Annotated in this window: 43 protein-coding genes and 2 pseudogenes; 24 read left to right on the top strand and 21 right to left on the bottom strand. The window is 63.5% G+C overall.

Annotated elements, in window-relative coordinates; all coding sequences use genetic code 11:
• Positions 1-89 precede the first annotated feature (89 nt).
• Both GM910_RS21390 and GM910_RS21385 read left to right on the top strand, forming a co-directional pair.
• The gene (locus tag GM910_RS21390; protein ID WP_159591108.1) at positions 90-1,010 is read left to right on the top strand and encodes an isopenicillin N synthase family dioxygenase; all 921 of its coding nucleotides are present in this window, start codon (positions 90-92) and stop codon (positions 1,008-1,010) included.
• Positions 997-1,770 carry an alpha/beta fold hydrolase gene (locus tag GM910_RS21385; RefSeq protein ID WP_159591105.1) on the top strand — a complete coding sequence of 258 codons (774 nt, stop codon included), beginning with the start codon at positions 997-999 and terminating at the stop codon, positions 1,768-1,770. Before GM910_RS21390 ends, GM910_RS21385 begins: the two co-directional genes overlap by 14 nt.
• A gap of 23 nt (positions 1,771-1,793) precedes the next feature.
• On the opposite strand, the gene GM910_RS21380 is transcribed toward GM910_RS21385, so the two are convergent.
• The 5 genes from GM910_RS21380 to GM910_RS21360 form a co-directional block, all read right to left on the bottom strand.
• The gene (locus GM910_RS21380) at positions 1,794-2,795 is read right to left on the bottom strand and encodes an isopenicillin N synthase family dioxygenase (RefSeq protein WP_159591102.1); all 1,002 of its coding nucleotides are present in this window, start codon (positions 2,793-2,795) and stop codon (positions 1,794-1,796) included.
• A gap of 113 nt (positions 2,796-2,908) precedes the next feature.
• The gene (locus tag GM910_RS21375; RefSeq protein ID WP_159591099.1) at positions 2,909-4,309 is read right to left on the bottom strand and encodes an amidohydrolase family protein; all 1,401 of its coding nucleotides are present in this window, start codon (positions 4,307-4,309) and stop codon (positions 2,909-2,911) included.
• Positions 4,306-5,151, bottom strand: a complete 846-nt coding sequence (locus GM910_RS21370) for an ABC transporter permease (protein ID WP_159591096.1) — start codon at positions 5,149-5,151, stop codon at positions 4,306-4,308. Before GM910_RS21370 ends, GM910_RS21375 begins: the two co-directional genes overlap by 4 nt.
• On the bottom strand, positions 5,102-5,878 hold the full coding sequence (locus tag GM910_RS21365; RefSeq protein ID WP_159591093.1) for an ABC transporter ATP-binding protein: 777 nt from the start codon (positions 5,876-5,878) through the stop codon (positions 5,102-5,104). The genes GM910_RS21370 and GM910_RS21365 overlap by 50 nt, the downstream gene beginning before the upstream one ends.
• Positions 5,879-5,883: 5 nt before the next feature.
• Entirely contained in the window at positions 5,884-6,873 is a 990-nt protein-coding gene (locus GM910_RS21360) for an ABC transporter substrate-binding protein (protein WP_201285571.1), read from the bottom strand.
• A 408-nt stretch (positions 6,874-7,281) separates the two neighbouring features.
• Between GM910_RS21360 and GM910_RS21355 the strand changes: the two genes are divergently transcribed.
• Positions 7,282-7,800 (top strand): nucleoside deaminase, encoded by a 519-nt coding sequence (locus GM910_RS21355; protein ID WP_159591087.1) that lies wholly within the window; start codon positions 7,282-7,284, stop codon positions 7,798-7,800.
• A 261-nt stretch (positions 7,801-8,061) separates the two neighbouring features.
• On the opposite strand, the gene GM910_RS21350 is transcribed toward GM910_RS21355, so the two are convergent.
• A complete protein-coding gene (locus tag GM910_RS21350; RefSeq protein ID WP_201285569.1) occupies positions 8,062-8,811 on the bottom strand; it encodes a DUF899 domain-containing protein in 750 nt (249 codons plus the stop codon).
• Between the two features lie 147 nt (positions 8,812-8,958).
• Here GM910_RS21350 and GM910_RS27425 point away from each other — a divergent pair.
• The 7 genes and pseudogenes from GM910_RS27425 to GM910_RS21320 all read left to right on the top strand — a co-directional run.
• Positions 8,959-9,111: pseudogene (locus GM910_RS27425) on the top strand (helix-turn-helix domain-containing protein); the annotation flags it as partial.
• Positions 9,112-9,350: 239 nt separating this feature from the next.
• On the top strand, positions 9,351-11,747 hold the full coding sequence (locus tag GM910_RS21345; RefSeq protein ID WP_159591084.1) for a transketolase: 2,397 nt from the start codon (positions 9,351-9,353) through the stop codon (positions 11,745-11,747).
• A 126-nt stretch (positions 11,748-11,873) separates the two neighbouring features.
• Positions 11,874-12,665, top strand: a complete 792-nt coding sequence (locus GM910_RS21340; protein WP_159591081.1) for an IclR family transcriptional regulator — start codon at positions 11,874-11,876, stop codon at positions 12,663-12,665.
• Positions 12,662-13,939 carry a threonine synthase gene (locus tag GM910_RS21335; protein WP_159591078.1) on the top strand — a complete coding sequence of 426 codons (1,278 nt, stop codon included), beginning with the start codon at positions 12,662-12,664 and terminating at the stop codon, positions 13,937-13,939. Before GM910_RS21340 ends, GM910_RS21335 begins: the two co-directional genes overlap by 4 nt.
• Positions 13,940-13,968: 29 nt before the next feature.
• A complete protein-coding gene (locus tag GM910_RS21330; RefSeq protein WP_159591075.1) occupies positions 13,969-14,913 on the top strand; it encodes a TAXI family TRAP transporter solute-binding subunit in 945 nt (314 codons plus the stop codon).
• Positions 14,914-14,971: 58 nt separating this feature from the next.
• Positions 14,972-16,891 carry a TRAP transporter permease gene (locus GM910_RS21325; protein WP_201285568.1) on the top strand — a complete coding sequence of 640 codons (1,920 nt, stop codon included), beginning with the start codon at positions 14,972-14,974 and terminating at the stop codon, positions 16,889-16,891.
• A 13-nt stretch (positions 16,892-16,904) separates the two neighbouring features.
• Positions 16,905-18,098 (top strand): M24 family metallopeptidase, encoded by a 1,194-nt coding sequence (locus GM910_RS21320; protein WP_281354917.1) that lies wholly within the window; start codon positions 16,905-16,907, stop codon positions 18,096-18,098.
• A gap of 6 nt (positions 18,099-18,104) precedes the next feature.
• On the opposite strand, the gene GM910_RS21315 is transcribed toward GM910_RS21320, so the two are convergent.
• The 7 genes and pseudogenes from GM910_RS21315 to GM910_RS21290 form a co-directional block, all read right to left on the bottom strand.
• A complete protein-coding gene (locus tag GM910_RS21315; protein WP_159591072.1) occupies positions 18,105-18,569 on the bottom strand; it encodes an Lrp/AsnC family transcriptional regulator in 465 nt (154 codons plus the stop codon).
• Positions 18,566-19,285 carry an MmgE/PrpD family protein gene (locus tag GM910_RS21310; protein ID WP_159591069.1) on the bottom strand — a complete coding sequence of 240 codons (720 nt, stop codon included), beginning with the start codon at positions 19,283-19,285 and terminating at the stop codon, positions 18,566-18,568. Before GM910_RS21310 ends, GM910_RS21315 begins: the two co-directional genes overlap by 4 nt.
• A gap of 291 nt (positions 19,286-19,576) precedes the next feature.
• Positions 19,577-19,738, bottom strand: a complete 162-nt coding sequence (locus GM910_RS27750; protein WP_343033001.1) for a VOC family protein — start codon at positions 19,736-19,738, stop codon at positions 19,577-19,579.
• 20 nt (positions 19,739-19,758) lie between these two features.
• Entirely contained in the window at positions 19,759-20,016 is a 258-nt protein-coding gene (locus GM910_RS27420; protein ID WP_246226253.1) for a saccharopine dehydrogenase family protein, read from the bottom strand.
• Positions 20,017-20,435: 419 nt separating this feature from the next.
• Positions 20,436-20,696 (bottom strand): annotated as a pseudogene (locus tag GM910_RS27415) (saccharopine dehydrogenase NADP-binding domain-containing protein); the annotation flags it as partial.
• Between the two features lie 47 nt (positions 20,697-20,743).
• Positions 20,744-21,139 (bottom strand): VOC family protein, encoded by a 396-nt coding sequence (locus tag GM910_RS21295; RefSeq protein ID WP_159591066.1) that lies wholly within the window; start codon positions 21,137-21,139, stop codon positions 20,744-20,746.
• Between the two features lie 16 nt (positions 21,140-21,155).
• A complete protein-coding gene (locus GM910_RS21290) occupies positions 21,156-21,899 on the bottom strand; it encodes an SDR family NAD(P)-dependent oxidoreductase (RefSeq protein ID WP_159591063.1) in 744 nt (247 codons plus the stop codon).
• A 147-nt stretch (positions 21,900-22,046) separates the two neighbouring features.
• Between GM910_RS21290 and GM910_RS21285 the strand changes: the two genes are divergently transcribed.
• A complete protein-coding gene (locus tag GM910_RS21285; protein WP_159591060.1) occupies positions 22,047-22,928 on the top strand; it encodes an AraC family transcriptional regulator in 882 nt (293 codons plus the stop codon).
• Positions 22,929-23,160: 232 nt separating this feature from the next.
• Here the strand turns inward: GM910_RS21285 and GM910_RS21280 are convergent, their stop codons facing one another.
• A complete protein-coding gene (locus GM910_RS21280; RefSeq protein ID WP_159591057.1) occupies positions 23,161-24,054 on the bottom strand; it encodes a LysR family transcriptional regulator in 894 nt (297 codons plus the stop codon).
• Positions 24,055-24,176: 122 nt separating this feature from the next.
• On the opposite strand from GM910_RS21280, the gene GM910_RS21275 reads away from it, so the two are divergent.
• The 10 genes from GM910_RS21275 to GM910_RS21230 all read left to right on the top strand — a co-directional run bounded on the left by GM910_RS21275 (position 24,177) and on the right by GM910_RS21230 (position 33,186).
• A complete protein-coding gene (locus GM910_RS21275) occupies positions 24,177-25,109 on the top strand; it encodes a VOC family protein (protein ID WP_159591054.1) in 933 nt (310 codons plus the stop codon).
• Positions 25,110-25,170: 61 nt separating this feature from the next.
• Positions 25,171-25,800, top strand: a complete 630-nt coding sequence (locus GM910_RS21270; RefSeq protein WP_159591051.1) for an alpha/beta hydrolase — start codon at positions 25,171-25,173, stop codon at positions 25,798-25,800.
• Positions 25,797-26,048 (top strand): DUF1427 family protein, encoded by a 252-nt coding sequence (locus GM910_RS21265; RefSeq protein WP_159591048.1) that lies wholly within the window; start codon positions 25,797-25,799, stop codon positions 26,046-26,048. The genes GM910_RS21270 and GM910_RS21265 overlap by 4 nt, the downstream gene beginning before the upstream one ends.
• A gap of 43 nt (positions 26,049-26,091) precedes the next feature.
• Positions 26,092-26,781, top strand: coding sequence for a hydrolase (locus tag GM910_RS21260; protein ID WP_159591045.1), 690 nt, complete (start codon positions 26,092-26,094; stop codon positions 26,779-26,781).
• Between the two features lie 66 nt (positions 26,782-26,847).
• Positions 26,848-27,150, top strand: a complete 303-nt coding sequence (locus GM910_RS21255) for a GNAT family N-acetyltransferase (protein ID WP_159591043.1) — start codon at positions 26,848-26,850, stop codon at positions 27,148-27,150.
• Positions 27,134-27,577 (top strand): DoxX family protein, encoded by a 444-nt coding sequence (locus GM910_RS21250; RefSeq protein ID WP_159591041.1) that lies wholly within the window; start codon positions 27,134-27,136, stop codon positions 27,575-27,577. Before GM910_RS21255 ends, GM910_RS21250 begins: the two co-directional genes overlap by 17 nt.
• A gap of 117 nt (positions 27,578-27,694) precedes the next feature.
• The gene (locus tag GM910_RS21245) at positions 27,695-29,545 is read left to right on the top strand and encodes an amidohydrolase (RefSeq protein ID WP_159591039.1); all 1,851 of its coding nucleotides are present in this window, start codon (positions 27,695-27,697) and stop codon (positions 29,543-29,545) included.
• A gap of 95 nt (positions 29,546-29,640) precedes the next feature.
• Positions 29,641-31,227: an MFS transporter gene (locus GM910_RS21240; RefSeq protein ID WP_159591037.1), complete on the top strand. Its 1,587-nt coding sequence runs from the start codon at positions 29,641-29,643 to the stop codon at positions 31,225-31,227.
• 45 nt (positions 31,228-31,272) lie between these two features.
• Complete coding sequence (locus GM910_RS21235) at positions 31,273-32,217, top strand: pirin family protein (RefSeq protein ID WP_159591035.1); 945 nt, start codon at positions 31,273-31,275, stop codon at positions 32,215-32,217.
• Between the two features lie 129 nt (positions 32,218-32,346).
• Entirely contained in the window at positions 32,347-33,186 is an 840-nt protein-coding gene (locus tag GM910_RS21230) for an alpha/beta fold hydrolase (protein WP_425482714.1), read from the top strand.
• Between the two features lie 368 nt (positions 33,187-33,554).
• On the opposite strand, the gene GM910_RS21220 is transcribed toward GM910_RS21230, so the two are convergent.
• The 6 genes from GM910_RS21220 to GM910_RS21195 form a co-directional block, all read right to left on the bottom strand.
• Positions 33,555-34,232, bottom strand: a complete 678-nt coding sequence (locus GM910_RS21220; protein ID WP_159591033.1) for a helix-turn-helix domain-containing protein — start codon at positions 34,230-34,232, stop codon at positions 33,555-33,557.
• 80 nt (positions 34,233-34,312) lie between these two features.
• The gene (locus tag GM910_RS21215; protein WP_159591031.1) at positions 34,313-34,675 is read right to left on the bottom strand and encodes a DNA-binding response regulator; all 363 of its coding nucleotides are present in this window, start codon (positions 34,673-34,675) and stop codon (positions 34,313-34,315) included.
• A gap of 110 nt (positions 34,676-34,785) precedes the next feature.
• Complete coding sequence (gene fixJ, locus GM910_RS21210; RefSeq protein WP_159591029.1) at positions 34,786-35,397, bottom strand: response regulator FixJ; 612 nt, start codon at positions 35,395-35,397, stop codon at positions 34,786-34,788.
• Positions 35,387-36,760, bottom strand: coding sequence for a PAS domain-containing sensor histidine kinase (locus GM910_RS21205; RefSeq protein WP_159591111.1), 1,374 nt, complete (start codon positions 36,758-36,760; stop codon positions 35,387-35,389). Before GM910_RS21205 ends, fixJ begins: the two co-directional genes overlap by 11 nt.
• Before the next feature lie 135 nt (positions 36,761-36,895).
• A complete protein-coding gene (locus tag GM910_RS21200; protein WP_159591027.1) occupies positions 36,896-37,480 on the bottom strand; it encodes an NAD(P)H-dependent oxidoreductase in 585 nt (194 codons plus the stop codon).
• Positions 37,477-37,866 carry a hypothetical protein gene (locus GM910_RS21195; protein ID WP_159591023.1) on the bottom strand — a complete coding sequence of 130 codons (390 nt, stop codon included), beginning with the start codon at positions 37,864-37,866 and terminating at the stop codon, positions 37,477-37,479. Before GM910_RS21195 ends, GM910_RS21200 begins: the two co-directional genes overlap by 4 nt.
• A 209-nt stretch (positions 37,867-38,075) precedes the next feature.
• Between GM910_RS21195 and GM910_RS21190 the strand changes: the two genes are divergently transcribed.
• The 3 genes from GM910_RS21190 to GM910_RS21180 all read left to right on the top strand — a co-directional run bounded on the left by GM910_RS21190 (position 38,076) and on the right by GM910_RS21180 (position 40,621).
• The gene (locus GM910_RS21190; protein WP_159591020.1) at positions 38,076-38,918 is read left to right on the top strand and encodes a universal stress protein; all 843 of its coding nucleotides are present in this window, start codon (positions 38,076-38,078) and stop codon (positions 38,916-38,918) included.
• Positions 38,919-39,166: 248 nt separating this feature from the next.
• Positions 39,167-40,270, top strand: a complete 1,104-nt coding sequence (gene nirK, locus GM910_RS21185; RefSeq protein ID WP_159591018.1) for a copper-containing nitrite reductase — start codon at positions 39,167-39,169, stop codon at positions 40,268-40,270.
• Between the two features lie 87 nt (positions 40,271-40,357).
• Complete coding sequence (locus tag GM910_RS21180) at positions 40,358-40,621, top strand: DUF6455 family protein (protein WP_159591016.1); 264 nt, start codon at positions 40,358-40,360, stop codon at positions 40,619-40,621.
• Here the strand turns inward: GM910_RS21180 and GM910_RS21175 are convergent.
• Positions 40,618-40,851, bottom strand: a complete 234-nt coding sequence (locus GM910_RS21175; protein ID WP_246226252.1) for an NnrS family protein — start codon at positions 40,849-40,851, stop codon at positions 40,618-40,620. The genes GM910_RS21180 and GM910_RS21175 overlap by 4 nt on opposite strands.
• Between the last annotated feature and the right edge of the window lie 108 nt (positions 40,852-40,959).

Raw genomic sequence — 40,959 nt, 5'->3', positions numbered from 1 at the left:
TGGGTTCTCATCGCCAGCATCCGCATGCTCACGCGGCGGCTCGCAAGACCATGAAATCCAACCGATCTTTATGATTCAGGCACTCAGGCTTGTCCGCTTCAGATCCCGCCGCCCGCAAGGCGGTCGGCCAGGCCTTGCGCGAAGCGTGCCTTGACAAGGGGTTCTTCTATTGCGCCGGGCACGGCATCCCGCAGGGCCTGATCGATGCCGCCTTCGAGGAAACCCGCGCCTTCTTCAGCCAGCGGGCGGAGGTCAAGGAGCGGGTGTCGAAGTCCCTTTCCTTCTGTAATCGTGGCTACGAGCCGCTCGGCGGCCAGACGCTGCAGGCCGGCGCCAAGCCGGACATGAAGGAAGGCTACTATATTGGATTGGAGTTGCCCGAAGACGATCCCCGCGTGCAGGCACGGAAGTTCAATCACGGACCGAACCAGTGGCCGCAAGACCTTCCCGGCTTCCGGCCTGTCATGCGCGCCTATCATGCCGCCATGCTCGATCTCGCCGAGCGGCTGATGCGCGGACTGGCACTATCGCTCGATCTCAAGGAGGACCATTTCGCCGGCTTCTCGCGCGATCCGCTGGCGATCCTGCGGCTGCTGCACTATCCGCCTCAGCCGGCCCAATCGGCGCTCGACGAACTCGGCGCCGGCGCGCACACGGATTTCGGCGGACTGACCCTTCTTCTCCAGGATGAAGTGGGCGGCCTGCAGGTTTTCGACAACGCGACGCAAAGCTGGATCGAGGCCACACCCATACCGGGGACTTTCGTCGTCAGCCTGGGCGATATGATCGCCCGGTGGACGAATGACCGCTATCGCTCCACGCTGCACCGCGTGATCAACAGGTCCGGAAGGGAGCGTTATTCGATCCCGTTCTTCTTTACCGGCAATCCCGATCATAAAGTCTCCTGCATCCCCACCTGCTTGTCGCCCGGAGAAACGCCCCGCTATCCGCCGATTACGGTGGAGGAGCATTTGCAGGCCATGTACCGCAAGACCTATGCGGCCGCCTGACAAAGCCGGCGCCAGCACCGTCATCCTGATCCACGGCGCATGGCAGGGCAGCTGGGTCTGGACAAGGCTGATGCCGCTGCTCGAAGATGCAGGGCTTGCGGCAATTGCTGTAGACCTGCCGGGAAACGGCCACGACGACACGTCTCCGGAGGCCGTTTCTCTCGACCTTTATGTACAGCACATCGAAAAGATCGTCGCGGCAACAAAAGGCTGCGTGAGCCTTGTCGGCCATTCTGGAGGAGGCGTGGTGGCCACCGCTGCCGCAGAAGCGCTCGCCGGGAAGGTCGACCGCGTCGCCTATATCGCCGGCATGATGCTGCCGTCCGGCATGCGCTTCGCGGAATTTCTGGCCGATGAGCGCGCGGCCGACCGGGGGCTCGCCGGCATCGGCCCGCATCTCGTGTGGTCGCCTGATCGCCAGTCCACTGCCGTTCCGACGGAAGCCGCAGCGGAGATCTTCCTGAGCGATATGGCGCACGATGCGGCGCTTGCAGCCCTTGCCCGGCTGACGCCGCAACCCCAGGGTGGGCGCGACGTCGCGGTGCGCTGGACGGACTCCCGCTTCAACAGGCTCCCGCGGCTTTACATCGAATGCCTGCGCGACCGCTCCGTGGCGCACGAACTGCAAAGACGCATGCAAGAACTCGTGCCGGGCGCCGAGCGGGTAATGCTCGATGCAGGCCACGTACCTCACATCAGCGCCCCCGCGCAACTCGCGGGGGCGCTGATCCCGTTTCTCACGCGCCAGAAGCGGGCCTGAGGGCCGCCTCCCCGAGTGCAAGACTAGAGGCTGTTCGCTACGATGCGTTGCTGAAGATAATCGTGCGCGGTGATCGGGTCATATTTCTTCCCCGGTCCCTGGATCACGGCATCCTTATTGGCCTGGCAGAAGAAGGGCAGCGAATAGCGCGGGCCGAGATATTCGTCCTCCCGCGGCATGCGCACCCGGTGCAGCGTCGATTGCAGCTGATCGTCGCTCCAGCGCATGAGCATGTCGCCGATATTGCAGGTGACGACGCCCGGCAGTGGCGGGACGTCGGTCCACTCCAATTCACCCGACCCCGCTTCCTTACCTGGGCATAGCTGCAGTCCGCCCTGGCCGACGCGCTGGTGCAGGAGGGTCAAGCAATCGAAGTCGGTATGGGCGCCGGCTCGCCAACCCGTAAAGTCTTCCGGCTTCGCGTTCTGCATCGGCAAATAGTGGATCAGCCGCTGCGTGCTCTGGTATTCCGGCGACATCGGATCATGCGCGTCGGTGAAGAAATCGGGCGCAAAGCCAAGCTTGAGCGCAAAGCAGGACAGCACCTTCATGCCGAGCGCCCAGTTGGCGCGCTCGAAAGCCAGCATGACGGCCTTGAAGCCAGGGAGTTCCTCGCCCGTCGGCCAGAGATCGGCCATGCGCGGCAGGGTGATCTGATAGCTTTCCTTGTTGTCGGCTGTCCCGGTGGAAGGTCGAACTTGCGCCTTGTACTCCCATCCCGCATTCGTGCCTTTGCGCAGCGGATATTTCGCTTTTACCTCGGCTGCGAGATCGAAGAAGCGGGCCGTGAACTCGAAGGCCTCGTCGATCTGTGCTTGGGGAATGCCGTGATTGACGAGCTGGAAAAAGCCGATCTGCGTCGATGCTTCCCAGAGCTGGTCGGCGATCTCCGCCTTGCGCCGCTCGAAATCACTGAGGTCGACTTGCGGAACGGCCCGTTCTTTGACCCGGCCCATGCCGCCGAAAGTCGCTTCCTTGTTGAGTTCCGCGAGCGCGTAGTCCTTCTTTGCTGCTGTGGTTTCCATTGTTCACTCCGTTTGAAAATTGCAGCGATTGCCGCGTGACAAAGAGGAGCAATGACCGGCGCCGATGGCGTTGACTGCTTCTACTCCGATGTATGGCTGGGACGGCCACTCCCTCAGCCGATGGCCCGGGTTTTCTCCTCCGTTTCCGACGTCTTCTTTGCAATCTTGCCGACGACTCGGGCGGCATCGGCATCGAGCTGAGCGAGGTCGAGCCAGGGTATCCTGTAGTTTTCCACCAGCGCGCGTCCGCCCACGAAGCTGTGACGCACCCGCGCCTCGCCGCCAGAGACGATCGGGCCGACAACGCGGTCGTGCTGACCGAAATAGCGTGGCGCGCCCAAGTCGAAGATGGCGATGTCGGCGTGCTTGCCGACCTCGATCGTCCCGATGGCGTCGAAGCCCAGTGCCTTCGCCCCTTCGGCACTCGCCCAGCGCAATACCGATTCAGCCGTCGTCGCGCCCACCCCGTTTGCGGCGCGCTGGATCGCGAAGGCGGCATAGAGTGCGGAAGCCATATCGGCTGCCTCGTTCGCAGCCGCTCCATCGACGGCCAGCGACACCGTTCCGCCGAGCGCATCGAGCGTGGCCGCTGGCGCGATGCCTGAGCCGAGCCTGGCATTCGCCTGCGGGCAATGTGCCATGGCCGTTCCCGTTTCCGCCAGAAGGCGCACCTCATCCGGCGCGCACTCGACCAGATGGGCGAACCAGACATCAGGCCCCAGCCAATCGTGCTCGGCAAGCCAATGCACCGGGCGCTTGCCGTAATTGGCGAGCGTGTAGGCCACATAGTCCATGTTCTCGGAAAGATGGCTGTGCAGGCGAAGCCCCATCGCGCGCGCGGCGGAAGCGACCTCCTTCAATTCCGGCTCGCCGAGCGAGAAGGTCGGCGTCGTCGGGGCGAAGGCGACACGGCGCATGGCATCGGGAGAAGGGTCGTGCCAGCGCCGAGCAGTTGCGGCCACGGCGTCGATCATCTTGGTGAGCGACTCGACGGGAACAGGCGCGATATCGTCGCCGTCGAACTTGCGGCCCTTCGTGGCGCCGCCACGCGCCAGAACGAAGCGGACACCGAAACGCGCCGTGGTCTCGAAGAGGACGTCGCCGGGATCATACTCATAGCGGTCGGAGTAGAAATAATGGTGGTCGGCTACGGTCGTAGCGCCGGACAGTACCAGTTCCGCAAGGCCGATCATGGCCGAGACGCGCAGCGCTTCCTCGTCGATCCTGTCCCAATAGGAATAGGGGACGAGGCGCAGCCAGGCGGCGAGCGCCTCGTTCATGCCTTCAGGCACGGCCTTGAGCACGCTCTGGAAAAGGTGGTGGTGGGTGTTGACGAGGCCGGGTGTGACAACCGCGTTGGAGGCGTCGATTATGCGCTCACCCGGCAGCGGCCTGAGTTCGCCGATGGCCGCGATCTTCCCGTCGCGGACGCGGATGTCACCGGCAGCGCGCGCTGCCGTGTCGTTGAGCCCGGTAAGAATGCCCACTGCGTTCCTGATGAGAAAGCTCGTCATGTGCGGTCACCCGGCAGACTCCAGGGAAACCAGAACCGCTGGATGGCGGTGACGATCTGGAACAGGATCAGGGAAAGCAGCACCAGCACGATGAGGCCCGCCCAGGCCTGTTGGACCTGAAACATCGAAGTCGAGAACTGGATGTAGTAGCCGAGGCCCTTTTCCGCCGCGACGAACTCGGCCACCACAGCGCCGATGATCGCCAGCGTGATCGAGATCTTGAGTGCGGAGAAGAGATAGGGAACGGCATAGGGAAGCCTGATCTGGGTGATTTCTCTGAAGACGGGGGCGCGCAGGCTGCGCGATAATTCTATCAGTTCGGGCGGCGTCGCCATCAGGCCCGTGGTGGTGGAGACGACGAGCGGGAAAAAAGTGATGAGGCACGTGATGACCACCCTCGGCAGGTCGCCCGAGCCGAGCGCGACGATGATGACGGGTGCGATGGCGACAACGGGCGTCGCCTGGATCACCACCAGAATGGGGTAGATCGCGCGCGACAGGATTTCCGAGCGCGACAGCATGATCGAAAGCGGCAGCGAGATCGCGATCGAGAGGAAATATCCGGTCATGGCCACGCGCAGTGTCGCCCACACATGTTCGAGCCAGCGCGCGGTGTCGACGGCGCCAAACCCGCCCAGGACGCGCGTCGGCGCCGGCAGAATGAAGGAAGGAATGGCAAAGACGCGGCAGGAAGCTTCCCAGACCAGCAGAATGAGCACGAAGGTCGCGGCGGGCAACACGCCCGGCGCTCGGATCGCGCGGGCCATCACCTGGCGCCGGGTCTCGCTCCGCTCAGGCCGCACGCTTAAGGAGGAGGCCTCTGAGGTATCCGACATAGTCATGCATGGCCTTGTTGTTGCTGGTGTCGATGCCGCGCGGACGCGGCAGCTCGATACGGAGGTTTTCCACGATGTGGCCGGGGCGCTCGCTCATCACCAGAACGCGATCGGCGAGCAGCACCGCCTCGCCGATCGAGTGGGTGATGAACATCACCGTCTTTGGCTGGGCTTCCCAGATGCGCAGAAGCTCGAACCCCATCTCTTCACGCGTGAGCGCATCGAGAGCGGAAAAGGGCTCATCCATGAGCAGTATGTCGGGGTTCATGAACAGCGCGCGGGCAATGCCTACGCGCTGCTGCATGCCGCCCGACAGTTCGGCGGGCAGTTGCTTCCCGAAACCCTGCAGTCCGACCCTTGCTATGAGAACGCGGCCCTTCTCGCGGTCATCGCCTCCGACGCGTCCGGTCTTATGACGCGCGGGGAAGACGATATTGTCCTCCACCGTCGCCCAAGGCAGCAGGGTCGGCTTCTGGAAGACGATGCCGATATCGTCACGCGGTTCGCTGACCGGGTGGCCGAAGACCTCAACCGTCCCGCTCGTCGGCCGGATCAGGCCGGAGGTCAAACGCAGCAACGTGGACTTGCCGCAGCCCGATGGCCCGAGGACCGCCACGAACTCGTGGCGGCCGACTGTCATGTCGATGCCGCGCAATGCCTCAAGCGTGCCGGACCCCGTGCGGAACACCTGTCCTATGCTGGAAAAGCGGATGGCTGGCACCGCGGTGCTCATCGCCGTCAGCTCCCCGCTGCAAAGCTGCGGTCGACGATCGATTCGGGATCGAGCGCTGTGGGATCCAGGCCCTGCGCCTTGGAGACACGCTCCCATGTGGCTTTCAGCCGCTCCGGCTCGAACGCGCCGAGACCGTCTTTCTCGGTGACCTCGTTGAAGACGAGCACCATGGCGTCCTTCAGCGAGCCCTCGACATTTTCGACCGAAAGCTCGGGCACCGCGGCGGCGACGGCCTCGGCAGCCTCCTTTGGGTTCTCATACGCAAACGCGATCGACTTCTTGTAAGCCTCGATGAAGCGCCGCGCGACGTCCGGGCGCTCCTTGAGGAACTTGTCCGAGGCGACGAGCGAGGCCGAATAAAGCTCCAGGCCGGCCGCGGACCACGGGAAAATGACGAGTTCCTTGCCTGCTTCCTTCGCCTGGCCGGTGTAGCGGCTGACATCGGTCAGCCAGGCGATGATCACGTCCGTTGCCCCAGTCATCAGCATGGGGCCGAGCGCGCCGGGATCGGCCTTGGTGAGTGTTATGTCGGTTTCCGCCATGCTCATGTCCTGAAGCACAAGCGGCAGATAAATATTGGACTCGGTGAAGGGCGATGTCGCCACGCTCCTGCCCTTCACATCCTCGATTTTTTCGACGCCGCTTCCGACGAGGGCGTAAAAGGCATGTGGGCCCTTGTTGAATAGCGACATGACCGCGGTGACCGGCACCCCCTCACCTGCCTTGGCCGACATCAGCGCACCGATGCCTGCCGAGCCGATATCGGAGACGCCGGTGGCGAGCTTGGTGATCGCCTCCGAAGAGCCGCGGCCGCCCTCGATCGTTACCTCAAGCCCCTCTTCGGCGCAGAAGCCCGTCTGGATACAGACATAGATAGGGGCCTTATCGCCGCCCGGCAGCCAATCGAGCTGGTAGACTACCTTGTCGGCGGCCAGCGCGGCCGAGATGGCAGCAGTCGCGGCGAACGCTCCGCCAAGCAAAGTCTTCACGATCATTCTCTTCATCTTCGGATGATCCTCTCAGGCAGGTTGCGATGGCCGGCGCACCCCGCCCAAGGACTTGGGCGCCGGCGATGAACGGTTTGCAGGGAATTCACACAGAGCAGAAAGAAAGCCGGCATGTACGCCCCTCATCTCAGGATCGCTTTTGTGCCGAGCAATGTCCCGGGCCTTTCGCCCTGACCGCTTCTACTCACGAACAGCCATGCAGGAAGCGTGCCAAACGGAAATATGCCTGTTTTCCCGGCCTTTGCCGGGACCGGGGGTTCTGGAATGCCATCGCCATGAGCAAGCGGGCTTTGTCGTGATTAAATAATGAGCATTGATTCAAAATGCCTACGCTGCAAGCAAATCTCTTGCTGCAGGTTGGCTGGAACATTAGGAATTCGGCGAAAGGAGCCGCCAATGACGATCGAAAGCACGCGCGAACTTGAACTTCTCCGCCGCACGATGGAGCTTGCCGAACAATCGAGAGCCCGCGGCGATCATCCCTTTGGCGCGCTCCTGGCAGATCCCGACGGCAACATCCTCTTGGAGGCGATGAACACCTGTGGCACGAGGGGCGACCGCACCGGACATGCGGAACGCAACTTGATGACCGAAGCTTCGTTGAAATACGACGCGGATTTCCTCGCCGGCTGCACCATGTACACCAGCGCCGAGCCCTGCGCGATGTGCGCTGGCGCGGTCTATTGGGCGGGGGTGGGACGGGTCGTGCACGGGATGAGCGAGAAAGCGCTCAAGGAGTTGATCGGCCCCGATCCCGAGAACCTGACGATGGACCTGCCCTGTCGCGATGTCTTCGCCGCCGGGCAGCGGCAAGTCGAGGTTATCGGCCCCCTTCTCGCCGAAGAATCCGCGAAGGTGCACAAAGGCTTCTGGACCCCATCGCCGCGGAATACTTCTGCAAAGCCCGTCCTTTAATCGCAGCATTCAGCCGCCGCCAAGCCCGCGTGCCGGACCACTCGTCACTGCCCGGGCGGCCAGCGCCATTGAGCGAAAGCGTGCTCGTCGCCCTGTGTGGATCGAGCTTATCGATGTCGTCGTAGCGCCCACACGATATCGCGCGCCTCCGCCGCCGCAGTGCAAAGGGTGAGCGCTGCGGCAAGGACCAGCCCGTCACCGGGTCCGCCTTTCCAATCGTTCAACTCAGTGTCGCCCGTTCAATGTCCCTCTGGTTCGCGATCAGGCAATGTTCCCCGAAGCCGCTTTGTCGGGCGCTGCGTCCGGTACGTAGCTGTCATGCCAGTTCCACCACTTGTAGGTCGGGGTCTGAGGATAGCCCTCGGGCGAGTCCTCCCAGACCTCCTGCCGGCCCAGCGGCGTGATGTCGAGGTAGTTCCAGGTGCTCCCCATCTGCTCGTCGCCGCGGTTGTTGATAAAATAGGTGCGAAACACGCGGTCGCTGTCACGGTAGAACACGTTCGTGCCGTGCCATTCGTCCACGCCGAAGTCGGCGTCGAAGTTGTCCGTGATGGTGAACCACGGCATCTCCCAGCCCATCCGCGCCTTCAGCCGTGCGATGTCCGCCTGAGGCGCACGCGAGACGAAGACGAGGGTGGTGTCACGGGCGTTCAGGTGGGCGACGTGGGCGACCTGGTCGGCCACCACGGAGCAGCCCCGGCAGGCGTGGTCGGGCCAGCCGAACACTCCCGGCTCGAAGAAGGCGCGGTAGACGATCAGCTGGCGCCGACCGTCGAACAGGTCGAGCAGGCTGGCCTTGCCCGCAGGCCCCTCGAACGCATACGCCTTCTCCACCGCCATCCACGGCATTCGCCGGCGCTCGGCGGCAAGCGCATCACGGGCGCGGGTCTGGGCCTTCTCCTTCACGAGCAACTGCTGGCGGGCCGCCTCCCATTCCTGCAGCGACACGACCGGTGGTGTGTGCATGGCAGGCTGTCCACCTTTCCGTCCGTTCTCGGTTGATGTGGTCATGGCTTTTGAAACCTCCTGATTTGGGCGAACTCCCGCGCCCCGTGGCTGAAGCGCGGTTCCATTTTCCGCTCACCGCTCGTTGTTGGTCGTGAGACAATTTGGCACCGGAAATCGAATGATGGGAGTAACAAACGTGGCGGTATTTCGGTGGCATGGCTGATGACAGCCGCGGCGTGTGCGCTCGAAGCGGGTGATCCCCTCGGCGCCTTGAACCGTGTGGCGTTGCGCAACGATACTCCTGTGCTCGCGCTTCGAGGTATCGCGATGGTCCAGCACGGCCGCCTTCCAGAACCCCGATCCGATGAGCGCGAGGTCTGGATTGGGTCATGACTTCCGGTTCCAGCCGGCATCCCCTCACACCTATGGATCGCGCGGTATGCATGCTCCGGACCCGTAGCTGTTGATTTTTTTGGCGAAAACTCTCCAGAAATGAGCTTTCTTTAAGCGATTCAGCCAAAAGCCACTGAAACAACCGTGGAAATTGGCTCCTTCAGCCTGCCGCTCTCTCCTAAGGTCGGGTCGCAACGGAGGGAATTTCCATGTCCGACACTCGCCTGCCCCCCCTCTCCGCGCTGGAGCGGAAGGTCCTGTGGCTCTCCGCGTGGATGATCCACTATGCCAACCATATCCGTCCGAACGAGGACGGGCTGAAGGTGGGCGGGCATCTGGCCTCCTCGGCCTCGCTGGCGACGATCATGACGGCGCTCTACTTCGCCGTGCTCAGACCCGAGGACCGGACCGCGGTGAAGCCGCATGCAAGCCCCGTCTTCCACGCGATCCAGTATCTCTTCGGCAACCAGACGCGCGAGAAGCTGGAAAACTTCCGCGGCTACCGGGGCGCGCAATCCTATCCCTCGCGCACCAAGGACACGGACGACGTGGACTTCTCCACCGGCTCCGTGGGCTTGGGCGCCGCGCAAACGCTGTTCGCCTCGCTTGCGCAGGACTATCTGCGCGCCCGTGGCTGGGGCAGCGATCGCCCCGAGGGGCGCATGGTCGCCCTCATCGGCGATGCGGAGATGGACGAGGGCAACATCTTCGAGGCGCTGCTGGAAGGCTGGAAGCATGGCCTGCGCAACACCTGGTGGGTGGTCGACTACAACCGCCAGAGTCTCGACGCGGTGGTGCGGGAGGGCCTGTGGGAACGGTTCGAGGCGATTTTCCGCAATTTCGGCTGGGACGTGGTGATCCTCAAATACGGCTCGCTGCTTCAGGCGGCCTTCGCCGAGCCCGGCGGGGAGGCGCTGAAGGCGTGGATCGACGCCTGCCCCAACCAGCTCTATTCGGCGCTCACCTTCCAGGGCGGGGCGGCTTGGCGCAGGCGCCTGATCGACGACATTGGCGACCAGGGCGATGTCTCGCGGCTGATCGATCGGCGCAGCGACGATGAGCTGGCGCGGCTGATGGCCAATCTCGGCGGCCACGACCTGCCGTCGCTGCTTTCCGCCTTCGAGGAGGCTCGGCAGCATGACCGGCCGGTCTGCTTCATCGCCTACACGGTCAAGGGCTACGGCCTGCCACTTGCCGGCCACAAGGACAACCATGCCGGCCTGATGACGCCGGCACAGATGGCAGCACTTCGAGAGGCCATGAACATCCGCGAGGGCCGCGAGTGGGAGCCCTTCGAGGGCCTGCGTGAGCAGGAAAAGACGCTCAGGGACTTCATAACCCTGGCACCGTTCAACGCCGGCGGCCGCAGGCGCTTCGCAGCGCCCGTGGTCGAGGTGCCCGAAAAGCTCGACATCCAGCTTGCACCGACCATGTCTACGCAGCAGGGCTTCGGGCTCCTCATGCACGGGATCGCCAAGCAGGACGGCACCTTCGCCGAGCGCGTCGTCACCACATCGCCGGATGTGACCGTGTCGACCAATCTCGGCGCCTGGGTGAACCGCCGCGGCCTCTTCGCGCGCGATGCCCGGGCCGACGTCTTCAAGGCCGAGCGCATCCCCTCGACCTACCGCTGGGCGTTCTCGCCGTCCGGCCAGCATCTGGAACTCGGCATCGCCGAGATGAACCTGTTCCTCATGCTCTCCGCCCTCGGCCTCTCGCATTCGCTCTTCGGCGAGCGCCTCCTGCCGGTGGGCACGCTCTACGACCCCTTCATCGAGCGCGGGCTCGATGCGCTCAACTATGCCTGCTATCAGGACGCGCGCTTCATCCTAGCCGCCACGCCCTCCGGCATCACGCTCGCGCCGGAGGGCGGGGCGCATCAGTCGATCGCCACACCCCTGATCGGTATGGCGCAGGACGGGCTGGCGAGCTTCGAGCCGGCCTTCGTCGACGAGCTCGCCGTCATCCTGCGCTTCGCCTTCGACTACATCCAGCGTTCGGGCGAGGACGAGCCGGACGCGGTCACCTGGCTGCGCGATGCGGTGGGCGGCTCGGTCTATCTGCGGCTTTCGACGCGGGGCATCGAGCAACCGCGGCGCGAGATCGACGGCCGGCTGGCCGAAGCGATGATCAACGGCGGCTACTGGCTACGCCCGCCGGGACCCAACACGCAGGTGGTGGTGGCCTATAGTGGCGCGGTGGCGCCGGAGGCCATCCAAGCGGTGGGGCTGATGGCCGAGGACCGCCGCGACGTCGGACTTTTCGCGGTCACCTCGGCCGACCGGCTCAATGCCGGCTGGACGGCGGCGCAGCGGGCGCGCGAGCACGGGCTGGTGCATGCGATGAGCCACGTCGAGCGGCTCCTGGCCGACGTCCCCTCCCATTGCGGGCTCGTCACCGTCGTCGACGGGCATCCCGCCACGCTCGGCTGGCTCGGCGCCGTCCATGGCCACCGCACGCGCGCGCTGGGCGTGGAGCATTTCGGCCAGACGGGCACGATCGCCGACCTCTACCGGCACTACGGCATAAACGCGCAGGCAATCGTCAGGGCCGCGGAGGCCATTTCGCCAGGTAAGCCGATCCGGCATCTCGCGCAGGTCGGCTGACGCCCCGGCCGCCCAGCTTCCGGACCCCGACAATTCCACCACGCGCCCGTCCCCTTGACGAGCGCGTGCTTTGCTGCTCCTATAGTCGAAATAAGGAACACTATTCCATTTTAAGGAACAATACCTATGTCGGGCAATCTCTCGCTGGAGCGCGGACTGGCGGCCCTGGATGTCTTGAGCAACGCGGACGAAGCGCTCGGCGTGCGCGAGATCGCCCGCCGCCTGGGCCTGAGCGCCCCCGCCGTGCAGCGCATTGTGAACACGCTGGCCCACAAGAACTATGTCGAGCAGGAGCCGGACACCCGGCGCTACCGTCTCGGCCGCTCCGTGCTCGCGCTCGCCCGGCATATCCTGCACAAGGACCGCCTGGTGGGGCGCGCCGAGCAGGAGTTGCAGGCGCTGGCGGCGGAGAATTGCTTCAACGCCTTCCTCGGCGTGCGGCGCGGCGACCGCGGCATCTATCTGCTCACCGTGCAAAGCAGCGGTCCGGTGGTTATCCGCTCCGCACCCGGCGAGAGCTTCCGCCTGCATTCCACGGCGCTCGGCAAGGTGCTGCTTTCCGGCCTCGGCCGCGAGGCCATTGCCGGCATCCTCGGCAGGGGACCGTTCGAGCGCCTCACGCCTGCCACCATCACCGACCCGGGCGCACTGGCCGCTGAGGTCGGGGCCGCCGAGGAGCGGGGACACGCCATCTCGGTGGACGAGAACTTTGTCGGGCTTGTCGCCGTGGGCGCGCCGCTGCGCGACGCCTCCGGCGCTGTCGTTGCTGGCATCAGCGTGGCCTATCCGCGTTCGGTGGGGCCGGAGGTGAAGATCGAGGAGGCGGCGGAGACCGTCATGGCCGCCGCCGGCCGCATCTCCGCAAGCCTCGGCTACAGGCAGGAGGCGGGCGGCGCGCTTGTGGAGGTGCCGTCATGAGCCGCATGATCGGCTACTCGTGTATCCGCTGCGGCACCCGTCACCCGGCCGATTATGCGATCGATTCGCGCGGCTGCCTGCGGTGCTTCGACAAGGCGCCGGCCAACCTGCAGGTTGTCTACGATGAGGCCGGTAGGCATGCTGATGGCGGCGGCCTCTCGGCACGCGTGCCCACCCTCTGGCACCACGCTGACATGCTTCCCTGCGCAGCCGGCGAAGCGGTGTCGCTTGGCGAGGGGCTGACACCGCTGCTTCCCGTGCCCGCGCTGGGGCAGGAACTCGGCGTTCCCAATCTGCTCGTCAAGGACGAGGGGCGCAATCCCACCTGGTCGCACAAGGACCGGTTCTCGACCGTCGCCGTCTCCATGGCACGGCTTCAGGGCGCGCGCGTGGTGGCGACGGCTTCCTCCGGCAATGCCGGGGCCTCGCTCGCGGCTTACGCGGCGCGCGCCGGCCTCTCCTGTGTGGTGGTCACCTTCGCCGGCACCGCCGGACCGATGCTGACGCAGATCCGCAAATATGGCGCGACGGTGGTGGCGCTCTCCGAGAAGGCCGACCGGTGGCCGCTGGTAGCTGAAGGCGTCCGGCGCCTCGGCTGGTTCGCCACCTCCCCCTTCCATGCGCCGGTGGTGGGCAGCCATCCGATCGGCATCGAGGGCTACAAGACGCTCGCCCCGGAAATCGTCGAGCAAATGGGCGGGAAGGTGCCAGACTGGTGCGTGCTGCCCGTCTGCTACGGCGACGCGCTTTTCGGCCTCTGGGAAGGCTTCAAGGAGCTGCACCGCCGGCGCACAATCGACCACCTGCCCAGGCTGCTCGCGGCCGAGGTTCACGGATCGCTTGCCGCCGCCCTGGCGGCCAAGGAAGACCCGATCCCCGACATGCCTGCGCGTTTCGACACGCTCGCGGTATCGATCGGCGCGACGCGCAGTACCTTCCAAGCGCTCAAGGCCCTGCGCGAATCGAACGGCGCGGCGGTACCGGTTAACAATTCGGGCCTCATCGCGCTCCAGGAGAGGCTTGCCGCCCGGGAAGGCATCTTCGCCGAGCTTGCCTCGGTCACGCCCTTCGCGGCCATCGCCGAAATGCGGCGGAGGAACGTCATCGCCGCCTCCGATAGTGTCGTAGCGCTCGTCACGGCGAGCGGCCTCAAGGACGTCGACCGCTCGAGCGATGCGGCCGATGCGCCGCCCGCCTTCCGCTCGCTCGCCGAGGCCTGGGCGTATCTTAGCCGTGACGAAGCGCTGTGCGCAGCCAAAACCGCAACGGCCTGAAGGGAAGGCCACAACAATGGGAGACCGACATGCATAGAAGGCTCGCCCTCGCCGCCGCGCTCCTTGCCGGAACGCTGTCACTGCCGGTGGCAGCACAGGAGAAGCCCGACAGCATCACCATCTTCACCTCCGTCTCCGGCAGCAGCTGGTACGGCATCGGCGCCGGCATGGCCGAGATCTTCGGGAAAAAGGGCGTGCAGTCGAATCCGGAACTCGGAGCGGCCCTCTCCAACATCGCCAACGTCGCCGCAGGCAAGGGCGAGCTGGGCTTCACCATGTCGCCGGCCGTCACCGTGGCAAGGAACGGCCAGGCGCCCTTCGACGCGCCGATCGAGAATGTCGCCGTCATCGCCCGGCTCGACGACAGCATCATGCACATCATCATCGACGGCACGGAGGAGATCTCGACCGTGGCGGACCTGAAGGGCCGCCCCTTCGTGACGCAGCCGCCCGGCTCGATCACGGCCGTGGTGTTCGACCGGGTGCTTTCCGCCTACGGCCTGTCGGAGGGCGACCTGCGTCTGTCGAAGGGCAGCCTGACCGAGCAGACCGAGGCCATGAAGGACCGGCGCTCCGACGGTATGGTCTCCATCGCCACCTACCCGTCGAGCTGGGTTGCGGAGCTTGCAAGCACCGTGCCGATCCGGCTCGTGCCGATCCCGGACGATACTTTTGCAAAGGTGGCCGCCGAGATGCCGACAGTGGGGCGGGCGACGATCCCGGCGGAAAGCTACGAGGGACAGGGCGAGGACGTGCCCACGCTCTCCGCCAGCATGCTGGTGGTGAGTGCCGCCGACATCCCCGAGGAGGAGGCCTACTGGATCGCCAGGGCACTCGCGGAGAACATCGACGCGGTGCGCGCGCTGCATGCCTCATTTGCCGAGCTTACCGTCGAGGAAATGGCCGATGTTCCCGGCGGCGGGCTGCATCCGGGTGCGGAGCGGTACTACCGTGAGGTCGGGGCGCTGAAATAGCGCGTGAGCGGGCGCTGCCCGCCTCCGCCTCCAATTCCTTTCAAGGATGACGGCACGCATGACGCATACGGCATCGCATTCTGGCGTTCCGGCCGAGGCACACCGGCTCTCGGCCGCACTGGTCCATCTCGCCAAGGCGATCGCAATCGCCATGACCGCGTACCATCTGGCCGTCGCCGTCGTCGGTCCGCCGGTGACGGAGGTGCATCGCGCCACGCATTTCATGCTGGGCGTCTCGGTCCTGTTCTGCCTCGGCGCCGTGGACGCGCAGAGGAGGACGCTGCGCCAGGCGCTTGCGGACATCCTTCTTCTGGCTGCCGTCGTCGTGCCGAGCGGTTACATCATCCTGTTCTCGCACTACGTGACGAACCGCATGCTCTATGTCACGCCGGTGACGGTGACGGAGGGGGTGCTGGGCATCACGGTCGTGCTCGCCGTGCTCGAAGCGACGCGGCGAACACTCGGCTGGCCACTGGTCGTGCTCGCGGTGCTGTTCGCAGTCTACACGCAGGTCGGCCCCTATCTGCCCTACCCGCTCTGGCATCGCGGATATCCAGCCGACCAGGTCATCGAGCATATCTATCTGAGCCTGGACGGGCTCTGGGGCACGCCCATCGGCGCGTCGGCCAGCTACATCTTCCTGTTCGTGCTGTTCGGCGCGTTGCTGGTGGCCTCCGGCGCCGGCTCCTTCTTCAGCGACCTCGCCAACGCGATCGCCGGCCGGTTCGTGGGCGGACCGGCCAAGACGGCGGTCATTTCCAGCGCCTTGATGAGCACGCTCTCGGGCAGTTCGACCGCCAACGTGGTTACAACCGGCTCCTTCACCATCCCCGCCATGAAGGCGTACGGCTACCGCAAGGATTTCGCCGCCGGCGTCGAGGCGCTGGCCTCCACCGGCGGGCTCATCACGCCGCCGGTGATGGGGGCGGCCGCCTTCATCATGGCCGACTTCCTGGGCGTCTCCTACGCCGAGATCATGCGCGCGGCCCTTGGGCCCGCCATCCTCTACTTCACGGCGATCTTCGTTGCCGTCGATCTGGAAGCGCGCAGCCGCGGGCTGCGACCTGCCATGGCCGCGTCTGGCAGGCAGCTCGGCGCCATCCTGCGCGACGGTGTCTTCATGCTCATGCCGCTTGCGGCGATCGTCTATTTCCTTGTGCGCGGCTACACGCCGGCCGTCGCCGGCTTCTATGGCGTGGTCGCCTTTGTCCTCGCCATGCCCGTCCTGGGGCGGAAGGGCTTCCGTGACATCCTCCGCACCCTGTGGGAGGCATCGGTCGAGGCGCCCAAGCTTCTGGCGCCGGTCGTGGTGGCCTGCGCCATCGGCGGCTTCATCGCCGGCATCATCTCGCTGACGGGTCTCGGCGTGCGGCTGACCGCCATCATCGCGAGCCTGGCCGGCGACAGCGCCTTCCTGTTTCTCCTCCTGACGATGGTCGTCTCCATCGTGCTCGGCATGGGCATGCCCACCTCCGCCGTCTACATCGTCCTGGCGGCGATCCTCGCCCCGGGGCTCATCAAGATCGGCTTCGAGCCGCTCGCCACGCACATGTTTATCTTCTTCAGCGCCGTGATGTCGAACATCACGCCGCCGCTCGCCATCGCCTCCTTCGCGGCGGCGGCGGTCGCCAACGCCGACCCGTGGAGGACCAGCCTGCAGGCTGCCCGCATGGCGGCGGGCGTCTTCCTCCTGCCCTTCGTCTTCTGCTACGCGCCGGCGCTGCTCGGGATGGGAAGCGCGTTCGAGATCGTCCATGCAACGGCCTCCGCGCTGATCGGCATCCTCTGCATGTCGGTCGCCGCGATCGGCTGGCTTGCCGTCCCCCTCGCGCCTTGGGCACGAGCGATCTTCTTCGCGGCCGCTGTGGCGCTGATCGTGCCGGGCTGGACGAGCGACCTTGCAGGACTGGGAGCCGGGCTCGTCGCCCTCGCGCTCATCCTGGCGGCGCGCCGCCGGCGACGGAAACAAGACCAATAGGAGAGTACCCCACGTGACCCTGCTGAACGCCGACAGGCTCCATCGCAAGATGGAGGAGCGAAAGCTCGACGCCGTGATCGCCACCTGCCCGGAAAACGTGACCTACACAAGCGGCTACTGGGCGCTGTCGCAGTGGATCCGACGGGGACCACAGACTTATGTGGTCATGCCGCGCGCTTCCGCGGGAGAGCCCTTCATCGTCGCGAGCGCCGGGCTCCTCGACCTGATCATCGACCAGCCGGTCGCGGTCCACAATGTGCGCAAGTTCGGGAAATTCGTCGTCGAGGTGGATCGCAGCGCCGCGCTCTCCGATATGCAGCGGCGGCAGGCCACGCTCCAGGACCTGCCCGACGACGGCACACCCTTCGATGCGCTGCGCAAGGGGCTCGAGGCTCTCGGCTTTTCCTCCGGACGCGTCGGCGTCGATGAGGCGGGCATGTGGCCGACCGTGCTCGCCGAGCTTCGGGCCGCCTTTCCCGGCATCGCCTTCGAGCCTGCAGCAGACCTCTTCCGCGCGGTCAGGGCGGTCAAGACGCCGGAGGAGATAGCGCGCCTCAAGCGCGCCGCCGGAATCGCCGAGCGCTCCATCGAGGCGGCGCTGAAGATCGCCGCACCAGGTGTCACGGAGGCCGAACTCGGGATCGCCTTCAACCTGGAGACGGTGCGGCTGGGTGGCGAGCCCGTGCTGTGGTGCATCGGCGCGGGGCCCCGCTCGGCGATGATGAACGTGCAGCCGGGCGAACGCGCGCTGCGGATGGGCGACATCATCCGCTTCGACGCCGGCGGGCGCTACCGGCACTATCGCGCCGACATCGCCCGCATCGCCGTCCTGGGCGAGCCGACGGCGAAGACACGCACCTATCACAAGGCGCTCCTGAACGGGGTGGAATACGCCTATGAGGCGATCCGGCCCGGCGTGACGGCCCGTGACGTCTTCCACGGCATGGTGGACGTCGTCCGCCGCGCCGGTATCCCCCACTACGACCGTTCCCATGTCGGGCACGGCATCGGGCTCGACGGTTACGACCTACCGGACCTCACCGCCGGCAGCGCGGACGTGTTCGAGGAGGGCATGGTGCTGTGCGTGGAGACGCCCTATTACGAGCTAGGGTTCGGCGGACTTCAGGTCGAGGACATGGCGGTCGTCCGACAAGACGGGCTCGAGAGCCTGATGTCGTCCGATGGCGCGCTCAAGGTGCTGAGTTGACCCTGCTCAGCCGAGCGGCAGCACCTCCGAGCGCTTCACCTGGTCGAGCGCGAAGCTCGTCTCGATGGAAGCCACGCCCTCGAGGCGCGTCAGCTTGGTCTTCAGGAAACTCTCGTAAGCGGCGAGATCGGCCACCACCACGCGCATCAGATAGTCGTACTGGCCCGTCATCAGATAGCAGTCGACCACCTCCGGCCAGCGCGCGACGGCCTGCGCGAAGCGGTCGAGATATTCCTCGCGCTGGCGCTCCAGCTTGATGGAGGCGAAGGCGCTGATGGGCAGGCCCACTTTTGCCTGATCGATGACGGCGCTGTAGCCCTTGATGATGCCGGCCTCCTCCAGCATGCGCACGCGCCGGGCGCAAGGGGAAGGCGACAGCCCCACCTTGTCGGCGAGTTCCTGGATGGTGATGCGGCCGTCCTGCTGGATGGCGGCGATGATCTTGCGGCCGATCTCGTCGATCTGGCTCATTTGCGGGAATCCTTCAAGCAACCGTCTTCCATTGAAGGATACAGCCAAAATCCGAGCATGAACGCAATGGCTACACTGGCTTCTGAGCCTGACGGCCAGGCTGTACGACTTCGTTCCGACGCGTCCCGCAGCGGCTCAGCAGCCCGAGAAGGTCCCGGGCGTCTCCACGGTGCAGACGCTGGACCGCGCGAATGAACTCCGACATTTTTCCTCGCGAAAGAAGACCTTCGCCGAGGTCGATCAGTTTCTCCTCCAGCGCCTGCTGGCTCAATGGATTGGTATAGTCGCCGAGAGGGATTTCGACGAATCTGGAGAGAGCGCGTTCTCTGGCGGTGATAGTCACCCGAGCCGGCGTCTTGGAGATCTTCGCGGGCTTCAGGGAAGATTTGGATTTCGAGACGATGGATTTCGCCCGCCTCGATGCCTTCCTGCGCCTTCATGTCCAGGATGGCATCGATCACCGGGTGCGTGTAGCGGCAGGAGGCGTAGGGCTTGATATAGGTCTCCGTGATCAGCCACCGCTCGCCGAGATCGGCGGCCATACGGGAAACCTCGTAGACGCGCTCCCGGTCCAAAAGGTCGAGCGACCCGGTCGCGCCGGCTGCAGCACCCCTGGGCACCATGAACCATACGCCATTGAAATTATTATTTTTCGTCTTTCCCACCCGATCAGATGATCGTTTCAGGGCGAGAGCAGCGATTGTCCGAGCACGCACTCTGCTTTTCCGAGAGTTGGCTGATGGAGCGCAATGGATAGGGCGATCCGATCGCAGGAGCTAATATTGTACTTGGCAGACCAGCTCGACGTTGTTGCCGTCCAGATCGAGCACATAGGCCGCGTAATATGAATCGTGGTAGCGTGACCGGATGCCGGGCGGGCCGTTATCGCGCCCGCCAGCGGCAATGGCGGCCGTGAAGAAGGCATCGACCGTCGCCCGGTCGCGTGCCTCGACTGCTATGTGGATCGGGCCTGCCGGTGTCTCTCCGTCATGTATCCATAGCCGCGGCTAGCCGTCCCGCCCCAGTCCGTGACGAATGCCACCGGACTGGGTTTGATCGGGTCTCAGGCTGACGATGCAGGCAACGCCGAGCGGCGCAAGCGCAGCCTCGTAGAAGCGGCGGGACTTGTCCGCGTCGGAGACCGAAAACTCGATGTGGTCGATGATCATTGAGAAACTCCTCTTCAGCTTTAAAGGCCGGCGGTTTTGGTGTCGGCGATCGTCTCGGCAAAACCGTTGCCGAACAGGGAGGCAGGAGTCTGGAAACCCGGCCGAATTTCTCCTTGAAGCACCCGCCTTGCGGCTTCGGTCGCCGCCATGGGCGTGAACGTGTAGCCGTTGACGGTATCGAGCCGCGCCCTGACGATCTTGCCGTCGGTGCCGATGACTTCGACCGCAGCCTGATAGCGATTGGCATTTCGCTCCTCAGCGGTCGGGCCGTCGGGCAAGGCGGAAAGATCACCTGCGGAAATGCATCTGCAGAGACATGCACATAGGTTTCGATGTTCGGTATCTTCGTCGCCCGCCAGATCGCGATGAGGTCTGGAAGCGTAACCGGGAAACAGGTCACGAATCCATTGCCGAAATCAAAATCCCGGAGCTCGTCGGGACGACGCGCCTGCAGCACGCCTTCGACGCGTCCCAGGCATTCGGTCGTCAGGTTCTCGGTCGCGCTGATGGCCGACCCGCGTGACATGGAGCCCGAGACATGCAAGGCAATGCTGACTTTGCGAGGCTCTGCGACCCGCTGCGCTGCCCGTCCGGTAAGAGAGCCGAGCATGGCCACGCTCCCACCGCTGCCCGGCAGCAGCATCACGCCGGCAGACCGCGCTCTCTCGTCCAGTTCCTCCGCCAGATGGTAGCTGTTGAGTTCGGCAGCGATGTCGAGGTAGTGGGTGCCGGTTCGGATCGCGGCCCTCATCAACGGTCCGGCCGTACGCAAATAGGATCCGGCGCAGTTCAGGAGAACCGCCGCATCCGCAAGCGCCGCGTCAATTGCCGCATCGTCCCTCAGGTCGAACACACGGCTGGCGCAGTTAAGTTCGATGGCGAGGGGTGCGAGCCGCGCCGCGTCGCGTCCGGCGAGGATGAGATCGAGCGCGGCAGCCTTGGCATGTGCGGCGGCCATGCGCCCGGTATAGCCGCTCGCTCCGTAGATCATCAGTGTCTTCATGGTCAGTGCTGCCAGCTCTTGTAGACGAATTCGAGACTGTAGCCGTCCGGGTCCAGCACATTGGCTGCATAGTATCGTGGATCGTAGTGAAGCCTCGCACCGGGCGGGCCGTTGTCCGTTGCGCCTGCCGCCATCGCCGTGGCGTGGGCAGCGTCCACCTCCGCCTCGCTCGCGGCCACGAAGCCGACATGGACGGCCCGGCCATCTACCGGGCCTTCACGCAGCCAGAAGAACATGCGCCCATTCGCGCCGAAGCCTTTCAGGTCGGGGTGGCCGGGCGGTCCATCTCGTCCGTCGTAGTCCAGCCGATCGGTTATGCCGAGAGGCACGAGCACTGCCGTGTAGAACGTGATCGATCGTGCGATGTCGCTGACCGACAGAAAGATGTGGTCGAGCATGTCACTTCTCCTCGCGTCAGACTATGTAGCCGCCCGCGACTTCGATATTCTGAGCGTTGATCCAGCGGTTCTCACTGGACAGGAGGCTGGCGACGACGCTCCCGACCTCTTCCGGTTCGCCGACACGGCCGAGCGCGGTCTGGCCCGCGAGCAGTGCCTCGAATTCGTCATTCAGCCCACCACCGAGTTCGGTGCGGACCGCGCCAGGCGCAATCGAATTGGCGCGGATGTGCCGGTCGCCGAATTCCTTGGCCATATAGCGGGTCAGCACTTCGAGCCCGCCCTTGAACGAGGCGTAGGGCGCAACGCCCGCAGTCGCAACGCGGCTGGTGGCGCTGGCGATATTGACGATATGCCCGCCATCCTTGATCAACGGGAGAAGGGCCTGCGTCAGGAAGAACGGCCCCCTGAGATGCACCTTGAACAGGCCGTCGAATTCTTCCTCCGTCACGGTCGCGATCGGGTTGTAGAGGCCGTAGCCGGCGTTGTTGACGAGGAAGTCAAAGTCGGTGCGTCCGAAGACCTGATCGAGCGATACTGCAAGAGCATCGCGAAAGGCAGGAAAGGATGCACTGTCGGCGACATCGAGCTTAAGCGCGACTGCCTTGCTGCCGATGGCTTCGATGTCATTGACAACCGTCTCGGCCGATTGCGGATTGTTGTTGTAGGTTAAAATCACACCCATGCCACGACTGGCGCACTCGAGCGCGGCTGCCGCGCCGATGCCTCTGCTGCCGCCGGTGATGATGACGATGTCCATGTGCCTGTCTCCTTCATTTGCGATGGAATGATGGATAGGCCGAGCGCCTCGCGGCTGCTCACACGATCCTCTTCAAGGCTTGCCTATTTCTGCTTTTGTGCGACCGAGCGGCTTGTTGTCGTCGGCACCACGTGACACACCAACTGGATGGACACACAACTCCAGGAATTGCGGCGGCTGGCGTCGCGTGCCGAAAACCGCCGGACGGAGACCGGCATTCCGCGCGTCGCCATGGTGCAGGGAGAGATCCCCGAGCACGAACTGTCTGCCGTTTACGAACCGATGGTGAACCTTATCCTGACGGGTTCGAAGACCATGACCGTCGGCGACCGGACCTTTCATTACGATCCGGCGACCTATTTCGTCATGTCCGTCGATCTGCCCGCAGTCGGATCGGTTCACGCCGCGGATACAGGAGAACCCTATCTGGCGATCAGCCTGACACTCGATCCGCCGGTCGTCGCCAATCTGCTTGCGGACCTGCCAAAACCCGCAGGCGGTGGCTTGTACGGTTCCGGCTTTTCGGTCGCCCCCGTGACTTCCGATCTTCTGGACGCGTGGCTTCGCATGCTGCGGCTGATGGAACGGCCCGACGAGATCGTCGCGCTTGCGCCCGCCTATGAACGCGAAATCCTGTTCCGTGTGCTGCAGGGGCCTCTCGGCTGGATGCTTCGCGATACCGCAATGCCTGACACCGCGCTTTCAAGGATCGGGGTAGCGATCCAGTGGATACGCGAGAACTTCGCCCGGCCTCTGCGTGTCGAAGCATTGGCCGAAATGGCGGCTCTCAGCGCTTCTGCCTTCCACCGGCATTTCAAAGCAGTCACCGCGCTCAGCCCCTTGCAATACCAGAAGCGCATCCGTCTGCTTCGTGCCCGTTCGTTGCTCATTGCAGGCGAGGGAAATGCCACCTCGATCGCGTTCGGCGTCGGCTATGAGAGTCCGACCCAGTTCAGCCGGGAATACGCTCGGCATTTCGGGCTACCACCGTCCAAGGACGCAGAGAGATTGCGCCGGCGGGTGGAGTAAGGCCTCGCCGCGATAGCAGCTTTGGTGCGCTTTGAGCACCGGCATAGGAACTTCCGCTCCCACACAAGCGAGAAGTTCAGCACACTATCCGTCTACCGTTTCGTGTTCGCATTTTGATCTCAGTTGGCATCGTTTAGCGGGAACCCAGCGCGACGCCCTCAACATCGCCGATGTCATCGAGGGTCGTTCCCCGGCGGATGGTGTGCAAACACACTAAAATCGGCGCGAGGGCTTATTCAAGCGCGGTCACTAGGGCCGGAACCTGACGCTCGAAGAAATCCGAGAAGGAGGATATTCGTGGCGGCAGTTTCTGATAGGGCGGATAGTAGAGCATGAGCCAAATCTGCGACGGAGACCATTCCGGCAGGATCGGAACCAGGCGACCCGTTCTAAGATACTCCGCGACAATAAACACCGGCAGCAGCGCAACGCCGGCTCCATCCGCAGCCATACGTGCAAGAACTTCACCATTGTTGGAGCTGATCGCCCGCCCCGCCGGAATCGTCACGCTGGAATTTCCGTCCGAAAGCAGCCAGCCTTCACGGCGGCTTTCCGAACTGTATCCAAGACAGGCGTCGGCGCTCAGGTCATTCGGGTGCGTCACATGCGGGGTTCCCGGCGCGGCTACGAGTATGCGCCTGATTGCGCAGATCTTCCGCCAGATGGTGAACTTGTCCGACGGCGGGCCCGAAATTCGGATGGCAAGATCGAAATCCTCATCCACCATATCGAGCAACTGATCCGTCAGCGTGATTTCGACATTGATCTTTGGATAAAGCTCCCGGAAGCCGCAAAGGATCTGCGGCAATACACGTCGCCCAAATGACATCGGCGCATTGATCCGAAGGCGTCCCTCGTCTGCCTTGTGAGCATTCATCAAATCCGTGCGCGCGGTCTCAAGCGTGCGCATCGCCGGATCAATCCGAGCGGCAAAGACCGCACCATCGGCCGTCAATGAGACCTGCCGCGTTGTCCTGACGAAAAGCTGCACCCCGAGTTCAGCCTCCAGCGCCGCAATCGCGCGTGTGACGGATGCTGGGGTCGTATCGAGTTCGCGCGCGACCTGCGCGAAGTTCCGCTTTTCGGCCGCGAGCAGAAAGGTCCGAAGGGCTTTGAGCTGGTTCATCCGTATAATTACACAATCCGCAATACAGTCGTTAAGTTTCCTGCAATTCTCCGCAATAATCAACCGGTCTATATATGAGCAGCAGATTTGCAGCGCGGCTATGTCGCAGAAAGGCAAATGCCATGATCAAAGAGATCAAAGGCCTGCACCACGTCACGTCTATGGCGGCGGATGCCCGACAGAATAATAAATTCTTCACCGACACTCTCGGCCTGCGTCGGGTGAAGAAAACTGTGAACTTTGACGAGCCGGGTGTCTATCATCTCTACTACGGCGATGAAGTGGGCACGCCCGGCACGGTGATGACCTATTTCCCCTTCGCTCATATGATGCGCGGGCGACCCGGAGTCGGCGAGGTCGGAGAAACCCAGTTTTCGGTGCCGAAAGGATCCCTGGCTTCCTGGAAAGAGCGGCTGGCCGCCCAAGGCGCAACCGACCTCGAGGTCGACACAACCTTCGGCAGCGACAGGCTGCGGCTCCAGGGGCCGGATGGCGATGGGTTCGCCCTGATCGAAACGCCGGACGACACCCGCACTCCCTGGACTGGGGCCGGGGTTTCCGAGAACGCCGCCATCCGAGGCTTCAGCGGTGCCAGGCTGCGCCTGCACGACATCGCCGCGACAGCCGAATTGCTCGGATTCATGGGATATGAGCGAGCTGAGACCGAAGGCAATGTCACCCGTTACGTCATTCCTGGCGGCAACGGCGCTGACACGATTGATCTCGAAGCATTGCCGCAGGCTGCATTCGCGCGCCAGGGAGCGGGCTCCGTCCATCACATCGCCTTTGCGGTTGAAGATCGCGCAGCCCAGCTCAAGGTGCGCAAGGCGCTGATGGATACGGGCTATCAGGTCACGCCTGTGATCGATCGGGACTATTTCTGGGCAATCTACTTCCGCACGCCCGGCGGCGTGTTGTTCGAGGTGGCGACCAACGAACCCGGCTTCGATCGCGACGAGGATACCGCACATCTCGGCACGGACCTGAAACTGCCGACCCGTTACGAGCCTTACCGCGAAAAGATCGAAGCGCAGCTTGTCCCTCTCACTGATTGAGGACGCCGCATACCCTCCTCGGCCAATGCTGGCCGTAGGAGGGGTTCGGCGAGCGTGAATCATGACTGACAGTTCCTATCACAGCTTCCGCCACGATGGCGTTCCCGGCGCACCGGTTGTCATGGCCTTTCATGGAACCGGAGGAGACGAATACCAGTTCCGCGACTTGCTACGGCAGATGCTCCCAGACGCCGGCATTGTTGCGCCACGCGGCGACGTATCGGAGTTTGGAGCAAACCGATTTTTCCGTCGTACGGGCGAGGATGTCTACGATATGGAGGACCTCGCGCTTCGAACCCGGAAAATGCTAAAATTCGTTGCAGAGGTCCAGGCAAACTACACCGGCCGGCCCATCCATGCATTCGGCTACTCCAACGGCGCCAATATTCTCGCCTCGATGCTCTTTGCGGAGCCCCGGATGTTCGAGCGCGCGGCTCTGCTCCATCCGCTCATTCCCTGGACGCCTGATCCGCAGCCCGGCCTCAAGGGTAAGCCAATCTTCATCAGTGCCAGCCTGAACGATCCGATCAGTCCGCTGCCGCAATCAGTCGCGCTGATCGAGTGGTTCAGGTCGCAGGATGCGGGTGTCGAAACACTGATCGAGGCGGGCGGACACGAGATCCGATCCTCCGAGGTGACCGCCCTGCATCGCTTTATGGATGCCTCAAATTCCCTGGAGACGATCCGATGAGCCACTTCCAACCTTATCTCATCTCTCTCCTCGCGGGTCTCGGGATCGGCGTCGTGTACGGGATGCTGTCGGTCCGCTCCCCGGCGCCACCGATCATCGCCCTCCTAGGCTTGCTGGGTATGCTGGCAGGCGAGGCCGGCATTCAGTGGCTCAAGGGCCATTCGAGTTTCGTGCAGGCCTGCCTGCACGAAAAATCCTTCGCGCTCAACAAGCCCGACCAGGCGGTGAAGGACAGCGATGCGATCTGACCGCATCAGAAAAATTATTCCGACGAGGCATCAGGAGAAAACCATGTCCGGCAAACTCGAAGTCCTTACCCCGCAGAACAGTCAGGTTATTTTCATTGACCATCAGCCGCAGATGGCCTTCGGCGTCCAATCAATCGACCGCCAGGTGCTGAAGAACAACACCGTGGCGCTCGCCAAGGCAGCAAAGGTCTTCGGCGTGCCGGTGGCCATCACCACGGTGGAGACCGACGGATTCTCCGGCCCGACCTACCCGGAACTGCTCGATGTTTTCCCGGAGGCTCCGCTTCTGGAGCGGACCTCGATGAACTCCTGGGACGATCTGAAGGTGCGCGAGGCGTTGGCCACAAACGCGGCGAACGGACGCAAGAAGGTTGTAGTCTCGGGCCTCTGGACCGAAGTCTGCAATCTGTCCTTCGCGCTCTCCTGCCTAAAGGACACCGATTACGAGATCTACATGGTGGCCGACGCTTCGGGTGGTACCTCGGTCGATGCCCACAAATACGCCATGGACCGCATGATCCAAGTCGGCGTTGTGCCGGTAACCTGGCAACAGGTGCTGCTTGAATGGCAGCGTGATTGGGCCCGCAAGGAAACTTACGACGCGACGCTCGCTATCGTGAAAGAGCATTCGGGCGCCTACGGTATCGGCGTCGATTACGCCTATACGATGGTACATAAAGCGCCGTCGCGCAGCATCCACAACGCGCCGCGCCTCGATCCGAAGCCCGCCTAAACAAGGCCAACCGTGGCCTGGCTCAATGGCGGGTCACCGCTCCACCCTTCGCCCGAGGAACAAGTGATGCCCCAGAATGCCGTGCGGATTTCCTATGAAGATCAAGATCGCAAAGGGCGCTACGTCGCGCGCATCGACGGGGTGGAAGGCGAAGGGGAACTGACCATCTCGAAGGTGTCGGATGTGTTGATCATCGCCGATCACACCTTCGTCCCCGATACCATGCGAGGCACCGGGGCGGCCGCGGCCCTCGTCAACCGCCTGATCGGAGATGCCCGCGCAAAACGACAGCGCATCATTCCGCTTTGCCCTTTTGTGCGCGCCCAATCGCTCAAACACCCCGAGTGGGCCGATGTCATTCAGAATTGAGGAGAGCAACCAGCCCTTCGGCGCGATGCGGTTCGTCGCTTATCTGGGACTGTGTGCCGCTTACATTCAGGGCGCTCTGATCAAGCTCACTGATTTCTCGGGCGCCACGGCAGAGATGGCAGATTTTGGGCTGAACCCACCGGCACTGTTCGCTGCGCTGGTGATCGCGCTGGAACTCGTCGGCTCGGCGATGGTCCTGACCGGATTCCTGCGGTGGCTCGGGGCGCTTGCCCTTGGGGGATTCACGTTGCTCGCGACCGCAATTGCACTGCGGTTTTGGGAACTTCCCCCAGGACAAGAGCGGTTCATGACCGCCAATTCCTTCTTTGAACATCTTGGGCTGGTCGGAGGGTTCCTTCTCGTGGCCTGGCTCGATCTCAAAGAAAATTCTCGCGCTACCTCTGAAAGAAAAAGGAGCGCATTGTGAGACTAAATCGCATGGACGCCGCGGCAAGTGCCAGTGTCGGCCCATCTGACGTCGGACGGCTGAAATGTCGTTGCGAAAGCCCGGTCTTCATCCCGCATGCCTGCGAAGAGGAATGTGATGCCTGAAAATGACCTGATTATCGTCAATGCCAAGGTGACGACCCTCGACCGACAGAAACCGGCGGCGGAGGCCATCGCGATCCGTGACGGGCGCTTTGTCATTGTCGGCTGCGAGGCAGAGGTCCGCGCCGCGGCTCCTGATGCGACGGTCATTGATGTCAAGGGGCGCCGTGTCATTCCGGGGCTCATTGACAGCCATACGCACGTCATCCGTGGTGGGCTAAACTACAATATGGAGCTTCGCTGGGACGGGGTGCCGAGCCTGTCCGATGCCATGGCGATGCTGAAAGCACAGGTGGAGCGCACGCCCGCACCCCAATGGGTGCGCGTCGTCGGCGGTTTCACCGAGCACCAGTTCGCCGAAAAGCGCCTGCCGACCATAGACGAATTGAACGCTGTTGCGCCGGATACCCCGGTTTTCATCCTTCACCTGTATGATCGGGCCTTGCTGAACGCCGCCGCGCTGCGCGTTGTCGGCTACAACAAGGACACGCCCAATCCTCCGGGCGGCGAGATCGTCCGAGACGCAGCCGGCAACCCGTCCGGCCTTTTGCTCGCACAGCCGAATGCGACGATCCTTTATTCGACCCTGGCAAAGGGGCCGAAGCTATTGCCCGAGTACCAGATCAACTCGACGCGCCACTTCATGCGCGAGATCAACGCCCTGGGCGTCACCAGCGTGATCGACGCCGGCGGCGGCTTCCAGAACTATCCCGACGATTACGAGATCATCGAGAAGCTGCATGCCGAGGGCCAGATGACGGTCCGCGTCAGCTACAACCTCTTTACCCAGAAGCCGAAAGAGGAAATGACCGACTTTTCGTCCTGGGTGAAACAGGTATCGCCCGGGCACGGCGACGACACCTACCGTCACAATGGCGCAGGCGAAATGCTGGTCTACTCCGCCGCCGACTTCGAGGACTTCAGGGTCGAGCGACCAGACATGCCACCGGAGATGGAAACAGATCTGGAGCCTGTCATCCGTCTGCTCGCGGAGAACAAGTGGCCCTGGCGCCTGCACGCCACCTATGATGAGACCATCAGCCGAGCACTCGACGTGTTCGAGAAGGTCAACCGCGATATTCCCCTCTCGGGCATCAACTGGTTCTTCGACCATGCCGAGACGATCAGCGATCGCAGCATCGATCGGACCGCGACCCTTGGCGGTGGTATCGCCGTGCAGCACCGCATGGCTTATCAGGGCGAATACTTCGTCGAGCGGTATGGGGCGAAGGCAGCCGAGCGCACGCCACCAATCCAGAAGATGCTGTCGGCGGGCGTCCCGGTGGGCGCCGGCACCGATGCAACGCGTGTGGCGAGCTATAGTCCCTGGGTCTCGCTCTCCTGGCTCGTGACCTCTTACACAGTAGGCGGGATGCGCCTCTATCCGCAGGCCAATCGTCTCGACCGCGAAACAGCACTCAGGCTCTGGACCGAGGCCAACACATGGTTTTCGAATGAGGAGGGCAAGAAGGGGCAGATCAAGAAGGGGCAGCTCGCCGACCTTGCCGTCCTGTCCGACGACTACTTCGCGGTCCCCGAGAAGGATATCGTGCACCTGCGCTCGGTGCTGACAGTGCTCGGTGGCAAAGTCGTGCATGGTGACGGCGACTATGCACCGCTCGCGCCGGAACTGCCCGCGCCGATGCCCGACTGGTCGCCGGTCGCAACCTTCGGCGGATATTTCAAGACGCCAGAGACGCGCCAGAAGCTCTCGGTGCATTGCGGCTGCACGAACGACTGCGCGGTTCACGGCCACGATCATGCCGCCGCTCTTGGCACAAATGTTCCAGTCTCCGACGCTCGCACTTTCTGGGGTGCATTCGGTTGCGGATGCTGGGCCGTCTGACAGGCCGGCGGAAGCGAACCGGAGCATGAACGACGCACGCGTCGCCCTATCAAACCAAGCTGACCACCTTCGGGATGGCGACAGGAGCGGAGATGATGGCATCAGAGGCGAAACTCGGGAGCGCCGCGGGTCCGCTGAGTTTCCCGGTCTTCCGGGCGCTGTGGATCGCGACAATCATCTCAAACATCGGCACATGGATGCACGATGTGGGGGCAGGCTGGCTAATGACTTCACTGTCGCCTAGCCCTCTGCTCGTTGCTCTTGTCCAGGCAGCAACGACATTGCCGATGTTCCTGTTCGCTCTTCCTGCGGGGGCGCTCGCTGACATCATCGACCGCCGCCGTATGCTGCTGGCCGCGCAGGCCCTTGGGCTCATTGCCGCCGCAGTCCTGGCTCTTCTCACATGGCAAGGGCTTACGACGCCCTATGGGCTGCTGGCCGCGACCTTTGTGCTCGGTACCGCAGCAGCGCTCAGCGCTCCAGTGTTTCAGGCCATCGTCCCGGAATTGGTCGACCGGTTCGCTTTGCCGGATGCGGTGGCGCTCAACAGCCTGGGCGTCAATATTTCGCGCGCCATCGGCCCGGCACTCGGTGGAGTGATCGTCGCACTCGCCGGGACGCCCGCCGTTTTTGCGCTAAACGCACTTTCAGTCGTTGCGGTGCTTGCGGTTCTGTTCACCTGGAAGCGTCCGGGAACCATGCGCAGCTTGCCGCCCGAGCATTTCATCGGCGCGCTGAAGGCCGGCTATCGCTATGCCCGCCACTCTGCCGCGATGCGCGTCGTCCTGATCCGTGCGGTCGGCTTTTTCGTGTTTGCCAGCGCGCTCTGGGCCATGCTTCCACTGGTCGCCCGGCGCGGGCTTGGGCTGGACGCGGCCGGTTATGGTGCGCTTCTCGGTTGCATGGGGGCCGGCGCAGTCATTGGTGCGCTTCTTCTCAAGCGGCTGCGCAAGCAGGTTCCCGCCAATACGATATCCATTGGCGCGACACTCTTGTTCGCCGGCGCCACCCTGACACTGGCGCTTGTGTCGGACGCATGGATCGCGGGCGCCGTAATGTTGATTGCGGGCTTCGCCTGGATTGGGATGCTTACCTCCCTCAATGTCGCCGCGCAAATGGCCTCGCCCGGCTGGGTCAAGGCCCGCGCGCTGGCCGTCTATCTTCTGGTGTTCCAGGGAGGGATGACGGGTGGCAGTGTCCTTTGGGGCTCGATCGCAGCACGTACCGGCGTCGGCACCGCACTGACCGTGGCGGCCGTTGGCCAGGCCGTGGCGCTGATCCTGGCCCATTATTGGCGTCTGCCGAAGGATTCCACGACGGATCTGACACCGTCGCACCATTGGGCCGAGCCCGTGGTTTCGGTCCCGCCCGAGGGCGATCGCGGCCCGGTCCTGATCGAGATCGAGTACCGGGTCGATCCGGCCCGACTCGCGGAGTTCGTGACAGCTCTTCGCCGATTTCGATCCGTCCGACAACGTGACGGCGCCATCCGCTGGGATGTCTGGGAGGACGTGGCCGAGCCGGGACGGGTGGTTGAGTCCTTCATTGTCGAAAGTTGGATCGAGCATCAGCGCCAGCATGCGCGGGTGACCCAGGCCGACCAACTCGATCAGGTGACGCTGAACGCGTTCCACGTCGGGGATCAACCGCCGATCGTTCGGCACTTGCTCAAGCCAGTCTAAATATCTGTGTCCAAGCACACCAACGAATAACCAAAGGAACCCGACATGAGTTGGAACCCCACCCAATCCCCGGACTGCCCGCAACAGGGTGGCATTGACGCCATCGAAACGCTCATTATTCCCCGCGCTCGCGACCTTGGCGGATTCGAGGTTCGGCGTGCCTTGCCGGCGCCGGCCCGGCAGATGGTCGGCCCATTCATCTTCTTCGACCAGATGGGGCCAGCGGAATTCGTCACCGGCAACGGCATCGATGTGCGCCCGCATCCGCACATCGGCCTTGCCACGGTGACCTATCTCTACAAGGGCGAGTTCCAGCATCGCGACAGCCTCGGCACCGAACAAATGATCTACCCTGGCGAGGTGAACTGGATGATCGCCGGCAATGGCGTCACGCATTCCGAGCGCACGAGTGAAGCGATGCGCCATCAACCCGGCGCGCTTTACGGTATTCAGACTTGGGTTGCCCTGCCTGAGCGGTACGAAGAGACGGAAGCCGCCTTCGAGCACCATGGGCGCGAGGCGCTGCCCTTCCTTGAAGAAGGTGGCAAGCAGATTCGTCTGATCTTCGGCTCCGCCTGGGGCGAACGTGCCCCGGTCAAGACCTTCACGGAAACCTTCTATGCGGATGTCCTGCTGGCTGCGGATGCGAAATTGCCGTTGCCCGACGATCATGAAGATCGCGGCGCCTATGTCGTCGAGGGTGCCGTTGTCGTGGCAGGCGAAACCTTTGAGGCCGGTCGGATGATGGTATTCCGCCCCGGCGACCGGATCAGCCTGACCGCCGGAGAGCAGGGCGCCCGACTGATGGTGCTCGGTGGTGAGACCATGAACGGCCCCCGCTACATCTCCTGGAACTTCGTCGCCTCTTCGCAGGAAAAGATCGATGCGGCGAAAGAAGCCTGGCGGCAAGGCGATTGGGAACACGGACGCTTCCGCCTCCCCCCGGGCGATGACGCCGAATTCATTCCGCTACCGGATAACCTGAAATAACGTCGGAAGAATAATCAGGTTTGCGGAAATTTACTGTCTTCAGGCCGCTTCCGGCTAACGGCTTGCAGACAGCTGAAGTTGGTAATTCGTGACATCATCCTTCCTCCATCTCAAACCAAAAGCAAAGGAATGACTTCCATGATGCAAAATTTCATCAAGACTGAGGATGGCATCGAGATCTTCTACAAGGACTGGGGCTCCGGTCAGCCGATCGTGTTCCACCACGGTTGGCCGCTTTCCTCCGACGATTGGGACGCGCAGTTGCTTTATTTTCTAAGCAAGGGCTACCGTGTCATCGCCCACGATCGTCGTGGGCACGGACGCTCGACGCAGGTTAGCGACGACCACGATATCGCCCATTACGCCGCCGATGTCGCGGCGCTTGCCGCCAAGCTTGACCTGCGTGACGCCATCCATATCGGTCACTCGACTGGCGGTGGCGAAGCGGCGGCCTACGTAGCACGCCACGGTGCCGGCCGCGTCGCCAAGCTCGTAATGGTCGGCGCCGTGCCACCGATCATGCTGAGAACGCCATCGAACCCCGGCGGGCTTCCGATCGAGGTCTTCGACGGCTTCCGGGCACAGCTCGCCACCAATCGCTCACAGTTCTACCTCGATGTTGCGAGCGGACCTTTCTATGGCTTCAACCGGGCCGACGCGAAGGTCTCGACCGGAATGATCCAGAACTGGTGGCGGCAGGGCATGATGGGCGGCGCCAAGGCACATTACGACGGCATCAAGGCCTTCTCCGAAACGGACTTCACCGAGGACCTCAAGAAAATCGACGTGCCGACGCTCGTGATGCACGGCGATGACGACCAGATCGTGCCAATCGACAACTCCGCGCGGCTTGCCTTAAAGCTCCTGAAAAATGGTGCGCTGAAGATTTACGAAGGCTATCCGCACGGCATGCTGACCACACATGCCGACGTGATCAACCCTGATCTGCTCGCCTTCATCGAGGGCTGAGTCCGCGCTTGAAGATCGCAGTCAGGAGGATTTAAGCCTAAAGAGTACGCTCCTTGGCGCAATGCACACGTATGGCGCCAAGGAGCTTGCATTATCCAGTCGGAGTGGTCTCGCTCAGTCAACGAGATACGTCAGATGTGCGATTGCTTCGCGTCGTCAGTGCACTCGCCGCCTTTCAATGAAAACGCGAACTTTTTGTGGAACGAATTTGCTACTTGTGCACCGTCGCGCGGCAATCTGGCCCGTTCGCAGCCACGGACCAGTGGGGGAGGAGGTGGGAGTGGCCTTGATGGGATGCATGCGGTTCTCCGTCTGCTCGAACATCACCGAGGCGGGAGACTCGAACACCTCATCCGTCATCTAGCTGTTTAAACGCACAGGTTGCGCAGGGCTTCCGGCTTCATGATCTCGACCACCCGCGCGCCATGGAGGCGGATACAGCCCTTCTCGCGGAACTTCGAGAAGACGCGCGACACGGTCTCTATGGTCAGCCCGAGATAATCTCCGATATCGGTGCGTGACATGGCAAGCTCGATCTGCGGCAGACCGCCCTGACGCTCCATCAGGTCGAGCAGGAAGGCAGCGACGCGCTCGGGGGCGTTCTGCCGGCCGATGACCAGGAGATGCTCCTGGGCACGCACCAGCGCCTGCAGTGCCACGGGAAGGATCTCGCGCGACAGGTCGATGCCGATCGGCAGGCGGTAGACGCGGATCGCCGAGTTGCAGATCGCCTCCGCGAAGAAGTGATGTCGGCCGTCCGCTTCAAAGCCGAAAACCTCTCCTGCGACGTGGAAGGCACTGATCTGGCGGCGGCCATCCGCCAGCAATCGGTAGATGCGCACTGCGCCGAACTCCACCTGGTAGAGCGCGTTCGCCCGCTCTCCCTGCCCGTAGATCTCCTTGTTCGGCTGGCAGAAGACGACCTGATATGGCTGTGACGGCACAAAAACCGCAGGTGTCTCATCCGCTCCGCGACCGCGCCGGGTTGCAAGGGGAATTCCGGGGCGGACGGTCTTCGAGGGCTGAAGGGCGTTGTGACCAAGCATCTGAATTCTCCGACTTGCTGTTGGAGTATGAATGGCCTGGAACGGTCACAGAGAAAATTCGGTTATGTCCCTAGGGGAAACTACCTAGATGCGGACCCGCGCAGGTCGTTCCGCCCCAGCGCGCCGCGCACCGTATCGATGAGTGTCCGGCCGAGGAGTGGCTTCTCCACCAGGACTATCCCGTCTTCTTCGGCCATGCCCTGCCGGCGGTCGACCAGAAGGATGACGGGCCTGCCCAAGGCGGCCAGCTCCACGGGGACACCGTTCTTTCGGGCATTCGAGTAGTCGATCACGACGCAGTCATAGCCCGCCAGCGACGCTCCAGGCGGCGACAGTCGCTCCACCGTGTGCACATCGCACCCTTCTGCTTCAAGGACGAAGCGCAGGGACTGCCGAAAGGTGGGATCCGACGCAACGATGAGTATATTGGCTTCGACAGGCAATTTCGGGTTCTCTTTGGGCGGCGTCAACGCGCCTTGGGCCAGCCTTCGCCCGCAAAGGCAGCGGGTACCTTGCGCTGGATCAAATCGCCTTGGAAAATCAGCTCTTCAGGCTATTCGTCGCTGGCTGCCAGGACCATCCGTACAAGTTCCGGCAGGTTTTTGGCGCTCATCTTGGCCATGACGTTCGCGCGATGGACCTCCACGGTGCGCGGGCTGATGTCGAGGTCGTACGCGATGGTCTTGTTCGGCAGACCGGCGACGATTCCGGCCATCACCTGCCGTTCGCGCTCGGTGAGCTGATCGAGCCGCCGCCGGATCGCGGCGACATTGTCGCTATCCCGCGGCCGCTTCTCAAGCTCGGCAACCGCACGGCCGACTGCCTCCAGAAGAACGTCGTCCTCAAATGGCTTCTCGATGAAATCCAGTGCGCCCGCCTTCATCGCCTCCACCGCCATCGGGACGTCGCCATGGCCGGTGATGACGATCGCCGGCAGCATCGCATCCTCCTCGTGCAGCCGCCGCAAGAGATCGACGCCGCTGAGGTCCGGCATGCGCAGATCCGTGATGAGGCAGGCGTTGTGCAGATCCTTCGCGACCGCCAGGAACGCAGTCGCAGATTGGTGTACGCGCACGGCGTAGCCGGAGACGGTCAGGAGGAAGGCCAGCGACTTCCTGACCGGCTCTTCGTCGTCGACGACATGGATCACGACATCAGTTGCCATCCTGCAACTCCTGCTCCTTGACGGCCGGCAGCGTGAAGCGAAACGTAGCGCCGCCTTTTGTGTTGCGCCGCATCGTCAACTCGCCCCCGTGGGCTTCGACGATCCGCTTCGAGATGGACAGGCCTATTCCCATACCGCCGGGCTTGGTGGTGATGAACGGTTTGAAGAGCTGCGCAGCTACCTCCTCTGGCACGCCGGAGCCAGTGTCCGAGACCTCTACCATGGCCCCGTTCCCGTCGCCGGGCGAGGTCCTGACCACCAACTCGCGAAGCTCGCTTTCCCTCATCGCATCCATGGCATTGCGCATAAGATTGATGAGGACTTGCTGGATCTGCACGCGATCCACCATGACCTTTTTCGGGCCTGTCTCGAAATCGAACACCGTCCGCACACCCATTTCACGCGAGCCGACCAGAGCCAGCGCTCCGGCTTCCTCGATGAGCTTATGGATGTCTTCCGGCTGCTTTTCGGTTTCGCCCCGGGTGACGAATTCGCGCAGGTGACGGATAATCTGCCCAGCGCGCAGCGACTGGCGCGCCGTCTCCTCCAGTGCCTCGCGCATACGCGAAGACAGCGCGTCGTCCATGTTGTTCAAGAGCCGATTGCAGCCCTGGACATAGTTGGCGATGGCCGAAAGCGGCTGGTTCAGCTCATGCGCCAACGTCGAGGCCATCTCGCCCAGCTCGTTGAGCCGTGCCAGGCGAGCGAGTTCCGCCTGGATTTCCTCCAGCCTCGCCTCCGATTCGGCCCTTTCCGTGAGATCGCGGATGAAACCGGTGAAGAAGGTCTCACCACCGCTCTCCATCTCGCCCACGGCGAGCTTCATTGGAAACGTCGAGCCATCCTTCCGCCGCCCGACGACAACGCGGTCGATGCCGATGATCCGCCGCTCGCCGGTGGTCAGATATCGTTGGATATAGCCGTCATGCTCGCCCCCATAGGGCTCCGGCATCAGGAGGCGCACATTCTGCCCCACCGCCTCTGCCTCGGAATATCCGAACTGGCGGACGGCGGCGCGGTTGAAGGAGATCATCGTGCCCCGGCTGTCGATGACGATCGTGGCATCGGGGACCGTATCGAGAATGGAGCGCAGATGCGCCTCGCGGGAGTCGAGTTGCTTTTGGGCGCCGTGGACCGCTTTCCTGACCTCGCGATATCCCGCGCCGACGAACGCCAACGCAGCAGAAAGCAAGAGGGACAAAGCGATGGCGGCGGTATAGGAACCGGACGTGGCTGTAAACGCACTGGCCAGAAGAAGCGTGGTAGCGAGCGCCAGCGCCACAAGCCCTGCTATCCTTCCAGCGAAAACGGCAGCACCGAGCACTGCCAATGGCAGGAGCAGCAAGAGCCACGTCTCGTCCATTCCGTCGAAAGTCACTTACCGCCCCGAGAACAGAACCGTATTGCCACACGCGCCGCCACTGTAGGTCGGCTGCAGAGAATAGCCAATGGCGGGCTATGCGACCCACCACCGCGCTACCTGAAGCAAGACGGGAAATCAGAGAGCCTTTCCGCCGAGCGCACGCATCCGGTCGAGCCATGTGCGGCGGCGGTCGTCGCTGGCGCCCTCGATCATGCCGAACAGGGTCTCGCGCACCGGGCTCAACCCCACGAATTTGAGGATGCTGCGCCGCATGCCGCGCAGCCCGTGGCCGAGAAACCACCAACGGTAGGCGAAGGCCGGCATACCCATGGTGACGACGATCCGGGCCGAGCGGCCCTTAAGCAGCGCCTCTGGAAAGCCTTTGCTGCCATAAGCGAAAGCGACGCCCGGTCGCATCACTTGTTCCAGGAAACCCTTGACCAGCGCGGGCATCGTCCCGAGCCATAGCGGGAACACGAAGACCAAGTGTTCGGCCTCGAGGATCGCCTCCTTCGCCGGCACGAGCGCCTCGGGCATCGACCCGCTCAGGAAGTCCTCCTGGCTCCGCAACAAGGGAAAGTCGATCCGGGCAAGGTCGATCCGCGTCACCTTGTGGCCCGCCGCCTCCGCTCCCTCGGCATAAGCGTCGGCGAGGGCCCGGCAGAAGCGGCGGGGATCGGCGTCGGGATGCCCCTGAATAATGACGATGCGGCTCGTCACGGCGTATCCACGACCCGCACTTGGTAGGTGTGCATCGCGCTGCCGCTGCGGATCGACACGTATTCGCCGGGCACGAAGCGCTCGTCGCCGAAGCGGAATCCGGTCTCGTCATCCTCCTCGCCTTCCGCATAGTCGAAATACCATTGCCCCCCGGGCTTGCGGCGCAGCCGCCCGATAAGGTCCTCATGACCGGAGCGGAAGCGGCGCACGCGGCAAGCCGCTTGATGGCTTTTCCATTCAGCCGCATCGAGACGGCCCTCGACGTCGAGCGGAACCAGGAGGTCGTAGCCGTCCGTCCGGTCGCCAAGGGGATGGCCCTTTTCCCGCGCAAGTTCGAGTCGCACGTGGCGAAATTTGGTGGTCGGTTTGGCAGTGGTGGTGTCCATGATGCTTCTCCTGCTCATACGTCATCGGCAATAGCCCTTTCGGCACACGCGGCCTTGACCGAGATCAAGCTGCGCATCGCCCGCGATCGCCGGTGACGGGGCGAGCGGCAACGCCATGCCGATTGATCCGTGTCAACGCGCCGCCGCGAGAGCACTGACAAACTTTAAAGCAGAGATGACGCGCGGGATCGCGCGAAAGGAAGACGATCATGACCAGTCGACCCAAATGCGTTCTCGTCGGGCTTGCAGCCCGCGAGGCTTTCGCTGCCAGCCCTGCTCTGACCTACGCCATCGCCCTCGCAAGACACCACGGCGCCTGCCTCACGGTCTGCGTCCTTCCACCTGCCTTTTATGTGCCGGTCACCAGGACGGGCGGTTCTGCCTCCGCAATGCTGAGGGACGAAATCGAGCGCCTGGAGGAGACAACGCGCCAGACGGCGCGCAGCGCTGCAGAACTCGTCGGCAAGGCCGGCGTCTCATGCGTCGCCGAGCACACGCTCTCGCCCTTGGAGCCTCGTACGGACCGTCTCGTGCGGCTGGCGCGGGTGAACGATGTCGCCATTTTGGACGCCGCCGACGCGGGCGACGACCTCCAGAAGACCGCGATCGAAGACGTGCTCTTCGACAGTGGCCGCCCGGTGCTGATTGTGCCGCCGGTTGGCGAAAGCGCCATCCCCCGGCGCATGGCCATCGCTTGGGACGGGAGCGCCCGATCGGCTCGGGCCGTGGCCGACGCCCTGCCCATTCTTCAGGATGCGGAGGCCGTCTTCGTGGTCACTGTTACGGACGAGAAGGATCTTTCGCGGATGGCCCCAGGCGCCGACATTGCCACGCACCTTCTCCAGCACGGCGTCGGCGAGCCGAGGCTGGAGACGCTTGCGGCCATCGACGGCGATGCGGCTGCAAGACTGCGCAAATTCGTCAAGGATGAGTCCATCGAGATGCTGGTTATGGGCGCCTTCGTCCATTCGCGCTTTCGTCAGGCGATCCTCGGCGGCGTCACGCGCTCTCTGCTCGACGACGTGCCGGTTCCGCTCTTCATGGCGCATTGAGCGTGACCAGCGTGCCGGCATGGCCTTCAATGATGGGCCCGCCTATATCCAAACCCATTTGCCTGCCCTGAACTTGATCCAGCGCAAATCGCGCCGAAGGAGATACTTGGCGTCATACGAAAAGTACTTTCCGGCATTTTCCCCGTGCCGAACGAAAGCAAACGTATTTGCGCCAGAGCAAAGAATTCCCACGGCAAGATGCGTATCGTTTCTTTATCGACAACCGAACACGAGAAGGAAAACGAAAGATGTTCACGCGTCGCGAAGCACTGCTGGGCGTGGCTGCGGCCGCCATGCTGAGCGCCTTGCCCCTGATGGCCGCGCCTGCGCTGGCTGACGCGGCAGATGCCCTTCCGCGCGAGAAGGTCGCGCTGGTGGCCCCACCCTTCGTGCACCCGCATGAGCAGGTGGCGAGCAGCGGACCGAAGGTTGTCGAGTTCACCATGACGATCCAGGAAAAGGAGATCGTGATCGACGACGAGGGCACCACGTTCCAAGCCATGACCTTCGACGGCTCGGTGCCCGGACCGATGATGGTGGTGCACGAGGGCGACTATGTCGAGCTGACGCTCGTCAACCCGGAGACGAACGGGCTGGCGCACAACATCGACTTCCATGCCGCCACGGGCGCCATGGGCGGCGGCGAGCTGACGCTCATCAACCCGGGCGAGCAGGCGACGCTGCGCTTCAAGGCGACGCGCACCGGCGTCTTCGTCTACCACTGCGCGCCTGGCGGCCCGATGACCCCCTGGCACGTGGTCTCGGGCATGAGCGGCACCATCATGGTGCTGCCGCGTGAGGGGCTCACGAACGAGAAGGGCGAACCCGTCCGCTACGACCGCATCTACTACATCGGCGAGAACGATTTCTACGTCCCGCGCAATGAGGACGGCACCTTCAAGACGTACGAATCTGCCGGTGACGCCTATGCTGACACCGTGGAGGTCATGCGCGGCCTCGTGCCCACCCACGTGGTCTTCAACGGCGCCAAGGGCGCGCTTACCGGCGAAAACGCACTCACGGCAAAGGTGGGCGAGACGGTGATGTTCGTCCACGCGCAGGCGAACCGCGATAGCCGACCCCACCTGATCGGCGGCCATGGCGACCACGTGTGGGAAGAAGGCAAGTTCGCCAACGCCCCCGCCAGGGATCTGGAGACCTGGTTCATCCGCGGCGGCTCGGCGGGTGCTGCGACCTATACATTCCTGCAGCCTGGCCTCTATGCCTACGTCAACCACAACCTCATCGAGGCGATCGAGCTGGGCGCCGCGGCGCACATCACGGTCGAGGGCGAGTGGGACGACGATCTGATGAAGCAGATCGATGCCCCGCGGCCGATCCTGACCAACTGAGCGGGAGGCTCGGACAATTGGTGACGGCTCGGCGCGAAACGCCGGGCCGCTCTTGTTCGGACAAACCGCGCGACCTGGGAGAGAGCAATGGGAAATCTAGCGGATCGGATCGGCGCGAAGGCGCGCAACATGAGTGAGATGTTTGAGCGGTGCGGCGTGGCACCGGCGGCGCTAGTGATGGACAGGCTGGGCTTTACCCTCGCCGCCGCTGCCCGCAGTTGCATGCTCTGCCCGGCGGAAAAGGAATGCCGGTTGTGGCTCGACCTGCAGGGAAACAGGGGACGGGCGGACCCGCCCTCCTTTTGTCCGAATGCCGGCCGTATCCATCGAGCGCGGGAACTGGCACTCTAAATACGCGGCAGCAGCAGCGCACGGCCGTAGATGACGGCAAAGCCCAGGAAGGCAAGAGCCCAAGCAGCCCCTGCCGCTTGGATCCACACCATCTGCGGATCGAAAGCAGCCAGGATCCGCAGCAGCGCTGCGATAAACACAGCGGCGAATATGAACACGGCGCCACCGCCAGCCTCGAGCGCGCGTCCCGTATGGCCGAGGGTCGCCCGCACCATCACCGACAGCGTCATGGCACCTATGGCGCCGCCGCCTAGTTGTTTAGTCCCGGCATTTGATAGATTGGATCGAGCCTGAAGCGTTCGGGCTCCTTTGTCCAGCATTTGCAGATGTATTCGTAG

The organism is Chelativorans xinjiangensis, from assembly GCF_009812055.1.
Classification (GTDB): Bacteria; Pseudomonadota; Alphaproteobacteria; order Rhizobiales; family Rhizobiaceae; genus Chelativorans; species Chelativorans xinjiangense.
Note: the sequence above shows the minus strand (reverse complement) of the source record. Positions and strands in the feature narration are given on the sequence as shown.

Coding starts and splice junctions, on each gene's coding strand:
- GM910_RS21375 (WP_159591099.1), bottom strand. CDS start 4,309: ATGACGAGCTTTCTCATCAGGAACGCAGTGGGCATTCTTACCGGGCTC.
- GM910_RS21330 (WP_159591075.1), top strand. CDS start 13,969: ATGCATAGAAGGCTCGCCCTCGCCGCCGCGCTCCTTGCCGGAACGCTG.
- GM910_RS21285 (WP_159591060.1), top strand. CDS start 22,047: ATGGACACACAACTCCAGGAATTGCGGCGGCTGGCGTCGCGTGCCGAA.
- GM910_RS21235 (WP_159591035.1), top strand. CDS start 31,273: ATGAGTTGGAACCCCACCCAATCCCCGGACTGCCCGCAACAGGGTGGC.
- GM910_RS21350 (WP_201285569.1), bottom strand. CDS start 8,811: ATGACCACATCAACCGAGAACGGACGGAAAGGTGGACAGCCTGCCATG.
- GM910_RS21195 (WP_159591023.1), bottom strand. CDS start 37,866: ATGGACACCACCACTGCCAAACCGACCACCAAATTTCGCCACGTGCGA.
- GM910_RS21295 (WP_159591066.1), bottom strand. CDS start 21,139: ATGCTCGACCACATCTTTCTGTCGGTCAGCGACATCGCACGATCGATC.
- GM910_RS21355 (WP_159591087.1), top strand. CDS start 7,282: ATGACGATCGAAAGCACGCGCGAACTTGAACTTCTCCGCCGCACGATG.
- GM910_RS21340 (WP_159591081.1), top strand. CDS start 11,874: ATGTCGGGCAATCTCTCGCTGGAGCGCGGACTGGCGGCCCTGGATGTC.
- GM910_RS21205 (WP_159591111.1), bottom strand. CDS start 36,760: ATGGACGAGACGTGGCTCTTGCTGCTCCTGCCATTGGCAGTGCTCGGT.
- GM910_RS21245 (WP_159591039.1), top strand. CDS start 27,695: ATGCCTGAAAATGACCTGATTATCGTCAATGCCAAGGTGACGACCCTC.
- GM910_RS21260 (WP_159591045.1), top strand. CDS start 26,092: ATGTCCGGCAAACTCGAAGTCCTTACCCCGCAGAACAGTCAGGTTATT.
- GM910_RS21265 (WP_159591048.1), top strand. CDS start 25,797: ATGAGCCACTTCCAACCTTATCTCATCTCTCTCCTCGCGGGTCTCGGG.
- GM910_RS21270 (WP_159591051.1), top strand. CDS start 25,171: ATGACTGACAGTTCCTATCACAGCTTCCGCCACGATGGCGTTCCCGGC.
- GM910_RS21180 (WP_159591016.1), top strand. CDS start 40,358: ATGGGAAATCTAGCGGATCGGATCGGCGCGAAGGCGCGCAACATGAGT.
- GM910_RS21315 (WP_159591072.1), bottom strand. CDS start 18,569: ATGAGCCAGATCGACGAGATCGGCCGCAAGATCATCGCCGCCATCCAG.
- GM910_RS21380 (WP_159591102.1), bottom strand. CDS start 2,795: ATGGAAACCACAGCAGCAAAGAAGGACTACGCGCTCGCGGAACTCAAC.
- GM910_RS21230 (WP_425482714.1), top strand. CDS start 32,347: ATGACTTCCATGATGCAAAATTTCATCAAGACTGAGGATGGCATCGAG.
- GM910_RS21240 (WP_159591037.1), top strand. CDS start 29,641: ATGGCATCAGAGGCGAAACTCGGGAGCGCCGCGGGTCCGCTGAGTTTC.
- GM910_RS21220 (WP_159591033.1), bottom strand. CDS start 34,232: ATGCTTGGTCACAACGCCCTTCAGCCCTCGAAGACCGTCCGCCCCGGA.
- GM910_RS21255 (WP_159591043.1), top strand. CDS start 26,848: ATGCCCCAGAATGCCGTGCGGATTTCCTATGAAGATCAAGATCGCAAA.
- GM910_RS21335 (WP_159591078.1), top strand. CDS start 12,662: ATGAGCCGCATGATCGGCTACTCGTGTATCCGCTGCGGCACCCGTCAC.
- GM910_RS27750 (WP_343033001.1), bottom strand. CDS start 19,738: ATGATCATCGACCACATCGAGTTTTCGGTCTCCGACGCGGACAAGTCC.
- nirK (WP_159591018.1), top strand. CDS start 39,167: ATGTTCACGCGTCGCGAAGCACTGCTGGGCGTGGCTGCGGCCGCCATG.
- GM910_RS21190 (WP_159591020.1), top strand. CDS start 38,076: ATGACCAGTCGACCCAAATGCGTTCTCGTCGGGCTTGCAGCCCGCGAG.
- GM910_RS21280 (WP_159591057.1), bottom strand. CDS start 24,054: ATGAACCAGCTCAAAGCCCTTCGGACCTTTCTGCTCGCGGCCGAAAAG.
- GM910_RS21250 (WP_159591041.1), top strand. CDS start 27,134: ATGTCATTCAGAATTGAGGAGAGCAACCAGCCCTTCGGCGCGATGCGG.
- GM910_RS21360 (WP_201285571.1), bottom strand. CDS start 6,873: ATGATCGTGAAGACTTTGCTTGGCGGAGCGTTCGCCGCGACTGCTGCC.
- GM910_RS21345 (WP_159591084.1), top strand. CDS start 9,351: ATGTCCGACACTCGCCTGCCCCCCCTCTCCGCGCTGGAGCGGAAGGTC.
- fixJ (WP_159591029.1), bottom strand. CDS start 35,397: ATGGCAACTGATGTCGTGATCCATGTCGTCGACGACGAAGAGCCGGTC.
- GM910_RS21365 (WP_159591093.1), bottom strand. CDS start 5,878: ATGAGCACCGCGGTGCCAGCCATCCGCTTTTCCAGCATAGGACAGGTG.
- GM910_RS21370 (WP_159591096.1), bottom strand. CDS start 5,151: ATGACTATGTCGGATACCTCAGAGGCCTCCTCCTTAAGCGTGCGGCCT.
- GM910_RS21325 (WP_201285568.1), top strand. CDS start 14,972: ATGACGCATACGGCATCGCATTCTGGCGTTCCGGCCGAGGCACACCGG.
- GM910_RS21290 (WP_159591063.1), bottom strand. CDS start 21,899: ATGGACATCGTCATCATCACCGGCGGCAGCAGAGGCATCGGCGCGGCA.
- GM910_RS21385 (WP_159591105.1), top strand. CDS start 997: ATGCGGCCGCCTGACAAAGCCGGCGCCAGCACCGTCATCCTGATCCAC.
- GM910_RS21175 (WP_246226252.1), bottom strand. CDS start 40,851: ATGACGCTGTCGGTGATGGTGCGGGCGACCCTCGGCCATACGGGACGC.
- GM910_RS21275 (WP_159591054.1), top strand. CDS start 24,177: ATGATCAAAGAGATCAAAGGCCTGCACCACGTCACGTCTATGGCGGCG.